The organism is Mycolicibacterium houstonense, from assembly GCF_900078665.2.
GTDB classification, from domain to species: Bacteria; Actinomycetota; Actinomycetes; order Mycobacteriales; family Mycobacteriaceae; genus Mycobacterium; species Mycobacterium houstonense.
Map to the genome: position 1 here is coordinate 2,997,838 of NZ_LT546207.1, position 56,312 is coordinate 3,054,149.

The following is a 56,312-nucleotide window of genomic DNA, read 5'->3' on the forward strand; positions in this document are numbered from 1 at the left end:
CCACCCGGCCCGCGAGCACGCCGGACCACGCGCCGGCGGCCGCCACCATCACCTTGCCCAGGGCCGCCATCCCGTAGCCGGTGGCGATGAGGGGCCGCTTGGCGAACCGATCGCCGAGTGGTCCCGCGGCGAGTTTGGTCATCGCGGCGGCGCCCTCGGCGGCCCCCTCCACCGCGCCGACCACCGCCGGCGGTGCGCCGAGCACGGTGGTCAGATAGATCGGCAGCAGCGGGTAGAGCAGCTCACTCGCGGCGTCCTGCAGGAAGGACACCGCCGACAGCACCCGGACATTGCGGGTCAGCCAGGCGGGCACCCGGTCATCATGCCTGCCCGATCGGCCCCATAGAACTAGAACACGTTCTAGTGTGTACGGCATGCGGTTCACCTACGCCGAAGCGATGACCGATCCCACCTACTACATGCCGTTGGCCCAGGCCGCCGAGGCGGCCGGCTATCACGCCATGACGATCGCCGACAGCGTCGCCTACCCCTTCGAATCCGATTCGAAGTACCCCTACACCCCCGACGGCAACCGGGAGTTCCTCGACGGCAAGCCGTTCATCGAGGCCTTCGTCATGGCCTCGGCCCTGTGTGCGGTCACCACCACGCTGAAGTTCAACTTCTTCGTGCTCAAGCTGCCGATCCGCCCGCCGGCGCTGGTGGCCAAGCAGGTCGGCTCACTCAACGCGCTGTTCGACAACCGGCTGGGTTTGGGGGTGGGAACCAGCCCGTGGCCCGAGGATTACGAGCTGATGGGCGTGCCGTTCGCGCGGCGCGGCAAGCGCATGGACGAGTGCATCGACATCATCCGAGGACTGACCAGCGGTGACTACTTCGAGTACCACGGCGAGTTCTACGACATCCCCAAGACCAAGATGACCCCGGCACCGTCGAAGCCCGTGTCCATCCTCGTCGGCGGGCACGCCGAGGCCGCCCTTCGCCGCGCGGCCCGCAACGACGGCTGGATGCACGGCGGCGGAACCGACGATCTCGACGTCCTGCTCAACCGACTCGACGAGATTCGAGCGGAGGAAGGCCGGACGGGACCGTTTGAGGTCCACGTCATCTCCGCCGACGCGTACACGCCCGACGGCATCAAACGGCTTGAGGACAAGGGCGTCACCGACGTGATCGTCGGCTTCCGCCTGCCCTACATCAAGGGCGACGACCCCGAGCCGTTGGACCGCAAGATCCGGCACCTGGAGAAGTTCGCGGAGAACGTCATCGCCAAGGTCTAGGGCGTTTTCGTTGCGCCGTTTTCCACAGCTGGGTCGCGGCCGTCGCCGATCAACAGCCCAGGTGTGGAAAGCGGTGGGCATCGAACGATGAATTTGAGGGAACAGCGGGCGCGCCGTTAGCGTTGCACCCGCCGTTCTCGCCAACGCTGTCCGAGAGCTCCAATCAGTGAACCCTCGGAAAGCCTGCATATGACGACCTCCCTCGAACGTCCGACCCCGATGGACGGCCCGCCGTCGCGTGCCGTTGTCGCGCCCGACCCCACCGTGCGGACGCTGGCGGTGCTCGCCCTGGCCCTCGGCGGCTTCGGGATCGGCACCACCGAATTCGTCGCGATGGGCCTGCTGCCCGACATCGCCACCGGCTTCGGGATCAGCGAGCCCACCGCGGGTCACGTCATCTCCGCCTACGCGCTGGGCGTGGTGGTCGGCGCGCCCGTCATCGCCGCACTCACCGCGCGCTGGCCGCGCAAGGTTCTGCTGCTCACTCTGATGGCGGTCTTCACCCTCGGCAACGTGGCCAGCATGCTCGCGCCGACCTATCTGACCCTGGTGTTCGCCCGGTTCGTCACCGGCCTGCCACACGGTGCGTTTTTCGGGATTGCCGCGCTGGCCGCCGCACATCTGATGGGGCCGCGGAACCGCGCGAAGGCCGTGGCCTACGTGCTGTGCGGCCTGACCGTCGCGACCGTGCTCGGCGTCCCACTCGCCTCGTGGCTCGGCCAGGCGCTGGGGTGGCGCAGCGCGTTCGGCCTCGTGGTCGCGGTCGGGGTGCTGACGCTGACCGCGTTGTGGCGGTGGCTGCCCGACCATCTGCGGTCGATGCACGTCACCAGCCCGCTGACCGAGCTCGGCGCGCTGCGTCGCCCTCAGGTGTGGCTCGCTGTGCTCGTCGGCATGATCGGCTTCGGCGGAATGTTCGCGGTGTACACCTACATCAGCACCACGATGACCGACGTGACGGGCCTCCCCCGGTCCCTGGTTCCCGTGGCGCTCATGGTGTTCGGGCTCGGCATGGTCGTGGGCAACCTGATCGGCGGCCGATTGGCCGACGTCTCGGTGGTCCGTGCGCTGTACCTGTCGCTGGGCTCACTGGCCGCGCTGTTGGCCGCGTTCTCGGTGGGATCGCACAACCCGTGGACCGCGTTGCCGCTGCTGTTCGGTGTCGGCGTGGCGGGTTCGGCGGTCGGCCCGGCATTGCAGACCCGGTTGATGGACGTCGCTCACGATGCGCAGACGCTGGCCGCCGCGCTGAACCACTCCGCGCTCAACATCGGCAATGCCACGGGCGCCTGGGTGGGTGGCCTGGTGATCGCGGCCGGGCTCGGCTACACCGCGCCCGCGGCGGCCGGCGCACTACTGGCAGTCGGCGGGCTGCTGGTGTTCACCGTCTCGGTGGCGCTCCAAGGACGGCGTTCTACTCCTCGATGATGTGGACCGCGGCCTCCTCGGCGGAGGCCGCGCCTCCGTCGATGCCGACATCGGTGCCGAGCAGCTCGGCCTCGTCGTCCACGCCGAAGCCCGCATCGGGGGCGACCAACCGGCCTGATCGCCGGCCGCCGACCTCGTCGTCGCCGGCCTGTTCGTCTGGGTAGTCGGCGTCGTCGAGCTGCATCGCAGGGTCCGGTTCTTCCTCGGCCAGCAACTCGTCGAGGCTTTCGTTGTCGCGCGGTTCCCGCCAGCGGTCGGGCGGCGAGTAGCCCTCGTCGAGCAGGTCATCGACGCCCCGATCGATCAGAGTGTCTTCCTGGGTCAACTGGTCTTCGTCGTCGACGCTGTACCCGTCAGTACTCATCTTTCAACGATGGCACAGGTTGGGCCGACCTGCGCCGCCTTGCCGGGCGGAAGTACCGACCGCAAGCAAGGAACTCCGCCTGTCAGAGCGACCGGCTGATGATCTCCTTCATGATTTCGCTTGTCCCGCCGTAGATCTTGTTGACCCGCGCGGCCGCATAGGCCCGGCCGATCGGGTACTCCATCATGTAGCCGTAGCCGCCGAAGAACTGCACACAGCGGTCGACCACGGCAACACCCTTGTCGGCGGCCACCAGCTTGGCCATCGATGCCGTCGCGGGATCGTTGCGGCCGTCGATGTAGGACTGCACGCAGTAGTCGACCGTCGTCTTGATCGACAGCACTTCAGCCTTGAGCTCGGCGAGGGCGAACCGATTGTGCTGGAAGCCGATCAGCGGTTTCCCGAAGGCCTCACGCTCTTTCGTATAGCGGATCGCCTCCAACACAGCAGCCTCCGCCATACCGGAGCACACAGACGCGATCGCCAGGCGCTCGCGGGCCAACTGCTCCATCAGCTGATAGAAACCCAGCCCCTCCTGTTCCCCGAGCAGGTTCGCCACCGGAACCCGCATGTCGGAGAAGAACAGTTCCCGGGTGTCCTGACCGTGCTGCCCGACCTTCTCCAGCACCCGTCCCCGTTCGAAGCCCTGCAGCTGGTCGTTGGTCTCGGCAACGATCAGCGAGATGCCCGCCGCCCCCTGTGCGGGGTCCGTCTTGGCGACGATCACCAGCAGATCGCAGTGAGTTCCGTTGGAGATGAACGTCTTCGACCCGTTGATAACGTAATCGCCCCCATCACGGACGGCAGTGGTCCGTACCGCCTGCAGGTCCGACCCGGTGCCCGGTTCGGTCATCGCGATGGCCAGCACCGCCTCACCGCTGATGATCTTCGGCATCCAGCGCTGCTTCTGCTGGGCGTTGGCATAGGTATCGATGTAGTGCGCGACGATCGGCGAGTGCACCACCCAGCCCGAGGCCGAATCGTGGGCCAGCGCCAACTCCTCGGCGACCACCGCTGAGAAGCCGAAGTCACCGCCGGCACCGCCGAACTCCTCCGGCAGGTCAAGACCCAGCAGCCCGGCGTCGCCGAGCTTGTTCCAGAATTCGCGGTCGACCTGGTGATTACGAGCCCAGCGTTCCTGGTTCGGGGTGGCTTCTCTGCGGAAGAACTCCGCGGCATGCCGGCGCAGTTCGCGATGCTGATCGGTCTCCCAGGACGCCCGGTAATCGGGAAAGAGTGCAGACACGGCTATACCTCACCTCGTTGGATTCCGATACAACTGTATCGTCTACATAACGGCTGTAAAGCCTGCTGGTCAAGTAACATGTGCGGCCGGGAGGAGACAACATGGCCAACCCGCGCGCCAGGGATGAGGACCTGACAGCGAAGGCTCGCATCCGCAACGCCGCGCTCGACCTGTACGCGAAGCACGGCCAGGACCGAATCTCGTTGCGCGCCATCGCCTCCGAAGCAGGCGTGACGCTGGGACTGGTGCAACACCACTACAAGACCAAGGCGGGCCTGCGCGACGCGGTGGATCAGCTGGTGGTGGACTACTTCGCGGACGCGCTTGCCGAGGTACCCGACACCGACCACCCCAACGGCCTCGCCGCGGCCCGCGATGAGGCCGTGCGCCGGATGCTGGAGGCCAACCCACCGGTGGTCAATTACGTGCGCCGGGCGCTGCTCGACCCTTCAGGGGAGAATCTGCACTTGCTCGACGTCCTCGTCGAACTCACCGAACGCGAGGTCAGTGCGCTGCGGAAGTCCGGCCGCGCGTCGACCAAACGACGGCAGTCAACCCAGATCGTGGCCGTCCTGGTACGCCAGATGGGCGACATGCTGCTGGCACCGCTGGTGGACGCGGTATGGGACCGCATGGGCAGCACCGAAGCCGCGCGCAAGCCGAGACTCCGGATCACCGTCGAGGAGACCTGAGCACCCGCGGCGTCCGCCGACCAATCTGAGAAATTTCGTATTTTCAGCTGAGAACTACGGAATTTTCCGACCCGATTCCCAATTAGACGTTATAGGCGGCAACCGGAAGTAGCGGGACTCCCGGTACGCCTGCAATGGAGGGTTGGGAAATGAAGGTATACACCATCGCTGCGCTCGCCGCGGGCACGCTGGCCGCAGGCACATTCCTCGGCGGCATCGCCGCCGCCGCCCCGACCGGGCAATCGGCAGAACAAACCGTGAAAAGCCTCCAGACCAGCGGCTATCACGTGATCGTCAACCGTACCGGAGCGGCACCACTGTCCAACTGCACGGTGCTGGGCGTGCGCCAAGGGCAGACACACTCCACCACCGACTCCAGGGGTGGCGGCTCGGTCAACACGACGGTGATTTCAAAGACCGTTTATGTCGACGTGGCCTGCTGAGTGGGGAATAAAACAGGGCACACATTTGTTTGAGCCACCAAACCGTTTATCGCGGTTTGGCGAATATCAGCGCCTACGATCGGCCGCACAATTTGTGCGGCCGATTGTTTTGTGCGAGGCCGCCGGACTTGTCGGTGCGCCGGAGTACGGTACCGAACATGAGTTCGATAATGGTATCCGAGAGGGACATCGAGCGGACCATCGTCGGTGAAGCCCTCGATCACCTGAACGCCGCCTGCAAGGAAATCGACGCACTGTCGGTCCACGCGCTGACCCNCGGGGCGGCTCCCCATCCCCCCCGCCGAGGCGCAGCAGCGAATCGCCGCCGCCAGCCAGTCCACCGACTGAACACGGCAGGTGCGTTCGACGGCCGCGTCTGCTGGGTATCCGACTGTCCGTGGCCTTCGACATCACGCCTACCGCCGCTCAACATGACCTGGCCCGCCGAACACACGAATTCGCCGAGCAGGTCATACGGCCCGTCGCGGCCGACTATGACCAGCGGCAGGAGTTTCCGTGGCCGGTGCTGGAGGAAGCGGCCACCCAGGGCTTCTACAGTCCACTGTTCTATCGCGATCTGATCGGCGACCCGACAGGGCTGTCCCTGCCCATGTTCATGGAAGAACTGTTCTGGGGCTGCGCCGGGATCGGGCTCGCGATCGTCATGCCGGCATTGGCGCTGTCGGCCATCGGCCAAGCCGCCACGCCGGAACAGATGCTGCAGTGGGCACCCGAATGCTTCGGGACCCCGGGCGATCTCAAGCTCGCAGCGCTGGCGATCTCCGAACCCGAGGGTGGTAGCGATGTGCGCAACTTGCGCACCTACGCCGTCCGCGATGGCTCCGGACCGGACGCGGACTGGATCATCACCGGCCACAAGATGTGGATCGGTAACGGCGGCATCGCCAACGTGCACGTGGTCAATGCCGTCGTCGACAAGGAGCTCGGACACAAGGGCCAGGCGCTGTTCATCGTGGAAGGCGGCACGCCGGGGCTGGAGATGGTGCGCAAACTGGACAAGCTGGGCTGCCGCGCCTCACATACCGCCGAGCTCAAGTTCGACGACGTCCGGGTTCCGGCCGGCAATCTGCTGGGCGGTCCGGAGAAACTGGAGCGCAAGCTGGCCCGAGCCCATGAGGTGGTCGAGGGCGCCCGGCATTCCGGCTCCGCCACCCTGGGAACCTTCGAGCAGACCCGGCCGATGGTGGCAGCGCAGGCCCTTGGGATCGCCCGGGCGGCAATGGAATACGCAACGGAGTATGCGAACCGCCGGGTGGCCTTCGGCGGACCCATCATCGACAACCAGGGCATCGCCTTTCCGCTCGCCGACCTGGCCACCCAGATCGATGCCGCCCGCCTGCTCACCTGGCGGGCATCCTGGATGGCGGCCACCGGCGTGCCGTTCGATCGCGGCGAGGGCTCGATGTCGAAGTTGGCCGCCAGCGAGGTGGCGGTCAGGACTACCGAGCGCGCCATCCAGACGTTGGGTGGCTGGGGCTATGTCACCGACCATCCGGTCGAGAAGTGGTACCGGGATGCCAAGCTGTACACCATCTTTGAGGGCACCAGTGAGATCCAGCGCATCGTCATCGCGCACGCGCTCGGCGCCGCCGACGGCAAGCCGCCCCTGCACGTCGACCTCGAACCATCCGGTGGCCCGTTGAACCGGTGGTTCGGCCGCGGCACGCCGCTGCGGACCCGGGCCGCCGACGCGGCACTGTCGGCCAAGGACCGGCTGCCCGAACCGGTGATGCGGCTGGCCATGAAAGCCTTACGGCCGCCCCGCAGGTGACCGTGCCGATAAGCTCTCACGTCGATGACCGTCACCCTCGACGCGATCGACGTCGCAGATGCACCGGAATCCTGGGCACGGGCCGGGTTCAGTGTCGACTCCCGCGGCACCGCGGATCCGCTGTGCCGGATCGGCGGCGTGCGGATCCGACTGCGTGACCAGGGCACCGGCATTCTCGGGTGGTCATTGCGCGGTCTGCCGTGGGACGCTCCCGTCGAACACCTCGACGGAATCCCGACGACGAGCTCAGACCGGGCAACCACGGAGCCGGCCACCCACCCCAACGGCGTCATCGCGATCGACCATGTCGTGCTGATGTCCGCTGACCTGGACCGCACGGTGGCGTCACTGGCCAAGATCGGCGTGGCCGCCCGCCGGGAGCGGGACGGCGAACTGGGCGGGCGCCGGATCCGGCAGATCTTCTTCCGGCTCGGTGAAGTGATCCTCGAGGTCGTCGGATCTCCGGAGTCGACGGGTGACGGTGCCTCGACGCTCTGGGGAATCACCTACGTCGCCACCGACCTCGACGCGACGGCGAGGTTTTTCGGCGACTGCGCCGGGCCCGTCAAGGACGCGGTGCAGCCCGGCCGCCGGATCACCACGCTGCGGCATCGCGACCTCGGCATGACGGTCCCGACGGCGGTGATCTCGGCGACTCCCCGCCGGTGACGTGTGTCGGGGCGCCGGCCGCTCGACGCTGTTGCCTATCCTCAGCAGGTGACCGATCCCGCCGACCGAGGCCCGCTGTTCGACGGCATCCGGATCGGTCGGCCCGCGACCGGCGCCCTCATCGACGCCGGTTACCGAACCCTTGCCGATCTGCCCGCAGATCTCGATGAACTTCTCGCCCTTCACGGCGTCGGCCCGAGCGCAGTACGCCTTCTCGCCGAGGCACAGGAGAAATGATGGACAGCAACGTCGTCGTCATCCACACCGATGGCGGGTGCCGCCCGAACCCTGGTCCTGGCGGCTGGGGCGCGGTGCTGCGCCACGGCACCCATGTCCGGGAGATGTACGGCGGGGACCCCGGCACCACGAGCAACAACCGGATGGAGCTGATGGCGCCCATCATGGCGCTCGAAGCGCTCACCCGGCCCGTGGTGGTGCATCTGCACACCGACAGCACCTATGTCCGCAACGGCATCACAAAATGGGTGCTCGGCTGGGAACGCAACGGGTGGCTGACCGCCGCCAAGCAGCCGGTCAAGAACGTCGACCTTTGGCAGCGCCTGCAGGCCGCCTGCGCCCAGCACCAAGTCGAGTGGTTCTGGGTGAAAGGGCACTCCGGTATCGCCGACAACGAGTTGGCCGACGAGCTGGCCACGCGAGGCCTGCGGGAAGCGCTCGACGGGACCCGCGATCTAGTGCCCTGATTCCCACACCACCTCGTCCGGGATCTTGTCCGGCCGCAGGCCGCGCCAACTCGGTTGGCGCAGACGGTGATCCGAGGTGCGCTCGCTGTAGCGGACCTCCCCTACCAGCTCGGGCCGCACGAAGGTGACCCCTTTGGCATCGAGCTTCGGCAGCGGCTTGTCGAAGGGCGATTCGTCCGTGTGCAGCGGCTTGAGCATGCCCTTGAGCTTCGTCAGCTCCTTGTCGGTGAAACCGGTACCGACCCGGCCTGCGAACTGCAGGCCGTCCGGGCCGGGCACCCCGAGCAGCAGTGCCCCGATCCCGCTGCTACGCCCGCCCTCGCCCTGACGCCAGCCGCCGATGACGACCTCCTGGGTGTTCCAGATCTTGTCCTTGATCCAGGACGCCGACCGCCGGCCCGGCTGGTAGGTCGAATCCCGCCTCTTCGCGATCACGCCCTCGAACCGGTGTCGGCGGGCATGCTCCATGGCCTCCGGACCGTCTCCGGGCAGCGGCTCGGGAACGATCAGCCCGCCGCCGGCGGCCAACGCCTCCAACACCTTTCGCCGGTCGGAATACTTGGCCCGCAACAATGACCGGCCGTCGAGCCACAGGATGTCGAAGGCCCAGTACTCGACGCGGGTGGAGCGGGCCCGGTTCTGCATCTCCCCGAAACTGGGCACCCCGGATTCGTCGAGGGCCACCGCCTCGCCGTCGAGCACCACGTGGTGATCGGCGAGATCGGCGGCCAGCGCCTGCAATTGCGGGTACTCGCGGGTGACATCGCGCCCGCGGCGCGAACGCAGTTGCAGCCGTCCGTGATCGGCATCGACCAGCACTCGGTAGCCGTCCCACTTGCCCTCGAAAGCCCACTGGCCGGCCTTGAGTTTGTCCACCGACCCCTCGGTGGCCAGCATCGGCGCGAAATCCTGCGGGTCGGGTGTTGCCGATTTCTGGTCCTTCATCCGGTGCGCGAGCCAGTTCTTGCCCTCGGTCTGGATCAGCGCGTACCGGCCGTCGATCCGGTTGCCGCGCAGCGTGAAGATGACCTCCCCGCCCTTCTCGGGACCGTCCGGTGCATTGTCACGGAACTTCTCGGCCTCATACGTTCCGCTGTCCCAGATGACCATCTTCCCGGCGCCGTACTCCCCCTTGGGAATGTCGCCGTGGAAGGTCAGGTACTCGATCGGGTGGTCTTCGGTGTGCACCGCAAGGTGATTCACCGCGGTGGTCTCGGGCAGGTTCTTGGGCACCGCCCAACTGACCAGCACTCCGTCGCGTTCCAGTCGCAGGTCGTAGTGCAGGCGCCGCGCGTGATGCTCCTGGATCACGAACCGGTCGTTGTTGCCGGTGGCCGGAATGTCCTGCGGCACGGGCTCAGGTGTCTTGGCCGCGTCACGCATGCTGCGATAGGTGGTGAGCTTGTCGGGGCGTGGCGCGTCCTCGTCCAGCCCGGCCAGCAGGTCCCCGTCATCGGAAACCCGTTGCAGCACTTCATCGAACCGTAGATGACGCAGATCTGGGTCGGCGATCTCGTCCCAGGTGCGGGGCGCGGCGACGGTCGGGTACTTCCGACCGCGCAGCGAGTACGGCGCGATCGTGGTCTTGGCCCCGTTGTTCTGGCTCCAGTCCAGGAAAACCTTCTGCGCCCGCACACTGCGCGTCATCGTGGCGGTGACCAGCTTGGGCATCGACTGCTCCAGCTGCACGGCCACCCGCTTGGCCAGCACCGAGGCGCCGCGGGAACTGATCGGGTCGGCCAGTGGCACATACAGATGCAGGCCCTTACTGCCACTGGTGAGCGGATACGTCGTCAACCCGATGTCGCCCATCAGCTCTCGCACCGCCTGGGCCACCTCGCACAACTGCGGCATCGTGACGCCCTCGCCAGGATCGAGATCGAACACGATCCGGGTCGCCGGGCCCTGATCGCCGTCGGGCGAGAAACGCCATTGCGGCACATGCACTTCGAGGGAGGCCTGCTGGGCGATCCAGGCCAGCCCCTCCCTGGTATTGATGATCGGGTAGGTGGTGGTGCCCGACTTGTGCACGAGGGTGCCGCGCTCCAGCCAGTTCGGCGCCGACGACGCCAACTGCTTTTCGAAGAACGATGCCTGTTCGACCCCGTTGGGCCAGCGTTTGCGGGTAACCGGGCGGCCGGCGATGTGCGCCACCATGACCTCGGCGATGCTCAGGTAGTAGTCGAACACCTCGGCTTTGGTGGTGCCGGACGCGGGATAGAGCACCTTGTCAGGGTTCGTCAGCCGAACCCGTTCATAGCGCTCCATGAACTCAAAGTACCCACTTTTGCTGGCTTGACGGGTCAACCGGCGATGCTCTGACGAGCCTGCGGTGAGACAGCGGTTCGGGGAGAAGACGCGATCTGTGCGCACTCTTGGTGCCGAGTCGACCGCTCGTGTGTGAACATCACTCGATGGCGTTCACTCGCGTACTCGCCGGCTGCGCCGCGGCCGCGTTGATATCGGTGGGCATCACCTGCGGCCCGGTCCCCGCGGCATCGGCCGAACCGTGCCCCGACGTCGAGCTGCTGTTCGCCCGCGGCACCGGCGAACCACCCGGCATCGGACGGGTGGGTCAGGCACTGGCCGACCGGCTGCGATCGCTCCTCGGTGCCCGCAGCCTCGGCATCTACGCGGTGAACTATCCCGCCGGCATCAACTTCCTGACCACCGCCGAAGGCGCGAACGACGCGGCAGGCCACATTGGCTGGATGGCCGACAACTGCCCGGCCACCCGAATCGTGTTGGGCGGCTTCTCGCAGGGCGCCGCCGCCGTCTCGATGCTGGCCGGGGTGCCGCCGATCGGGGACCGCATCGGCACGTTCGGCTCAGCGCCCGCGCTGCCGCCATACGGCGCTGACCGCGTCGCAGCCGTCGCGGTGTTCGGCAATCCCGGCAACAGGTTCGGCACTCCCCTGTCGAGCACCGGCCTGTTCGCCGGGCGGGCTGTCGACCTGTGTAGCCCCGGTGATCCGATCTGTGTGCAAGGTGGGCGCACCCGCGCCGCGCACAGCAACTACGAGCTGCCGCCATACCCGGATCAGGCCGCTGCCTTCGTCGCGGGGCTGGTCTGATTCGTCCGAACCGGCTATACAGATGCAGTTCGCGTACTCACAAGTTCAGAGGCGCTCGCCGGTGTCGGGGTGGAACAGATGGACCACACCTTCCGGCGTCTTGCGCAACTCGACGCTGTCGGCCAGCTTGACCGGACCCCGCGACAACGCCCGGGCGACGATCTGAACGTCCGGCCCGGCATGGGTGTACAGGTAGATCTCGCTGCCCAGGTCCTCGATCAGGTCGATGACCACGTCGATTCCGCCGCTGTCGGAAACCTGGAGGTGTTCGGGCCGCACGCCGACGGTGACCTGCTCCAGCCCGGCGTCGTGCAGCAGGGTCAGCTGATCCCGCTCGATCCGCAGGGTGGCATCGTCGCCGATCCGCACACCGTCGCTGACGATCGGCCCGGTCACCAGGTTCATCGCGGGCGATCCGATGAACCCTGCGACGAAGGCGTTGGCCGGCTTGTTGTAGAGCTCGGCGGGCGAGGCGAACTGCTGCAGCTTCCCGTTGCGCAGCACCGCGACCCGGTCGCCCATCGTCATCGCCTCGACCTGGTCGTGGGTGACATAGACCGTGGTGGTCCCCAGCCGGCGTTGCAGCGCGGCGATCTGGGTGCGGGTCTGCACGCGCAGTTTGGCGTCCAGGTTCGACAGCGGCTCATCCATGCAGAACACCTGCGGCTCCCGCACGATCGCGCGACCCATCGCGACGCGCTGGCGCTGCCCACCGGACAACTTGGCGGGCTTGCGGTCCAGGAACTGCTCCAGGTCGAGCAGTTTGGCCGCCTCCTCCACCTTGCGACGCCGTTCGGCTGCCGGAACCCCGCGCAGTTTGAGCGCGAAACCCATGTTCTCGGCAACGGTTTTGGTCGGGTACAGCGCGTAGTTCTGGAACACCATCGCGATGTCGCGGTCTTTGGACGGCACGCCGACCATGTCCTTGCCACCGATCTCGATGCTGCCCTCGTCGATGTCCTCCAGGCCGGCGAGCATGCGCAGCGCGGTGCTCTTCCCGGATCCGGAGGGGCCGACGAGCACCACGAACTCCCCGTCGGCGATGTCGAGGTTCAGCGAGTCGACAGCCAGGCGGTCCGAGCCCTCGTAGATGCACGAGGCGTTGCGGTAAGTGATTGCAGCCATGAGTGTTATCCCCTTACTTGATGGCGCCGAACGACAGTCCACGAACCAGCTTGTTCTGGGCGATCCAGCCCGCCAGAACCACCGGAAGCGCGGCCATCGTCGCCGCCGCGCACAGCTTGGCCCAGTACAGGCCCTCGCCCGCGATGAAGCCGACCAAGAACACCGGCATCGTCTGAGCTTGTACCGCAGTGAGATTCACCGCGAAGAAGAACTCATTCCACGCGAAGATCACGCAGATCAGTGCGGTGGCCGCGATGCCGGGTGAGACCAGCGGAAGGATCACCTCGCGCACCGAGCGCCACGTGCTGGCACCGTCGAGGCTTGCCGCCTCCAGGAGTTCGCCGGGGACCTCGAGAAAGAACGACCGCATCATCCACACCGCGATCGGCAGGTTCATCGCCGTGTACAGGATGATCAACGCCCAGATGTTGTCCAGCAGACCGATGTTCGACACGATGACGTACATCGGGATGATCGCGGCGACGATCGGCAGCATCTTCGTGCTCATGAAGAAGAACAGCGCGTCCTTCGTCTTGCGCACCGGACGCAGCGACAACGCGAATGCGGCCGGAATGCCGAGGGCCAGAACCAGAATCGTCGACACAGTGGTGGCGAACAGCGAGTTCAGCAAGCTGGTGCCGACACCCTGGGCGAACACCGCGCGGAACTCGTCGAGGGTCGGCACGAAGAACAGCTTCGGTGTGGTGGTGTAGGCGTCGACTTCCTGCTTGAACGCGGTCAACACCATCCACAACACCGGGAAGAAGAACCACAGGCCCACGAGCCAGGCCACCGCACCCCACGGATCGAACTTGCGGCGCTTGACCTTTGCCGGTTTCACCGCGGTCTCGGTCGTCTTCGTGACGGTGCTCATCAGGCCGCCTCCTCGTTGCCGGTGAACGATTTGAAGATCAGCCGCAGCGCGAAACTGGCGATGATCATCGTGAAGATCACCACGATGACGCCCATCGCCGCGGCTTGGCCGATGTCGAAGCCGAGGAAAGCGCGCTGGTAGATGTAGAAGGGCAGGTTCGCGCTGGCCGTACCCGGACCGCCCTGGGTCATCATGTAGATCTGGTCGAAGGTGTTGACCAGATAGATCGCCCCCAGCACCGTGCCCAGTTCGATGAAGCGGCGCAGGTGCGGCAACGTCAGTTCACGGAACAGCTGCAGTGACGTGGCGCCGTCGACTCGGCCCGCCTCCAGGATGTCCCGGGGCATCGACTGCAGCCCGGCGAGGATCAGCAGCATCATGAACGGCGTCCACTGCCACACCAGGGCAAGAATGATCGCCGCGCGCGGGAAGCTGCTCACCCAGTCGATGTGCTCGACGCCGAACGGCGACAGCACCCAGTTCACGATGCCGAACACCGGGTCGAGCATCGCGGTCTTCCACATCAGCGCGCCGGCTACCGGCGTCACCAAAAACGGGGTGATGAGCAGGGTGCGGACCACACCGCGCCCCAGGAACGCCCGGTCGAGCAGCAGTGCCAGGATCAGCCCGAGCACCACCGAGATGAGCACCGTGGCCACGATGATCAGCACCGTGTTGATCGCCACCTGCCAGAAGGTGCTGTCCCCGATCACGTCGAGGTAGTTCTGCAGTCCGACGAACTCCCGGGACCCCGGGCGCACCAGATTCCACGAGAGCGTGGAGTAGTACAGCGTGAACAGGAACGGGATCTGGGTGACGACGATCATGAAGATGAGCGCCGGCAGCAGCGGCCCGCGGCGGCGCCAACCTTCTGCACGCGACACCCCGGGGTCCTGCTTCTGTTTGATGCGTGCGACGTGTTCGGCCTCGGCCGCTGCCTGCGCCCCGGCCTGCGCCTCGGTGGTTGTCATGGCTTCTCCTGGTAGGTCCGACCGACGACTTCCGCGTACTGCTGCGACTGTTCGAGGGCCTCGGTCACCGACTTCTGGCCCGCGATCGCCGCGCTGATCTGTTGACTCACCCGGGTGCCGAGATCCTGGAACTCTGGGATGGCCAGGAACTGCACGCCGGTGTACGGCACGGGCTGGACGGTGGGTCGGGCCGGGGTGGCGCCTTCGATCGAATCGAGGGTGACCTTGCCGAATGCCTTTGATGCTTCCTGGTATTCGGGGATGTCGTAGGTGGAGAGCCGGCTGCCCGGGGGCACCCGCGCCCAGCCGAGTTCCTCGCCGACCAACCTGATGTAGTTCTTGTCCGTCATCCAGGAGATGAATCTCCATGCGGCATCGGGTTTGTCGCTGCTCTTGGGAATACCGAGGGCCCAGGTGTAGAGCCATCCCGAGTTGGGCTTTTCCACCATCGGCGCCATCGCATAACCGACCTTGCCCACTACGTTGGACGACGCCGGGTCCTCCAGCACCGAGACCGCCGAGGTGGCGTCGTACCACATCGCGGCGCGGCCCTGGGCGAACTGGGTCGCGCATTCGCCGAAACCACTTGTCGCCGCGCCTGGCTCACCGTGAGTGCGGACCAGGTCGACGTAGAAGTTGACCGCCTTCTGCACCTCGGGGCTGGTGAGCTGGGCATTCCACTGCTCGTCGTACCAGCGCCCGCCGAAAGTGTTGATCACGGTGTCGAGCGGTGCCAGCACCTCTCCCCATCCGGGCTTGCCGCGGAGACAGATTCCGACCATCTCGCCCGGCTTGTCGAGTTTGGCGGCCGCGTCGGCCACGTGCCGCCAGGTGGGGTTGCGCGGCATCTCGATCCCGGCCTGCTCGAACAGGTCCTTGCGATACATCAGGAACGAGGATTCGCCGTAGAACGGGACGGCGTACATGCTGCCCTGGTAGGACAAGGACTCCTTGAGGGATGGGATGAAATCGTCCTCGTCATAGCCCGGGGTGTTGCGGGCATGCTCGGAAAGGTTGACCAGCCAGCCGTTCTCGGCCCACTGCGGAGCTTCGTAGTTGCTGATCATCACCACGTCGAACTCCCCGCCGCCCATCGCGGTCGAGGCGGTGATCTTGGCTCGGGCCTGGTTCTCCGACAGGGTGACGAACCGGAGTTTGATGTCCGGGTTGGCCGCCTCGAACCGGTCGGCCAGGTCACGAGCGTCGGTCATCTGCGAGTTCGACACCATCGCGATGGTCACCGTTTGATCAGTGGCACCCAGGGTGCCCGCCCCCGCGCAACCGGCGGTCATCACCACCGCCGCCGTGGCCAGGCAGGTCGCCAGTCTCTTGATCATGCTCATCGGTCAACCCATCCCTTCACTGCGCCAACAGCCAACGCGCGCAATCGATGTCGCATACCAGCAGGCGCGCCAGCTTGCCGCGCAGGGCGCCCAGAATCGCGTGATACTTGCCCTCCCCGCCGGACACCAGAATGGTCCGGTCGCAGGTACGGATGTCCTCGAGCGGGACCGACATGGCGCGCTGCTGCAGTTCGTCGTGCACCGGCTCCCCGGCGGCGTTGAAGAAGCGGCCGCCGATCTCGCCGACCGCGCCCAGCGACACCAGCTGGTCGATCATTCCGATGTCGAGAAAGCTCCCTTCGAACAGCGTGGTCGACGTCGAGACGGCGCCCACTCCGAAGAGCATCACATCGGCCCGCCTGCCGGCGTCCAGCGTTCGGGAGATCACCGAGTCACCCCGCATGGAGACGACCGTGGCGGGGTCGGCGTACAGGGGCGCGGGAAGCCGGAAGGTCTCGGCCCGCAAGGTATCCGCGCAGCGCGTCAGGATGATCTCGGTGCCGGTCTGGTACGCCGCGGTCGACATGGCGCCGTCGAGCTGCACCACCGCGCGGCAGCTCGCCACCCCGGGCACGAGCGCGGATGCCACCCCGACCTGCTCTGGGCCCCACGTGAATCCGAGCACGTCGTCGGCGCCGAGCCGCCGGATCAACAACGCCGCACCTGCCCGGCTGGCATTGGCCGCGACGACGGCCTCGGTGAGCCCGAACCGCCGCTCCAGCTCCCGCTCCTCGTCGGCGTGGAAATCCTCACGCAGGTCCGGCGGCACCACCACCTCGATGCGAACCAAGCCGTTCGCCTTGGCCCGGGCGACCAACCGCCCCGCGGTGGGGCGGGAGACACCCAATCGCGACGCGATTTCGGCCTGGGTGAGGCCGTCGAGGTAGTACAGCGTCGCGGCGCGGAGCGCGAGACGCAGATCCTCGGGCGTCGGTGTGGTCACGTCCCCTCCAACTGTGAGCAAATGCTCACGGGTGCGAGTAGATGCTCATGACGCTAACATGTGAAATGTGACCCACACAACAGTCAATGCGACAGCCTCGATGCGGGCGGCGGTGCTGACCGAGCCCGGCCGCATAGAGCTCACCGAGCGCCCCATTCCCATTCCAACCGCCGGTGACGTGCTGATCCGGGTCTCGTCGGTGGGCGTGTGCGGCTCCGACACGCACTATTACCGGCACGGGAGGGTGGGCAGTTTCGTCGTCGACGCACCGCTGGTCCTCGGACACGAGGCGGCGGGGACGATCGTCGGCGTGGGCGACGGCGTGGACACCGATCGCATCGGGCAGCGGGTATCCATCGAGCCGCAACGGCCGGACCCCGACAGCGCGGAGACCCGCGCCGGCCACTACAACCTGTGCCCGCACATGCGGTTCTTCGCGACGCCGCCGGTGGACGGCGCGTTCTGCGACTACGTCACCATCGGCGCCGCGTTCGCCCATCCGGTGCCCGACACCATGTCCGACGATGCGGCAGCCCTGTGCGAACCGTTGTCCGTCGGCATCGCCGCCACCCGGAAGGCCGGTATCCGTGGCGGATCGTCGGTGCTCATCGCCGGGGCCGGCCCCATCGGCATCGTCCTGACCCAGGTGGCGCGCGCCTACGGCGCCACCGAGATCATCGTGAGCGATCCGGATGAGTACCGCCGTGGTCAGGCCGCGCGCTTCGGCGCGACGACAGTGCTGCAGCCGGCCGATGTCGCCGGCGTGCGCACCGACACCTTCATCGACGCCTCCGGGGCACCGGCCGCGGTGGCCTCCGGTATCGCGGCCGTTCGCCCAGCCGGAACGGTGGTGCTCGTCGGGTCGGGCGCGGAGACGATGCCGTTGCCCACCCAGCTCATCCAGAACCGGGAACTGCTGCTCACCGGGGTCTTCCGATACGCGAACACCTGGCCGACCGCCATCTCTCTGGTCTCCTCGGGACTCGTCGACCTCGATGCCATGGTGACGGCGCGCTTCCCGCTGGAAAAGGCCGCTGAAGCACTGGATTCCGATCGCGTGCCGGGTAGCGTCAAAAGCGTGGTGACCGTGTCATGAAGCTCGCCGCATCGACATTGGCGCAGCTGCCGATCCCCGGGCCGAGCTACGACCGAGACCAAGTACGCGTCGGCATCGTGCATTTCGGCGTCGGCGGGTTCCACCGCGCGCACCAGGCCATGTATCTCGATCGCCTGCTCGAGCAGGGCGTGGCCGGCGACTGGGGTATCTGCGGCGTCGGCGTGCTGCCGGCCGACCGGCGGATGGCTGAGGTGATGGCCGCCCAGGACGGCCTCTACACCTTGATGCTGGTGCATCCCGACGGTCGTCGTGAGGCGCGGGTGATCGGTTCGATCGTCGACTACCGCTACGCCCCCGACGATCCCGAGAGCGTCATCGAACTGCTGGCCGACCCGGCCGTCCGGATCATCTCCCTGACCATCACCGAGGGCGGCTATCAACTCGACGGCCTGCCCGAGGTGAACGTGTTCGGCCTGGTCACCGAGGCCCTGGCGCGCCGCCGGGACCGCGGCACCGGGTCGCCGACGATCGTGTCGTGCGACAACATCGAGGGCAACGGCGACGTGGCCCGGCACGCCTTCACCACCTACGCCGACCTCAGGCATCCCGGACTGGGCGAGTGGATCAGCGCCAACACCCGGTTCCCCAATTCCATGGTCGACCGGATCACCCCGGTCACCACTGCTGACGTGATCGAAACGGTGCACACCGAATTCGGCGTCTACGACGCGTGGCCCGTGGTCGCCGAGCCGTTCACGTCGTGGGTGCTGGAGGATTCGTTTTCCGCGGGCCGGCCGCCATACGAACAGGCCGCGGTACTGCTGGTCGATGACGTGACACCCTACGAATTGATGAAGCTCCGGTTGCTCAACGCCGGCCATCAGGCACTGTGCTACTTCGGTTATCTGGCCGGGTATCGGCTGGTGCACGACGCCGCAGCCGATCCCTTGTTCGCCCAATTCCTGCTCGCCTACATGGATTCGGAGGGCAGCCCCACGCTGCAGCCCGTTCCCGGCATCGACCTGTCCGATTACCAACGCACGCTCATCGAGCGCTTCGCCAACCCCGGGGTCCGCGACACCATCGCGCGACTGTGCTTCGCATCGTCTGACCGCATCCCGAAATGGTTGCTCCCGGTGATCCGCGAGAACCTGAAAACCGGTGCGCCGGTCCGGTTGTCGGCTGCCGTGGTGGCCAGCTGGGCCAGGTACGCCGAAGGTGTCGACGAGCAGGGGGCACCGATCGACGTTCAGGACCCGCTGGCCGATTCCCTGGTGCCGCTGGCCCGCTCCCAGCACCGGCACCCGACGGCGTTCATCGAGAACACCACGCTGTTCGGCGACCTCGCCCAACAGCCACGATTTGTCGACGACTACCTGTGGGCCCTGGATTCGCTGCACAATGTGGGTGCCCGCGCAACGCTGGAGGCCCTGCAGTCATGAGTCGCGCACTGATCATCGGTGAGGCATTGATCGACATCGTCGAGAGATCATCCGAAACGGCGGGGAACGACCGCACGGAGTACGTCGGCGGCAGCCCGCTCAACGTGGCCGTCGGTCTGAGCCGCCTGGGGCGCGGTGTCGACTTCCTCACCCACATCGCCGAGGACGACTACGGCAAGCGCATCGTCGACTATGTGGAAGGCTCTGGAGTACAACTGGTTTCGGGCAGCTTGACGGCCGGCCGGACACCCACTGCATCGGCCATCCTGGACTCCTCGGGATCGGCCCGATACGAGTTCGACATCGACTGGCAGCTGGCCGGCACCCCTGAGGTGGCGACCCCGCTGCTGGTCCACACCGGCTCGATCGCCACCGTGCTGGAGCCGGGCTGCCGGGCCACCGCCGCCCTGCTGGATGCCTACCGCATGTCGGCAACCATCAGCTTCGATCCGAATGTGCGGCCGGCCGTGATCGAGGACGACGACATCGCCCGCGGGCGGATCGACCGGCTCGTGGAACGGGCCGACATCGTCAAGGCCTCCGACGACGACCTGCGCTGGGTGGATCCCCGCCACACCCCTGAACAGACCGCGCGGGCCTGGCTCGAGGTCGGCCCGTCGATCGTCGCGGTGACGGCGGGCGAGCGCGGGGCGTTCGCGGTGTGCCGGGCCGGTTCCGTGTCGGTACCCGCGCAGCACGTGAACGTCGTGGACACCGTGGGAGCCGGCGACGCCTTCATGACCGGCATGCTCGATGCACTGTGGTCGTTCGGGCTGCTCGGCGCCGATCACCGCCGTGACCTGGCGCGGATCAGCGCCGAGACACTGGAGCAGGTGCTGTCGGCGGCGGTTCGAGCCTCGGCACTGACGGTGGCGCGGGCCGGGGCGGACCTGCCCGACCGGGCGACACTCGACGGTGCTCAAGCCTGACGTTTCGCCCGGGACAGTCGTTCCGCCGTGGCGCAACGTGCTTCATGGCCTGATGACGTCCGCGATGACTGCGGCCACCGCGTCGGCCTGCGTCTCGGGCATGCGGGCATATCCGCACACCAGTCCCCTGACACTTGGCGAGCCGGCGAAGAACGTGGACAGCGGCGACACAGCGACGCCCCGGTCGCGGAGTGCGGCGGTGATCGCGGTGTCATCGATCCCCTCGTCCAGCCGCACCACCACGTGCAGACCGGCCTCGACGCCCTGTAGCTGGACGCCTGGGCACCGGCGTTCGAGCGCGCCGACGAGCGCCGATCGTCGGGCCGAGTACGTGCGCGCCGCCCGGGCGAGATGGCGGGTGAGCGCACCCGATTCGATGAACCGAGCCAAGGCGAGAGCGGTTATCCCGCAGACCGATTCACCACTGTCGTCAAGTGCATCGGCGGCGGGCCCCCGTAGCCTCGGTGGTGGCAGCAGCCAGGCCAGCCGCAGCGCGGGCGTGAGGATCTTCGATGCGGTACCGATGTAGGCCACGCAGTCGCGCCCGCCGTCGATGCCGCGCAATGCGGGCAGTGCGGATACGTCGTACCGGAACTCGCCGTCGTAGTCGTCCTCGATGAGCAGGCTGCCGGTCCGCGCGGCCCACTGCACGAGACGCGCGCGCCGGGGCACAGGTAGCCGGGATCCGAGCGGATACTGGTGTGCCGGTGTGCAATACACGGCCGAGTCGCCGGCGCGCAACGCTGCCGGGTCGAGGCCGTCGGTGTCGACCGTCACGGGACGGGTTCGGGCGCCGGACATCTCGAAGGCCCGCCGCGCCTCGGCATAGCCTGGTTCTTCGAACGCGATGTCCCGCCCGGCCAACCCGGCCGCCACCGTGAGAGTGCGCAGCGCCNCCGACCACAGCTGGCGCGGGGTGCCCCCCCGCCACACCCCTGAACAGACCGCGCGGGCCTGGCTCGAGGTCGGCCCGTCGATCGTCGCGGTGACGGCGGGCGAGCGCGGGGCGTTCGCGGTGTGCCGGGCCGGTTCCGTGTCGGTACCCGCGCAGCACGTGAACGTCGTGGACACCGTGGGAGCCGGCGACGCCTTCATGACCGGCATGCTCGATGCACTGTGGTCGTTCGGGCTGCTCGGCGCCGATCACCGCCGTGACCTGGCGCGGATCAGCGCCGAGACACTGGAGCAGGTGCTGTCGGCGGCGGTTCGAGCCTCGGCACTGACGGTGGCGCGGGCCGGGGCGGACCTGCCCGACCGGGCGACACTCGACGGTGCTCAAGCCTGACGTTTCGCCCGGGACAGTCGTTCCGCCGTGGCGCAACGTGCTTCATGGCCTGATGACGTCCGCGATGACTGCGGCCACCGCGTCGGCCTGCGTCTCGGGCATGCGGGCATATCCGCACACCAGTCCCCTGACACTTGGCGAGCCGGCGAAGAACGTGGACAGCGGCGACACAGCGACGCCCCGGTCGCGGAGTGCGGCGGTGATCGCGGTGTCATCGATCNCGCCGCCAATCCGTGGCGACGATCAGCTCGGGGTCAGGGTGTCCCGGCATGAGATCCCAGGCCGGCCGGCGCCGGCCCGGCCCGGGCGCCACCTGTGGTGCGGCCGGAGCCGAAGTGACGTGTGAGGCCGCGCCCGCCAGGGCCGCGGTGTCCGCCCCGTCGGCGATCCGGGTGCCCGATCCGGGTCTCGATGTGGTGTACCCGGCCGCGGCCAGCTCGTCGTACGCGTCGACGACGGATGAGCGCGCGACCGCGAGTTCGGCCGCGAGACTGCGGGTGGACGGCAGCGCATCTCCGGGGCCGAGCCTGCCCATCCTGATCTGTTCGACGATGGCCGTCGCGATCCGCTGACGCAGCGGCGACTCGCCGGATGGCAGCCGCAAGGCCAGGTGCAGGTCAGTAGCGTGGCGAGCCATGACGACCACAATAGTGGTCTGCACTTTTTACCTAGTTCTGGATCTTCTGACCAATCCGGAATCAAGCCAGACTTCGATTCGTGAAGCAGATCAGAAGAGAAAGCCACCGCGCCCGCACCGATCGCGCCGACCTCGACGCCGTGCTCGACGCCGCGGCGGTGGGCACACTCGCGACCGTGGCGGATGGACAACCCTGGGTTGTGCCGATGCTCTACGCCCGCGACGGTGACCGGGTCATCCTCCACGGCTCGACCGGCGCCGGTGCGCTGCGGCAGGTCGCGGCCGGGGCGCCGGCGGCATTCTGCGTCACGTTGCTCGACGGAATCGTCGTGGCAGACACGCTTTTCGATTCCACGGCCAATTACCGCTCGGCGGTGGTGCGTGGACATCTGACGGTCATCGACGCCCATGAGTCGGCATACGCACTGGATCTGATGAGCGATTCGCTGATCCCCGGGCGCAGCGCAGAGGTTCGTGCCAGCACCAAGAAGGAGCTCGCCGCGACGCTGACGATTGCCCTGCCGATCACCCCCGACGGCTGGACGGTCAAAGTACGCGACGCACCGCCGCCGGCACCGGACGAGTCGACTCCCGCCGGCGGATGGGCGGGTGTGGTGCCGCTCCGGACCGTGGCCGGCGATCCCGTTCCCGCGCCGTGGGTCGGCGCAGACGTCGACGTACCCAAGTCCGTTCGCCGCCTCGTCGAGCGCACCTGATCGGCTGGGCAAAGGGGGCAAATGAGCTCCGGCTCGGCCCCCTCGCTCCGCCCACGGGGACGGATGCCAATCGCCGGTGATACGTGAGGTGAGGATTCTCGGCGACCTGGTGGGCCATACTGGCCTTATGCGATCCATCTGGAAGGGTTCGATCGCCTTCGGCCTGGTGAACGTACCGGTCAAGGTCTACAGCGCGACCGAGGACCACGACATCAAGTTCCACCAGGTCCACGCCAAGGACAACGGACGCATCCGCTACAAGCGGGTGTGCGAGGTGTGTGGCGAGGTCGTCGAATACCGCGACATCAACAAGGCCTTCGAATCCGACGACGGCCAGATGGTGGTGATCACCGACGAGGACATCGCCACCCTGCCCGAGGAACGCAGTCGTGAGATCGAGGTCGTGGAGTTCATCCCGGCCGAACAACTCGACCCGTTGATGTACGACAAGAGCTACTTCCTGGAGCCCGACTCCAAGTCGTCGAAGTCCTACGTGCTGCTGGCCAAGACCCTCGCCGAGACCGAACGGGTGGCCATCGTGCACTTCTCGCTGCGCAACAAGACCCGGCTGGCCGCATTGCGGGTCAAGGACTTCAGCAAGCGCAACGTCATGATGATCCATACCCTGCTGTGGCCCGACGAGATCCGCGATCCCGATTTCCCGGTGTTGGACAAGGAAGTCGAGATCAAGCCGGCCGAGTTGAAGATGGCCGGGCAGGTGGTCGAGTCGATGACCGACGACTTCAAGCCCGATCAGTTCCGCGACGATTATCAGGAACAGCTGCACGAGCTGGTGCAGGCCAAACTCGAAGGCGGAGAAGCCTTCGCGGTCGAAGAGCAACCCACCGAGCTCGACGAGACCGAGGATGTGTCCGACCTGCTGGCCAAGCTCGAGGCCAGCGTGAAGGCGCGCGGCGGCGGCAAGGATTCGAGCAAGGATGGCAAGGAGCCGGCCAAGAAAGCCCCGGCGAAGAAGGCACCCGCCAAGAAGGCGGCGGCCAAGAAGACTGCCGCGAAGAAGTAGCCGGGACTAGCCTGGCACGGGCCGTCACCTCGCGAGCTCAGCGACGGCAGTCCAGATCCACGTACACCGTCGTGTACTGCAATACCTGCCCGGGGTTGAAGGACGTGATCCCGACGGCACCGGCCGGCGGTTGCGTACCCATGACCGAATGCCCTGGGCGCACGGCGCTTACCGTGCAATTGTCGATGGCACCGCTGCCGACCTTGCTCAAGATCACCCGGTATCCCTCGCTCTGCAGCTGACTGATGGTCTCGCTCGCCGACGACTCAGGTGTCGGCGCGGCGGTAGCCGTTGCCGCCAGTGCGATGTCGAGTCCACATAATCCGGCACCGGCGACAAGCGCGTGCTTCAAGTTCCGTTTCACAGGGTTCAGCCGATCCTTTCGGTTCCGTTGACGTGGGCTGAACTCTAAGTGTCCGAATTCCGTTGTCCGCCAATCTCATACCGAATCCATACCGGTTAATCTGCAGCGAACACCGTCGCAACACCGCGTTTACATACACCCGCTCGAAGCGACGCTAGGCGGGCACGTCGACGCGCAAGGCCTCGTGCTCGTCGAGGATGCGGCGCAGCGCGGCGTCCATCGGATGGGCCGATTCCAGATCGCGGCTGCACCGGCGGTCTACGGCGACCACCGTGCCCAAGCGCAACGGCATGTGCTCGATCTGGTCGACGAACTCGTCGAACAACGTGCGCGGTGTGGCCAGGTAGTAGTGGGCGTGACGGGCATCGGCGAATCGTGCGCCGTACATCAGCCCGCACTGGGTGAATACGAACAGTTCCGAGGCCGGATGCGCGGCGCGCGCATGGCCGAACTCCTCCTCTCCCCACGCGGCCGCCGCGAGGCGCGCCTGCGCCAGGCGATCCTGCACGTCATCGGTGCAGGCCAGCAGGCGATGAACCAGCGCACCCGCCGTCGACGGATATCGGTCGATCGCGGGCCTGAAATGCCCCGCGAAAACATCGCCGAAGAAGTCATATCGTTGCTGGGTCATCGCGGCTCCCCACCTTGAGCTGACCACTCCAGTGTGCGCCTGTCAGCACCGCCGCGGAGCGGCTTTGGACAACGCGCAAGTGACATGCAGGAGAAACCGAAGTCAACTAGAACGTGTTTCAAAAACGCCTCCCGCACGCCGTGACACCCTGCTAGCGTGGCGCCGAGCTAGGGAACGGAGCGTAGGTGATTCTCGACAGATTCCGACTGGACGACAAGGTTGCGATCGTCACCGGAGCAGGACGTGGACTGGGGGCGGCCACCGCACTCGCGTTCGCCGAGGCCGGTGCCGACGTGCTGATCGCGGCCCGCACACAGGCCCAACTCGATGAGGTGGCCGGGCAGATCGCCGAGGCCGGACGGCGGGCCCACGTCGTCGCCGCCGACCTGGCCCACCCCGAGGCCACCGCGGAGCTCGCGGCCGCCGCGGTCGATGCGTTCGGCAAGCTCGACATCGTCGTCAACAATGTCGGCGGCACCATGCCCGCACCACTGATGAACACCTCCACCAAGGACCTGCGCGATGCCTTCACGTTCAACGTGTCGACGGCGCACGCCCTGACGTGCGCGGCGGTGCCGCTGATCCTCGAGCACTCGGGTGGCGGCAGCATCATCAACATCACCTCCACGGTGGGCCGGCTGGCCGGGCGCGGGTTCGCCGCCTACGGCACCGCGAAAGCCGCACTGGCGCACTACACGCGGCTGTCCGCGCTGGATCTGTGCCCGCGCATCCGCGTCAACGCCATCGCACCGGGCTCGATCCTCACCTCGGCGCTGGACATCGTCGCGTCCAACGAGGCGCTGCGCGATCCGATGGAGAAGGCCACGCCGTTGCGGCGGCTCGGCGATCCGGCCGATATCGCCGCGGCCGCGGTATATCTGGCCTCCCCCGCCGGCAGCTACCTCACCGGCAAGGTGCTCGAGGTCGACGGCGGCCTCAACATGCCCAATCTCGACCTGCCCATCCCCGACCTCTGACCCGACGACTCGACCCCGAAGGAGCAGTGTGGCTATTCGCGTAGCGGCGATCGGTACCGGAAACGTCGGTCAGCATGCGCTGGCGCAGCTGATCGCCAACCCGGACTACGACCTCACCGGGGTGTGGGTGTCGTCGGCAGCCAAGGCCGGCAAGGACGCCGGAGAGATTGCCGGACTTGATGTTTCGACCGGCGTTCGAGCCACCGATGATCTCGACGCGATCCTGGCCGACAAGCCGGACTGCGCGGTCTACACGGCGTTGGCCGACAACCGGCTGCCCGAGGCCCTGGAAGACTACCGGCGCATTCTGGCCGCCGGCGTCAACGTGGTGGCCAGTTCTGCGGTGTTCCTGCAGTATCCGTGGCAGGTGCTGCCCGCCGAGCTGATCGAGCCCATCGAAACTGCGGCGCAGGCGGGCGGCGCGAGCATCTTCGTGAACGGCATCGACCCCGGCTTCGCCAATGACCTTCTGCCCCTTGCCCTTGCGGGCACGTGCCAGCAGATCGAGCAGATCCGGTGCATGGAGATCGTCGACTACGCCACCTACAACAGTGCGGCGGTGATGTTCGACGTGATGGGCTTCGGCAAGACGATCGACGAAACCCCGATGTTGCTGCAGCCCGGTGTGCTGAGCCTGGCGTGGGGTTCGGTGGTCCGGCAGCTGGCCGCCGGTCTCGGTATCGAACTCGACGAGGTGACCGAGGAGCACACCCGGGTGCCGGCGCCGGAGGATTTCGACATCGCGGCCGGACATATTCCAGCGGGCACCACCGCCGCACTGCGATTCGAGGTGCGCGGCATGAAGGACGGCAAGGTCGCCGTGGTGCTGGAACATGTCACGCGGCTGCGCGACGACCTGTGCCCGGATTGGCCGCAGCCCGCCCAGGAAGGCGGGTCCTATCGCGTAGTGGTCACCGGTGAGCCGTCCTACACGCTGGACCTGTGCCTGAGCAGCCCCAATGGTGACCACAACCATGCGGGCCTGGTCGCGACGGCTGCGCGGGTGGTCAACGCGATCCCCGCAGTGGTGGCCGCGGATCCCGGAATCCGGACGACGCTCGATCTGCCGTTGATCACCGGCCGGGGTCTGTACGCTGCCGGTTAGTCCCCTGCGCGAAGGAGCGTTCCGATGAAGTTTCGCCTCACCACGCTGGCCGGTTGCCTGCTGACCGGCGGCGCCGCGGCGGCGATCGCCATGGCACCGCTGGCCGCGGCCGAACCCAGCGCCCCGAGCGAACCTCGCTTGCTGCCTCAATGCGAGGTGACCGGCGGCAGCTCCGTCGAGGGTGGGCAGACCACCGAATGCGCGTCCGAGGGCAACGTGCAGATCGACTCGACACCCCCGCAGCCGAGCTACGGGATGTTCCCTTGGGACGACGAGTTTTTCGTCCTCTGACCAGCGCCGACAACTCTTTTCGGACGTAGACTTACTCCAGCGATCGGAGTAGGTCATGACCCACATCATTCGGTACCTGGCGACGTTGGTCGCGGTGCCGTGTCTGGCGATTCTCGGCGCCCCGGCCGGCGCGGCTGCACCGCAGTGCACCAACACCGGACCGAGCACCACGCAATGCCAGACCAAGGGCAGCACGCAGATCGTCACTTCGCCTCCGGCAATGAACTACGGTCCCTGGTACGGGCCGGCATTCGGAACCGGCATCATTCTTGGATGGTGAAGCTTATTTTCGGCGCGGCAATCCTGTCGGCCACAGCGGGATTCGCAGTAGGACTCATCGCCGCGCCGTCGGCTGCCGCCGATCCGGAATGCACCGATGTGGGTGGCGCGACCCGGTGCTCGAGCCCGGGCAATGTGCAGATCAATGCCACGCCGACTCAGCGTGGGCCGTATCTCCCGTACGGCTGCGACCCGGCCTACGCCGCCCTCTGTTATGACGACATTCCCGGCATCGCGATCAATATCGGCGGCGGGGATCACGACGGCGGCGGAGGTGGGCGTCACCCTCACCGGCGCTAGCTGAATGCCGAGGTTTCGGCTAACCTAACTTTTCTATTCGCATACCCGGATAGAGAGGTGAGTCGTTGCTGGAGGACACCAGGACGCGCACGGCACCGAGCTGGTTGCTGCTCGGGCCGGCTTTCGTCGCGGCGATCGCGTACGTCGACCCCGGCAACGTGGCCGCCAACGTCAGCGCGGGAGCCCAGTTCGGCTACCTGCTCGTCTGGGTGATCGTGGTGGCCAACGCCATGGCCGGCCTGGTGCAATACCTCTCGGCCAAGCTCGGCCTGGTCACCGGACGGTCGTTGCCCGAGGTGGTCGCCGACCACACCCGCACCCCCACCCGCATCGCCTACTGGATCCAGGCCGAATTGGTCGCCATGGCCACCGATCTCGCCGAGGTCGTCGGTGGCGCGATCGCCCTGTACCTGCTGTTCGATCTGCCGCTGCTGGTGGGCGGCGTCATCACCGGTGCCGTGTCACTTCTCCTGCTCAGCGTGCAGAACCGCAGCGGCCAGCGGGTATTCGAGCGGGTGATCACCGGACTGCTGCTGATCATCGCCATCGGTTTCTTGACCAGCCTGTTCGTGGAGACTCCCCCGGCCGCTGAGGTCGCGGCCGGGCTGATCCCCCGGTTCGAGGGTGCCGAAAGCCTGCTGCTGGCCACCGCGATGCTCGGCGCCACGGTGATGCCGCACGCGGTCTACCTGCATTCAGGCCTGGCCCGCGACCGGCACGGCCGGCCCGAGGCCGGTGCCCGGCGCCGGTTCCTGCTCAAAGTCACCCGGTTCGACGTCGGGATGGCGATGCTGCTGGCCGGGGCGGTGAACCTGGCCATGCTGCTGGTCGCGGCCACCAACCTGCAAGGGCGTGACAACACCGACTCGATCGAGGGAGCCCACGCCGCGGTGCGTGACACGCTGGGCCCGACGGTCGCGCTGTTGTTCGCCATCGGACTGCTGGCCTCCGGCCTGGCGTCCACCTCGGTCGGCGCCTACGCCGGCGCCATGATCATGCAGGGCCTGCTGCAGCGCTCCTACCCGCTGCTGCTGCGCCGCCTGGTCACGCTGATTCCCGCCCTGGCCATCCTGGCCTTCGGCGTCGACCCCAGCCGGGCGCTGGTGCTCTCACAAGTCGTGCTCTCCTTCGGCATTCCCTTGGCGCTGATCCCACTGATCCGGCTGACCAGCAACGCGAGCCTGATGGGCGAGGACGTCAACCACCGCGTGACCTCGGCACTCGGCTGGGTGGTGGCCGGATTGATTAGTGTGCTCAATGTGGTGCTCATCTATCTGACCGTCACAGGCTGAATGCGGCATTCGTACTTCGCCTACGGCTCCAATCTGTGCGTGGCGCAGATGGGCCGGCGCTGTCCGGGCGCGATCGATCCCAGACCGGCCCGCCTGGACGGCCACGGATGGCTGATCAACCAGCGCGGCGTGGCCACCATCGAACCCGTCGGATCATCGCAAGTACACGGTGTGCTGTGGCAACTCACCGACCACGATCTGGCCGCGCTCGACAGCGCCGAGGGTGTGCCGGTGCGCTACCGCCGGGACCGGCTCACCGTGCACACGACCGGGGGCCCCGAGGCGGCCTGGGTCTATATCGATCACCGCGTCCGACCCGGTCCGCCGCGGCCGGGCTATCTGGAACGCATTCTCGACGGTGCGACGCACCACGAGCTGCCGCACACCTGGATCGAGTTCCTGCGGCGCTGGGCGCACTAGATTCAATCGCGGGTGGTCGCCGCTGCCAATTCGCCTATCACGTCGCTGATTTCACCGCGCCGCCGCCAGGCTCGCCGCTGCCGAATCGCGCCGTTGCCATCGGCGGCGATACGGGCCAGCTCCTCACACACCATGTCGACGTCGCCCAACTCCTCGAGCGCCGGCTGCAGCGTCTCGACGAACCGCGTCAGTAGCTCGCGCGCCGGCATCACCGACTGATCCCCGGCCAGATAGATGCCGTCACCTTCCAGGCCGTCGTGCGCGGCCTTCCAATGCGCCGCTCGTATCGCGCAATCGGTGAGCCGCGGTGCTGCTTCGCCGTCGTCGTGTGCCCGCAACGCGGTCATCACACCGGCGCGAATCAGAGTCGCCAGCACCACCGTCTCGGCCACCGTGGCCGGCACGTCCGACACCCGGGTCTCCACCGTCGGAAAGTTCGCCGACGGGCGCACATCCCAATAGATCATCCCGTCGTCCAACGCGACACCGGCGCGCTGCAGCATGTCGACGGCGGCGTCGTACTCCGCCGCCGAATCGAAGTGCGGCGGCGGGCCCGAGCTGGGCCAGCGTGTCCACAGCACGCTGCGGAAGCTCGCGTAGCCGCTGTCGGTGTTGCGGTAGATCGACGAGTTGGCGGTCAGCGCCAGCAGCACGTGCAGCCAGGGTCGCAGCCAGTTGCTGACGTGAATCGCGGCTTCCCGGTCAGGTACCGCGACGTGCACATGACAACCACAGATGCCCTGTTCGTGGGCGATCATGCCGAACCGGTGGGCGATCTTGCGGTAGCGCGGCGTCGGGGTGACGGGGAACTTGTGCGGCACGGTCGGCGGGAGCGCGGCCGCCAACAACTGCGCCCCGTTGGCCGCAGCGGCCTCGGCGGTAATCCGGCGCAACCTGGCCAACTCGGAACGCAACGCGCCGCTGGTGTCCATCACGTCGGTGTTGGTCTCGATCTGACAGCTGGTCAGCTCCAGTTGCAGTTTCACACCGTGCTCAGCCGCGCACGCGGCGACCTGCTTGTTGCGGGCGATCGGTTCACCGCCCTGGGGGTCGACGAGCAGGAACTCCTCTTCCACACCCACCGTCGGATGACTCGTCACGGCTGAGAATTGCCCGCACCCGACACTCCCAAACCTGGGACGCTCATGCCTAAGATCGGGTGATGCCCAAGGACTTCCGCTTCGGCGTCAGCCTGCGTACGGCCGAATCCCAATCCCAGGTTGCCGACGCGGCACGTCGCGCCGAAGACCTCGGATTCGACGTGCTCAACGTGCCCGACCATCTCGGTGCACCCGCACCGTTCCCGACGCTCATCGCGATCGCCGCGGCGACCAGCTCCCTGCGGGTCGGGACGTTCGTGCTGAACGCCTGCTTCTACAAGCCCGCCCTGCTGGCTCGCGACGCCACCGCGCTGCGGGACCTGTCCGGGGGCCGGTTCGACCTGGGCCTCGGCGCCGGCTACGTGCGTGAGGAGTTCGAGGCGGCCGAGCTGCCGTACCCCAGTGCCCGCGAGCGCATCGACTACCTGCGCCACACCACCGAGTACATGCGCGAGCATGCGCCCGACATCCCGATCCTCATCGCGGGCAACGGGGACCGATTGCTGACGGTGGCCGCCCAGACCGCCGATATCGTGGGCCTCACCGGTGGCGACCACGTCACGGGTGACCCTCTGGCAGAACGCATTTCCTTCCTGCGCAATGCCGCCGGGCAACGATTCGACGATCTCGAACTCAACATCGCCATCACCGCGATGCCTGCCCCCGGCAGCGAGATGCCCATCCTCAACGTCCCGCGCCATTTCCTGCCCTACCTCAGCGACGAAGAGCTGCTGCGGCATCCGGGGGTGCTGTCCGGATCGGTCAGCGCGATCGCCGATCGCCTGCGCGGCCTGCGAGAGAACTATGGGATCAGTTACATCATCGTGCAGATCGCCCACGCCGAGGCCTTCGGGAAGGTGATCGCCGAACTCCGGTAGAAGTTCTTTCCATCCGGGCCGGGCCCGGCTCCGAATACCGGGTGTGGAACACATTCATCCTGGTGGGCGCGCCGTCGCGGTGATCGGTAGCGGTGTCGCCGGTCTGACCGCCGCGTATGCCCTGTCCGCACGTGACCGCGTGACCCTGCTCGAAGCCGACACCCGATTCGGCGGACATGCCCATACCCAGCATGTTGTCGAAGACGGCCACACCGTCGCACTCGACACGGCCTTCCTGGTTCACAACGACCGCACGTACCCGACCCTGTGCCGGTTGTTCGGCGAACTCGGGATCCGTACTCAAGACACCGACATGTCAATGTCCGTGCGTGATGACGGTACCGGTCTGGAGTACGCCGGAGCCCGTGGCCTGAGCGGATTGTTTCCCAGCTGGTCCAATCTGGGTCGGCCCCGCTACCTGCTGATGCTGGGCGAGGTCACCCGATTCCACCGGCTGGCAACTCAATTGCTGCGGCGCGAGACAACCGGGAACGAGGAAACCCTCGGCGAGTTTCTGCACCGCCACGGGTTCTCCCGGTATTTCACCGAGCGATTCATGACCCCGCTGGTTGCCGCGGTCTGGTCGTGCCCGCCGGGTGAAGCCTTGCGCTATCCGGCGCGGTACCTGTTGGTCTTCCTGCAGCACCACGGCATGCTGTCGGTCTTCGGATCGCCGACGTGGCGCACGGTAGTCGGCGGGTCGGCCAACTACGTCGACGCGATTGTGTCCCGACTGCCCGAGGCGGTGACCGGCGCGCACGTGCGATCCGTGCGCCGATGCGCCGACGGCGTGCTCATCACCGTCGACGGCCAGCCACCACGGCGGTTCGATGCCGCTGTCATCGCCACCCACCCCGACCAGGCGCTACTGATGCTCGACCACCCGAGCGAGGACGAGCGGCACATCCTCGGAGCCATCCCCTACAGCCTCAATCGGGCTCAGCTGCACACCGACGAGTCGGTACTGCCACGGCTGCCCCGAGCCCGCGCGTCCTGGAACTATCTGATCGACCCGGTTGATCATGCCGTCACCGTCACATACGACATCACCAGACTCATGAAGCTCGGTGGCGGCCGGCGCTACCTGGTGACCCTGGGTGGGGCCCATCGGGTGGACCCGTCGAAAGTCGTGGCCGAGATGATCTACGCCCATCCGGCCTACACCACCGAATCCGTAGCCGCGCAACGACTGCTGCCTCAGCTCAACGACGACCGCGTCGTCTTCGCCGGGGCCTATCACGGTTGGGGGTTCCACGAGGACGGTGCCGCATCGGGATTGCGGGCCGCGCAGCGATTGGGCGCACGATGGGCCGGCGGCACGGTTGCGGAGCCGCTGGCATGCTGACGCCGGCGCTGTACCGCACCAGGATCACCCACGTCCGCCGCGCCCCCGTGCGCCATCGCTTCAGCTACCGCGGTTACAGCTGGTATGTGGACCTCGACCGGATGCCGCAGTTACCGCGCTGGCTGCGACCGTTCGCCCGATTCGAGGCAGACGACCATTTCGCGGGCGGACCGAAAGACTCACTACGCCAACGCGTCGACGAATTCTTGTTGTCGCACGACGTGGACCTCGACGGCGGTAGGGTGACCGCGCTGCTCCAGGCGCGGGTGCTCGGATATGTGTTCAACCCACTGAGCCTGTACTGGTGCCACGACGCCTCCGGCACGCTGCGCTTCGTGGTCGCCGAGGTCCACAACACCTACGGCCGGCGGCATGCTTATCTGCTTCCCGCCGGGCAGTGCGCGAACGTGCCCAAGCGCATGTACGTCTCACCGTTCAACGCCGTCGACGGGCACTACCGGGTGCGCGCCCCAGAGCCCGGCGAACATGTCGACGTGACGGTTTCGCTTCACCGCCAAGGTCATCCGGCCTTCGTCGCCACCCTTCGCGGTGACCGGAGGCCGGTGAACACCTGGGAAGTTCTTCGTCTGCAACTGGCCGCGCCGCTGGCGCCGCTGGCCGGAGCCCTCGCCATCCGTGTCGAAGGAATCACGTTGTGGCTGCGCCGCGTCCCGGTGGTCCCCCGCCCTGCCGAAGTAGCCGTTGAGTCCGTTACCGAGAACCAAGGAAGGCCACTGTGAACACCCGGACCGGAACGTCCCCCGCCATCGACCCCAGCCGCTGGCCGGACGTGGCACATCCACCGCGCGGCCCGATGGCCGCGGTATCCGGCGCAGTGGCCGACCGGCTGCTGCGACGGGCCGCGGCGACATTGCCGGTGCGGCTGTCGTTTCCGGACGGCACCGTGATCGGGGCCGCGGACCCGACGCTGCCCACCATGGTCATCGAACGGCCGGCAGCGCTGGCCAGGAGGATCGGTTGCCACGGCCTGATCGGCTTCGGTGAGTCCTATATGGCCGGTGAGTGGCATTCCGATGATCTCGTCGGCTTGCTCACCTCGTTCGGCCGGTCGATGGGCGATTTGGTTCCCGCTGCGCTGCAACGGTTCCGCACCGTGGCGCTGCCCCGGTCACCACGCTCGGCCCACAACGATCCTGCTCAGTCCCGGCGGAACATCGCGGCGCACTACGACCTGTCGAACGAGCTGTTCTCGGAGTTTCTCGACGAGACGATGAGTTACTCCAGCGCGCTGTTCCCGCAACTGCCCGGGACAGCGGCCGGGCTGGCCGAGGCTCAGCGCCGGAAGATCGACCGACTGCTCGACGCCGCGGGAGTGCGGCCGGGCAGCCGAGTATTGGAGATCGGTACCGGCTGGGGTCAACTCTGCATCCAGGCCGCCGAACGCGGCGCCGAGGTCCGTTCGATCACCCTGTCAGCCGAGCAACAACGGCTGGGCCGGCAACGGGTGTCGGCGGCCGGTCTGGCGGACCGGGTCGGTATCGACCTGCGCGACTACCGCGATGTCGACGGCTGCTACGACGCAGTGGTGTCGGTTGAGATGGTCGAAGCCGTGGGTTACCGATTCTGGCCCACGTATTTTCGAGCGCTCGACCGACTGGTCACCCCCGGAGGCCGGGTCGCAATCCAGGCGATCACCATGCCGCACGACCGCATGCTGGCCTCGCGCGACACTCACACCTGGATCCAGAAGTACATCTTCCCCGGCGGGCTGCTGCCGTCTACCGAAGCGATCATCGGTCTCACCGAACGGCATACCCGGCTACGCACCGTTGACATGATGTCGCTGCGGCCGCATTACGCCGAGACCCTGCGACTGTGGCGGGAACGCTTCGTCTCCCGCCGCGACGCCGTGGCAGCACTCGGATTCGACGACATCTTCGTCCGCATGTGGGAGCTGTATCTGGCGTACTCCGAAGCCGGTTTCACCTCGGGCTACCTCGACGTCTACCAGTGGACATTCGCCCCGACAGGAGGACACCGGTGAACCTGCTCATCGTCACCACGGTATCGCTGGCCGCACTCGCCGTGGTCCACGGCGCGACATTCTTGATCGGACGAAAAATCGGGCGGTACAACGTCGTCGACGTGGCCTGGGGCATAGGCTTCATCGCGATCGCGGCCGTCAGCGCCGTTCTCGGCACCGGCGACCTCCTCCGGCGCGTCCTGCTATTGGTGTTGATCGCCCTCTGGGCGGGCCGATTGTCCTGGCACATGGTGCTGAAGTCCGCGGGCAAAGGTGAGGATCCGCGTTATGAGGAGCTGCTGGGCGGCGACTACTCGACCGCTCATGTGCTGCGCAAGGTGTTCGTGGTCCAGGGAGCGGCAACCTGGTTCGTGTCCTTTCCCGTCCAGCTGTCAGCGACGTTGGGGCCGACTCCAGCCGTCCTGCGGCCGGTTCTGTTTGGGGGCGTGTTGATCTGGGCCGTCGGCCTGGCGTTCGAAGCGATCGGCGACCACCAGCTGCGCCGCTTCAAATCCGACCCGGCCAACCGGGGAGCCATCATGGACCGCGGGTTGTGGGCCTGGACCCGCCATCCCAACTATTTCGGCGACTGCTGCGTGTGGTGGGGATTATGGCTGTCGAGCATCTGCGGCTGGCTGTCGCTGGCGACGGTGCTCTCCCCGGTGTTGATGACGTATTTCCTCGTATACGCAACCGGTGCCCGACTGGCCGAAAAGCACATGTCGGGCCGGCCCGGGTTCGCGGAATACTGTTCGCGCACTTCCTTTTTCATCCCCAGGGCACCGAGATACGGATAAACGTGACGGCGCAGGCCCGAGTGGCTAGGCTGCTGTGGGTGACCGCCGAACTCGACGCGTTGCTGCGGCGGGTGGCCCGACGCGACGTCGACGCCTTCGCCGAGCTCTACGACCGTACGCGGTCGCGGGTATTCGGTCTGGTCACCCGCGTTCTGCGCGATCCTGGTTACAGCGAGGAAACCACTCAGGACATCTATCTCCAGGTGTGGCGCACCGCGGACAGCTACGACCCGGCGGCCGGATCACCGATGGCCTGGCTGATGACGCTCGCGCACCGGCGGGCGGTGGACCGGGTTCGCGCCGAACAGGCCGCCAGCCATCGTGAGTCACGCTATGGCGCAACCAGCGTGGAGCCGCCCACCGACAATGTCGCCGACTCGGTGATCATCCAGGACGAGCAGCGCCGCGTCGCCGAATGCCTGTCGTCGCTGACGGACGCCCAGCGCGAGTGCATCCATCTCGCCTACTACGACGGGCTGACCTACAGCCAGGTCTCTCAACGGTTGGCGGCCAACCTCGCCACCATCAAATCGCGGATGCGCGACGCCCTCCGCGGCCTTCGCAACTGCCTGGGGGCGGCATGACCGAACCCGTTGACCCCGAACTGATCGAGCTGGCGACCCCGTATGCCCTGCACGCGGTGTCCGAGAGCGAGCGGGCTGACATCGAACAACGCCTCGCCGTGGCCCCTTCGGAGGTCGCGGCCCAGTTCGCGCGCGAAGTGCGGGAGGTGCGGGAAACCATGGCGCGGCTGGCCGGGTCCACCACCCTGGAGCCACCACCGCATCTGCGTGAACAGCTGCTGGCCGCGGTCTCGGTGCGTGAGCTGCGGCCCACCCCGCGCTGGCGCAAGACGGCTTTGGCGGCCGCGGCCGCGGTCGTCATCGCCCTCGCCGGCATCGGAATCGGCATCGCGCTGCGCCCGGGCCCACAATCGACGACGGCCGAGCAGATCTTCGCCGCACCCGACGTACGGACTGTCTCCGGGGCCATCCCCACCGGCGGCACGGCGACCGTCGTGTTTTCCCGCGAGCGCAACGCCGGGGTGCTGGTGATGAACGGCGTCACGCCCCCGCAAACCGGCACGGTGTATCAGATGTGGCTACTACGTGAGGGCGGAGCAACGTCTGCGGGCACCATGGACTCCGCCGCTGTCGCGCCGTCGACCACGGCGGTGCTACCGGACCTAGGCGACGCATCGGCCTTGGCTTTCACGGTCGAGCCGGGCGCTGGCTCGACCGAACCAACCACACCGATCTTCGCCGAGCTGCCGTTGCGATGACAGGCATGAGGCGGGCGAACGCCGGGTATCACTGACCACACCGCACGAGTCGGGAAAAGGAAGTGGTGAACCAGATGTCGCAAGACGCAGACGACCTCAGCAAGGTACCTACCCCGGATCCGGCCGAGGACGACGCCTACTTCCCGTCGCCCTACTCGTTGAGTCAGTACACCTCGCCGAAGACCGACTTCGCCGGGGTCGAGCACAAAGGTGCATATGCCGAGGGCCGGTGGAAGGTACTGATGATCGCCACCGAAGAGCGATATGTGTTGTGCCAGAACGGGAAGATGTTCTCCACCGGCAACCATCCGGTGGAGATGCTGCTGCCGCTGCACCATCTGATGCAAACCGGATTCGACGTCGACGTCGCGACCATCTCCGGATACCCGGCCAAGTTGGAACTGTGGGCCATGCCGCACGAAGACCCCGCCGTCACGTCAACCTACGAGGCTCTCAAGACCAGGCTCAAGCAGCCCCTCAAGCTGTCCAACGTGGTCGCCGATCTCAAGGCGGCCTCCGACTATCTCGCCGTCTTCATTCCCGGCGGCCACGGCGCCGTCGTCGGGCTGCCGGGCAGCCATGAGGTCGGCCAGACGCTGAACTGGGCACTGGACCACGGGCGGTTCATCATCACCCTGTGCCACGGTCCGGCGGCGCTGCTGGCCGCGGGACTCGGCAAGTCGCAGTCACCGCTGGCCGGCTATTCGGTGTGCGTGTTCCCCGACGCCCTCGACGAGGGTCCCAACATCGACATCGGGTATCTGCCCGGACGCCTGCAGTGGCTGGTCGCCGACCTGTTGGCCAAGCAAGGCCTCACCATCGTCAACGACGAGATGGCGGGCACCGTGCACCAAGACCGCCGCCTGCTCACCGGCGACAGCCCGCTGGCCTCCGATGCGCTGGGAAAGCTGGCCGTCGATTGCCTGCTCGATGCGCTCGGGCGGGAGCATCCGGCTTGACCAGCGCCGTTAGACGCCGATCCGTCCGTCGATGCGCTCACGGATCAGATCCGCATGCCCACAGTGGCGGGCGTACTCGGCGATCATGTGCAGGTAGATCCAGCGCAAGCTGACCTCGCCACCCATGAATGGCGCGGTGTCGTCGAGCCCACGCGCCGCACAGTTGATCCGCGCCTGCTCGATCTCGCCCTGCCAGATCTGTGCTGCGTCGCGAAATGACGACAGCGCCGATACCCCGAAACCGCCGTCGTGGCCGTCGGAGCCCCGCGGCCCGAAGATCGGCGGCACATCCTCACCGGCGAGCACCCTGCGGAACCAATTGCGTTCCACCTCTGCCGCGTGCTGCACCAGACCGAGCAGGGTCAACTCGGACGGCGGCACCGGCGCCGAGCGCAGCCGCTCGTCATCCAGGCCTTCGCATTTCTGCGCCAACGTGGCGCGGTAGAACTCCAGCCACCCCTCCAGCGTCGTGCGCTCACCAGCATTCAGTGGCGGCCTCGGCCGCTCTGTCGACGTCATGCTCACGATGCTGCCATCACGTCCCGACAGCCCGCCGCCTCGAGAGCCCCGGGAATCCCCGGCGAAACCAGTTGTGCCGGGCCATACCTCACCGGGCCGGGCGGTGCTACGTTGACGGACAAGACGCTGCGCATCGACGCACAAGCCCGCCCGGGGAGGCAGACTCATGGCCATGGAAGGCTCGGTAACGGTGCGGATGGCCGCGCCGGCCGACCGCATCTGGGACCTCATCTCCGATGTTCGCAATACCGGAAAATTCTCGCCCGAGGTGATGGAAGCCGAGTGGCTCGGCGGCGCCACCGGACCCGCACTCGGCGCGCGGTTTCGCGGTCATGTGAAGCGCAACGAGATCGGGCCCGTCTATTGGACGACGTGCGAGGTGACCGCCTGCGAGCCGGGCCGGGAATTCGGCTTCGCGGTGCTCGTCGGCGACCGGCCGGTCAACAACTGGCACTACCGGTTGGAGCCGGCCGGCACCGACACCGACGTCACCGAATCCTTTCGGATGACCCCCGGCGCGTTCACCACGGTGTTCTCCGTCCTCGGAGGACAGCTCCGCACCCGCCGCAACATCCGTGACATGCGCAAGACGCTGGAGCGCATCAAGGATGTCGTGGAGACTGGCGAGCAATAGCAGCCGCCGAGCTCGCCGCCGGGGCACCGGCCCCTGTTGTCACCGCGCGACATTTAGTTATGCTTAATATTGCTTAGGCATACACATCGGGTCGCTGATGAGCGCCTGAACATCTGGAAATCACGGGGTCGGGAGTGATGTGGCCAGGTCACTGGTCATCATCAAGGAGGTCGGCATGACTGCACTCGTCCCCCCACCCGTCGACTTGAGGTCCCTGCAGCCGGCCGAGCCGCTGCCGCGGCGACGCCGGCTCATTCCCCGGTCACGCCGAGGCAAGGCGGTCGTCGCCGGTGGACTGGTCGTGCTGCTCGTCGCCGGGTTCCTCGGCGCGACGTACACAACCTCGCCGGGAGGCACCTTATGGGGCGTCCAGAAGGTGATCTTCTCCGACCATGCGCAGGAGGTTGCCCTGGCCGCAGTCGTCGACGACTTGAAGACGGCACAGGACATCCTCGGGAGCGGACAGCAGCCCACGCCGGAGCAGCTGACCGACGCACGCACCGCCCTCAACAAGGCCAAGCAGGGCTTGGACTACGTGTCCCCGTCACCTGAGCGCACCAGCCTGCAGAACCTGTATCTGCAACTGACACAACAACTTATGCAGTACACACCGGATTCGGTACAACGACTGGTTGCATTGCCCGCACCACCAGCTACGACACCACCGGTGCCTGACGCGGCGCTGACGAGCGCGTCTGCGCCGACCTGGGGGTACCCGGGCACGGCTGGGGACGACTTCATCCCACCGCCACCCGATGTTCCCCTCGCCCCGGCGGCCGATTGGCCCCAGCCGGTGGATCCTCCGTTGACTCCGAACCTCGGATACCTGGGTTACTACGACCCGTCCTGGGGCCAGCTCTACGGCTACAACTCCTATGACTGGTACAACTACGACCTCGGCGGCTACAACCGGTACGGCTACGATTTCCTCGGCTTTGACCGGTGGGGCTACGACCGCTGGGGTTACGACCGGTGGGGCTATGACCGCTGGGGATACAACTGGGCCGGGTACAACTGGGCTGGCTACGACCGCCACGGTTGGGACCGCAACGGCTGGAACGAATGGGGCCAGCGCCGCGACCACCCGGGTGACCCGCGCAGGCGGGACTGGTACGACCGCCACCACCCGTACCGGCTGTACTTCCAGTGGAAGTTCCACGTCCACAATCCGGTGTACCGCCGCGCGCAGTGGCATCGGGCCCACGGGTTCAACCCGGATCGGTACCGGGACTGGAACCGGAACCGGGATTGGCACAACCCGCGCAACCGGGACTGGGCCCGCCTCCCCGACCCGGTGATCAAGGTGGACATCCGCGTCTCCGCGCCGGTGGTGAACCTGAACGCCTCACTGGCGCAGTTCATCTCCAATGACAAGGCGACGGCTGCCTCTGGGCCGCTCATGAAGAGCCTCGCGGACAAATCCACCCGTGACTTCACCAAGGAACTCTCGCCGCGGCATTTCACCCTCACCGGACCGGCGCTGGAGTCGGCGCTGCGCAAGCAATCCGAACCAGTTGCCGCAAACCACGAGACACCAATTGCACCACCGGCATTGACGGCACCTGTGCCAGCTGCTCCGCCGTCGAAAGTGTCACCCGAGTTCAACGCACCCAAACTTGAGCCGGTGCCCGCCTACACACCGCCGACGACCGACAAACCGGATCGAAGGCCGGAGACCGCACCGGCACCGGAAGCAGAACCGGATGTCTCCTCAGGTCTACCGGCGGCACCCCCACGGTCTGACCGACCGAACCCGGGTGAAGCGTCGCCGGACCAACCCGACCCGGCCAGCCCGCCCAGCGTTGCGCCGGATCGCCCACGCGAGACCCCGGCGCCACGTCACACCGCTCCGGATCCGCAGGTGCCGGCGTCCCAAGCGCCCGCACCTGGGGAGGCACCGCGCCAACAGGAGCCTCCGCAGCAACGGAATCGGCCGGAACAGCCTCCGGCGCAGCGGGAACCGGCACCCCAGATCCCCACAACGCCCGAGCCCGAGACACCGGCTCCCAAGACACAGGCCCCTGTTCGCGAGGCACCGGTGTGGCAGGAACCCGCGCCCGAGCCCCAGGCTCCCGCCCCCAAGGAAGCGCCGGCTCCCAGGTATCAGGCTCCCGAACGCCAGACCCCGGTCTGGCAGCCGCCCGCTCAGCAAGCGCCCCCGCAAGAGGCGCCTGCCCGACAGCGACCCACTCGGGAGGCACCCGCGCGACCGGAACCGCCGGCCCGCGAGGCCCCCGCCCCACGGCAAGCTCCTCAGCAACGTTCGGAGCAGCCGCGATCGGAACCCGCGTCACCGAAGGAGCCGAAGTGTCCACCGCAGATGTGCTCGGGTCGCGGGTAACCCACACCGGCGTTGCGCCAGTTAAGGTTCTGATCGTACGGTGATCAATCGTCGCGGGGTTTCAGCTGCGACAGAATCGGCCGTGAAACGTGTTCCTGAGCGAGTTGACGTAGGGCAGACAGCATCGTGTCCCCCAAAGTAGTTGCGATGATCATCGTTTCGGTCATCGAGGACATCGAACTCTTGCTCTTGACGAGGTTGGTGTCGATCGTCGCGATCGCCTCGGTCGCCTCGGCATAATCGTCAAGGGCCGAGATCACGTCATCGTGCCCGAGTTGGCGCAGCGTGATGCAAGTATCGACCAGGACACGGTGAGCCGGGCTGCGGTCGTCGACGGCCCATCCGCGTCGCTCCAGCAGTGCGTCCACTATTCGGCGGGCGTTATCTTCGTCAGGCTCATCCCGACGCGTCTTGCGTCGATTGGCCAGGGCGTGTTGCACCTCGCCAAGTGACTGCCAAGCGTTCCGGCTGGTGGCATCCAGGACCGCCAGCAGATCTGCGGTCGCGCTGGCGGACATACCACCAATGTCGATGAGCGCCCTGATCAGACGCAACCGATCGGCGTGACCGTCGTCGTAATCGACCTGATTCGGATGCGTGTGCACACCGGGCGGCAACAATCCTTCCCGCTGGTAGTACTTGATCCTTGACGTCCAGCAACAGATGTTGAACGCCACGTCGGCTCGCGCCACCCGCCGTGGCGTGACTGTGGTGCCTCGCCGAACCGACGGTTCGGAACGATTGCCCTACAGCGACTCTCATTTTGACGCAGTTTATCTGGCGAGCGTGCTCGGCGAGATCCCCGAACCCGCAGCGATGATGACAGAGCTGAACCGGGTGCTGACCCCCAAGGGCCGGTTGGTCATCGCCGAGGTCGCAATCGACCCCGACTTCGTGTCATTCCGCCGGGCACACGAGCTGGCCGAGGCAGCCGGATTCGGTTCAGCCCATCGCTACGGGCCCCGGTTCGCCTACCACGCCGTGTTCGAGAAACCGGAGCGACGATCGTGATCAGCCTGCCCGGATACACCCGGGCTAACATCAGAATTACCCAACCAGCCTCTTACCATCGCCGTGACAATCATGCGTACTGCGGGGAAGGCGACGCCGACGCACGCCGCGGGTCGAGATCGGCGGTGCCGTCAGCTTGGGAGCGGAATGCGCGCAACCGCAGGCTGTTGCTGACGACGAACACACTCGAGAACGCCATCGCGGCGCCCGCGAGCATCGGGTTGAGCAGCCCGAGCGCGGCCAATGGGATCGCGGCGACGTTGTAGGCAAACGCCCAGAACAGATTCACCTTGATTGTCGTCAATGTCTTGCGTGCCAGCCGTATTGCATCGGCCGCCGATCGAAGGTCGCCACGCACCAGGGTCAGGTCGGCAGCCTCGATCGCAGCGTCGGTTCCAGTGCCCATCGCCAGGCCGAGATCCGCCTGCGCAAGTGCGGCAGCGTCGTTGACGCCGTCGCCGACCATCGCGACGACCTTGCCCTCGGCTTGCAGGCGGCTCACGACATCGACTTTGTCCCGTGGCAGGACCTCCGCGACGACCTGCTCGATCCCGACTTGCCCGGCGACCCGCTCAGCCACGGTTCGGTTGTCGCCGGTCAACAGAACTGGGGTCAATCCCAGCGCCTTGAGCTGGCCGATGGCTTCGGCGCTGGTGCCTTTGACTGCGTCTGCGACCACCAGTACGCCGCGGGCGGCTCCGTCCCAGGCCACCACAACCGCAGTCTGACCGGTCTTCTCGGCGGCCTCTTTGGCGGCGGCCAACTCTGCGTCCATGGTGATTGACCAGTCTTCGAGCAATGATGCTCGTCCCACCACCACGAGGTGCCCGTCGACGATCCCCTGCACACCCTTGCCTTCGACGTTCTTGAAGGACTCCGGGGTGGGCAGAGCGCCAACCCGCTGCACCGCACCCTTGGCAATCGCCTGAGCGATCGGGTGTTCGGACGCGTCCTCGACGGCTCCGGCTAGCCGCAACACTTCGTCACCACTGGTGTCACCGGTGGTCGTGACACCGAGCAGGGTCATCTTGCCAGTGGTGACCGTCCCGGTCTTGTCCAGCACGATGGTGTCGATCTTGCGGGTCGATTCGAGCACCTCGGGGCCCTTGATCAGGATGCCGAGCTGAGCGCCGCGGCCGGTCCCGACCAAAAGTGCTGTCGGGGTGGCCAATCCGAGCGCACAGGGGCACGCGATGATCAACACAGCTACCGCAGCGGTGAACGCGGCCGAGATCCCGAAGCCGCCGCCCAGCCACACCGCGAGGGTAGCGACGGCGATACCGATCACGATCGGCACGAAGACGCCGGAGATCTTGTCCGCCAAGCGCTGGACCTCTGCCTTGCCGGATTGTGCATCCTCGACAAGCTTGGCCATCTGTGCGAGCTGCGTGTCCGATCCGACCCGGGTGGCACGGACGACCAGGCGTCCGCCGGCGTTGACGGTAGCGCCGACCACGGTGTCGCCTTCGCCGACTTCGACCGGCACCGATTCGCCGGTCAGCATCGATGCATCGACCGCAGACGTGCCGTCGATGATGACGCCGTCGGTGGCGATCTTCTCCCCTGGCCGCACGATGAACTCGTCGCCGGCTGCCAAGTCCTCGGTCGGGATCCGGGTCTCTACGCCATTGCGCAGTACCGCAACGTCTTTGGCGCCCAGCTCCAAAAGTGCCCGCATGGCCGCCCCGGCCTGACGCTTGGATCGCTTCTCGAAGTAGCGTCCGGCCAGGACGAACGTGGTGACACCGGCGGCGACCTCCAGATAGATGTTGGCCGAGCCGTCGCCAGGGGTGATGGTGAACTCGAACGCGTGCGTCATTCCGGGCACCCCGGCGGTGCCGAAGAACAGCGCATACAGCGACCATAGGAAGGCCGCGGAGGTGCCTACCGAGATGAGTGTGTCCATCGTCGCGGCGCCGTGCCGGAGGATGGCGAACGCGGCCTTATGGAACGGCCATGCGGCCCAGACGATCACCGGTGCGGCGAGCGCCAGCGACGCCCACTGCCAGTACGTGAACTGCAGCGCGGGAGCCATCGCGAGGACGATCACCGGCAGCGACAGCACGACCGACCCGATGAGGCGGTTACGCAGAGCCGTCAGCTCCGGCTCCTCCCGCTGTTCATCAGCGTCGGATGCGGTGATCTTGGCCGCAGGCAGAGTAGCGCCATAACCGGTTTTCTCGACCTCGGCGATCAAGACCTCGATGTCGAACCCCCGCGGGGCACTGACACGGGCCTTCTCGGTGGCGTAGTTCACCGTCGCCGAGATTCCGTCGATCTTGTTGAGCTTCTTCTCGATTCGCATGGCGCATGACGCACAGGTCATGCCACTGATGTCGAGTTCGATATTGTCTGCCTGCTCCGGCGGGTGATCGGACGAGGTCGTCACGACATGACTCCTTTCAGTTCGCTCCGGTCAGTGACCGGCGCCGGAGTGTTCGGGCTCGGGCGAGCCCGCGGTGGCAATGCCCGGCGCCGCGGTGACGGTGAACTCTGCGGTGTGAACCTGTCCGTCCACCTTGAAGTCCAGGTACAGCAGGTAAGTGCCATCGGTCGGTGCGGCAGCCATGAACTCAATCTCGGGTCCCGGCTGGGTGATTCCGTCGCCCGGCTCACCCATCGGGTGCACGTGCAGGTACCCGAGGTCACCGGTCCGAAGCGCCACCAGGTGGCCGTAGGCGCCGAGATACGGCTCCAAGGTCTGGACCGGCCGTCCTGCGCGTGTGACGGTGAACGTCAGGGTGGAAGTTGCGCCGACGCCGAGCGATCCGTCGAGAGTGACGGTGAAATCGCCGACCGTGGCGACGGCGGACTCCGGCGGCAGTGGCCGCGGGACCAAGTTGCCGGCGACTGACGTGGTTGAGGTCAGCGTCACGTTGCTGCCGAGGTCGGTGGGAACGGCGTCGGCGAAGATCCGGTAGGAGCCCGCCGCATTCCAGCGCCACGGCATCGACCACCGGCCGTCGCCGTCGTAGTGGGGATGCACGTGCCGGAACTCGGCGCCGTCGCTACGGACGACGATCAGGTGGAGGTCTTTGTCGTGAGCGGTGTCGTACTCGGTGAGCGCAACGCCACCGGGGCCGGTCAATCGGAACGACAGCGTGCCGTCCTCTCCGACGACGTCGGGTGCTGCCACATCGCGGATCTGATATCCGCTACGTTCGATCGACAGGCCCGGCACCTCAGCCGATGAGGCCGATCCGTTGTGGCCGCCGTGGTGTGCTCCGTGATCCATTTGTGTTGCCTCCGTTTGCCTTTTCCACGACGCGGATGCGTCTGCGGGGATGAATGCGCGGGCGCCGACGAAGCCGGCGACGAATATCGCAACCAGCGCTGCGACGTACAACCCGAGCCTTAACGGTGCGCGCATGTCAGGCGCGCACTCCGGTGTATCCGGCTTCCTCGACGGCAGCCAACACCGCGGCGTCGTCAAGTTCGCCCGCGCTGGTCACCGCGAGAATGCCGGTGCTTGCGGAAACGTCGACTCGCTGGACGCCGGCCACCTGGCCGACTTCCCGAGTGATCGCTCCTTCGCAATGCCCACAGGTCATTCCAGTCACGTGGTACGTGGTCGTAGTCATCGAGTTCCCTTCACTTTCGTATATACCCCCAGGGGGTATCAGACACGAAGACCACCATACCCCTTAGGGGTATTTCGTCAAGTGTGTGCGGTGCGTTGTCGGCCTCCCGACAGCGCGCCTTCGAACAACGGGCTCACGAACACCCGCTTGAGTGGACGTTGGGCTGTCGCGGATCGGCGTGGCAACCCGTCGTTGGTGCAGGAGAGGATGGGCGCGCCGGCCGTGATTCACGGCCGGCGCGTCCGGGGCGGGTTCAGGCTCGCAATTGGCCCGCAGCTGCCCTGGGTGGAACCCGGGGCGACCTCAGTGGACCGGCACCGGGATCTCGGTGGTGTCCTCGCCGGCGGGATCGTCGGGTTTGGCGGCCCTCCGATTGAGCGCCGAGGTGGGGAGCACCTTGATCGGCCACCAGAACCAGCGGCCCAACAGCGCTGCCACGGTTGGCGTCATGAACGCACGGATTACGAACGTGTCGAACAACAAGCCCAGACAGATCGCAGATCCCACCTGACCGATGGCGATCAGATCATTGGTGACCATGGAGCCCATGGTGATTGCGAACACCAGACCCGCCTGCGTGGCCACGCTTCCGGAACCGGCCACCCCTCGGATGATCGAGGTGTTCAGGCCGGCGTGTAGCTCTTCCTTGAACCGGGACACCAGCAGCAGGTTGTAGTCCGATCCCACCGCCAACAAGATGATGACCGTGATCGGCAGTACGAACCAGTGCAGTTGCTGGCCGAGAAGGTGCTGCCAGACGAGTACAGACAGCCCGAATGACGAACCCAGTGAAATCGCGATCGTTCCGACGATCACGGTGGCCGCGACGATGCTTCGCGTCATGACCAACATGATGATCAAGATCAGGCTGAGCGCCGCGATCGCGACGATCATCAGGTCATAGCGGACGAACTCCTCGATGTCATGGAAGGTCGCGGCGGTACCGCCGAGATGGATTTCCGATCCCTCCAACGGCGTGCCCTTTATCGCCTCCTTGGCCGCAATCAGCTCTCGCGGTGTCGTGGCGAGCGCCTGAGTTCCCGCCGGATCACCTTCATGCGTGATGATCATCTGGGCGGACCTGCCGTCCGGTGATACCAGCAGCTTGAGACCCTTCTGGAAGTCCGCGTTGTCGAAGGCTTCCGGCGGAAGGTAGAAGTAGTCGTCGTTTTTCGCCGCGTCGAACGCCTGGCCCATCACGGTCGCCGTGTCGGTCATGCGGCCGATCTGATCAATCATGCCGTTGAAGCTGCTGTGCAGGGTCAGCATGGTGGACCGGATGTCTTTTGAAATTGCGATCATCGGCGGCAACTGAGCGACCTGCTGCGGCGTCAGCGCGTCCATCTTCTCCAGATTGACCAGCATCGAGGTCATGTTCTCGCTGAGCTTGTCGATCCCATCAAGACCGTCGAACAACGACCGCGTCGACGAGCAGAGCGGAATGTTGGCGCAATGCGGTTCCCAATACAGGTAGTTGCGTATCGGTCGCCAGAAATCGTCGAAATTGGCCATGTGGTCGCGCATTTCGTCAGAGGTCGATTTCAGGTCGCGTGAATCGCCGACCATGTCATGGGTGATGTCGGCCTGTTGCTGCATGAGGCCGTGCATGCGCTCCATGATCGCGATCATCGCGCCGAGTTGATCGGTCATCTTGAGCATGTCACCCATGCGGTCTTTCATGTATTGCAAGTTCTCGGTCATCGACACCGACTGCATGCTCACCTGGAACGGGACCGAACTGTGGTCGATCGGAGCCCCAAGGGGCCGGGTGATGCTCTGCACCTTGTTGATTCCCTCAACACGCAGGACGTTTCTCGCGATCCTGTCGAGGATCAGCATGTTGGAGGGAGTGCGCAGATCCTGGTCGGCCACGATCAGCATGATGTCGGGGTCCATCTTTGCCTTCGAGAAATGCCGATCCGCGGCTTGATAGCCCTGAATGGAAGGGAGGCTCTCCGGGATGTAATACCGATCGTTGTAATTGACCGTGTACGAAGGCAGGATGGCCAAACCGATCAGCGAGACGATCATCGTCACGACCAGAATCGGTCCCGGCCAGCGGACGAGACCGGTACCGATCCGGCGCCACCGGCGGGTCTGGATCTTGCGCTTCGATTCGAGCAGCCCGAATCGAGTGCCGACTACCAGCACCGCCGGCATGAGCGTGAGTGCCGCGGCGACCACGACGATCATGGCAACAGCGGTAGGCACACCCACCGCAGCGAAGTACGGCAGCCGGGTGAATGCCAGACAGAAAGTCGCGCCGGCAATCGTCAAACCCGAACCCAGGACCACATGCGAAACGCTGTGGTATGTCGTGTAATAGGCCGCCATACGGTCCTGCCCCGCCGCGCGCGCCTCGTGGTACCGGCCGAGGAAGAAGATCGCGTAGTCGGTGGCCGCGGCGATGCCCAGCATCGTCAGTAGGTTCACCGCGAGGTTCGACAACCCCATGACCTGGTGATGCCCAAGGATGGCGACGACTCCGCGCGCGGCACTGAGTTCGATGAAGACCGTGATGGTGATGAGCAACACCGTGGCGATCGAGCGATAGATGAACAACAGAATGAGTGCGATGATCGCGAAGGTGATCAACGTCATCTCGAGCTGACTATCGTCAGCTGCGGCGTTCAGGTCCATCGTGAGCGCGGCGGGACCGGTGACATAGACTTTCAGCCCAGCCGGCGGATTGCTTCGATCGACGATATCGCGCACCGCTTCAACGGATTTCTTGGCCGGCGTCGTCCCTTGGTCACCGATGATATTCAGCAGGACGTAGGCCGCCTTGCCGTCCATGCTCTGGGAACCTCCGGCGGTGACGCGGTCGCCCCAGAAGTCCTGAACGTGATCGACATGCTCGTGGTCGTCTTTGAACTGGGCGACCAGTCCGCGATAGTAGTCGCGCGCCTCATCGCCGAGTTCTGTGTCGCTTTCCAGCAGCACCATCAGCATGCCGTCGTAGTCGAACTGTTCGAACTCGACGCCCAGCCTCTTGATCGCCTTGTAGGACGGCGCGTCCTCGGATGCCAGCGAGACCAGGTTCGCTTGCCCAACCTTTTCGAGCGACGGCACAACGACACTCACCGCCACCATCGCCACCAGCCAGGCCACGATGATCAGGACGGGCACCCGGCTGATGGCCGTCGCGATGCGGGATGGCTTGGCAACGGCCATGACTGTTCTCATGCGGATTTCACCAAGCAGAAGACCTGGGCGTTATGAGCGGTCACCGACTGCTCATCGCGCACCTCGCCGTTGACGGTGATTCGGCAGCCCAGCTCGCCGCTGTTCCCCTGCGCAACCACATTCGCGAAGACCGACATCAGTTTGGTCGAAATCGTGTACGACCACGGCAGTGTCGCGAAATCCGCACGCTGCGGCTGAGCATGCTCGTCGAGGAAGTTCGCCTGGCCCTTTGTTCCCGCCGGGCCGAACACTTCGTACGTCACGTCTTTGGGAATGACGGGCTCAGATCCATCCCTGATGGCGGCCGGCACGTGCAGAGGCGAACCGGCCACCCCCTGCAACCGCGACACCGCGAACACTGCGATCGCGGCCACCATCACCACCACCATCGGTATCCATATTCGCTGCACGACCCTAAACATCTCTTGTCCCTTCAATGCGTCAGCCATACCGACGTGAACAACAGCAGCATTGGCGCGCTGCTCTCGGGCGCCATGGTGTGTCAACGTCTGCTCGGAGCGTACACCCCATACCCCTATGGAGTATATGGCGATTGTCGGGAACGCTCCGCGCCGAGGGATGCACAGCCGCCAGTAAGCATTGCGGCGGCGACGTTTTGGGCACGCTGATCGCGATCGGTGGACGAAGTAGCCTGCGCCGCAGCACAACGCTCACGCCGCGAGGTCGCCGATCACCCAAATCCATCGTGAGCAGGTAGTTCGCGATAGGCACCGAAAAATGTTCAGCTGCTTGGGAAGCGATTGCAGCCGGCACGCCACCAGCCGCCAGAACGCTGCAGACAGTGATCGGTCCGGCCAATCACCGTCGACGCCGAGGTGTCGGCACAAGTCCTTCGCTGCACCGCTCGGCATGAAGGCCGATCCCGCAGGCGTGGATAGGACCTACATGGATCGACAACCAGGAAGGCAACTTGTTCTTCTATCTACAAGCGACCCAGAGATATACCCCGTATGGGTATCCGGAAATTGGCGCTGATCCTCCGCTGAGCCAACCTCGTACAGGCGGATCGCCCGCCACCAACGGTTGGCGACGCACCGATGCCCCGGTGAGGGCACAGGGCTAACCGAGTGGTCGTTCGACCGTGCCGCAGGTTCCGTGCGAGCCGGGAACTTCGGTGGGTTGAAGGCCTGCGACGAGGTTGAAGGCCCCGGTGAGGACGTTGACGGCCACGATGCCGACGACGTCGATGATCTGCCGATCGGTGTAGCCGTGGTGGCGCAGCCCGGCGATCTGGTCATCGGTGATGGCGGCGGGTGCGGTGTAGACCTGAAGTCCGAATGCCACGATCGCGGCAATCGCAGGGTCGGCGGAAGTCCCTTCGCGCGCGTTCTCGATCTCCGAGTCATCCACCCCTGCAGCACGCGCTCCGCTGATGTGCGCAGCCAGGCAGAGGGCGCACCCTTGGCGGTGTTGCACCGCAATGGAAATGCGTTCGGTGATGTGCCGGGGCAGTTTGGATCGCTTCGTTGCCCGGCTCAGGTCGAGGTAGCCGCCCAGGACGGCAGGTGAGTGGGCCATCGTGGCGACCATGGAGCCGATTTCGCCGTGCCGGGCGACGAGGTCGCCCAGAAGGTCGCGCGCGGCGCCTTGAGCGGTATCCGGGGTGAGCCGGGGAAACCGTGTCATCAATTTCTCCTTCGATACCGGGTCTCAGGGACGCACCTGGTGGTTGTTGCCGGGAGACGCCGGTCTTGCCTAGCGGCAGCTGCCGAGCGAGCAGGAGCCCTGCGTCCGACGCCCGGCCATCACGATGTTGACGGCGCAAGCGGCCACGCAGTGCAACACACGCCGGGTGGTCGTGGATCGCCTGACCGCGATGAAGAGAGGGCGCATGGTCGCCATACGAAGTCCTTCCAGAGAGTGGTGAACGGTGTTTCGGCTGGGTTTTGGCCGGGCGACAGCAGATTCGCTGTGGCCGGCGAGGCCAGAGCCAGCTTCTCAGTACCATACCTCCGTAGGGTATCGTCCGTAATACGTTAGGGGGTAGGTGTTGCAGTACGGCATCGCCGGCGACCCCGAGTGAGAGGCAGCAGATGCAAGCCCGCGCACACCACATGTCGCACGGCTACATCCACCGCAAGGAGGACCACGCGCGGTGCATACGCACCGCGCCGAGGGGCGAATCCGGCCGCACCATCGGTGCCCCCTCCCCGACCACCGGCAAGCCAAGTTCGGGACTGATCCTCGGCGCCCTGCTACTGCTCGGCACCTTATGGGGCGGCGCGTTCCCGCTGATCAAGGTCGCGGCACCGGCTTTCGGCCCGGTCGGAACGACCCACATCCGGCTGGCGGTGGCCGCGGTCGTTCTCGCCCTGATCGCCGCCATTCGCCGCGACCTCTGGCGCGGGGTGTCCCAACGCTTCGGAGCATTTGCGCTACTGGCCGCCCTCAACGTCGCGATCCCCCTGACGCTGGTGGCCACCGCCATCGTAGGGCTCAACGCGTCGATGGCAGCGATCCTCAACGCCACCACCCCGATGTTCACCATCCTGGTCGCAGCGGCCTGGCTCGGTCAGCGCATAACCTGGAGCCGGACGCTCGGTGTCGCCGCGGGTGTCTTCGGTGTTGTCATCCTGCTCGGCGGAGCCTCGTTACCACCAGACACCGGCACCGCCCTGGCCGCGGCGGCATCCCTGACGGCAGCGCTGTCCTACGCCCTGGGCGGCACTTATGCCCGTAGAGCCTTCCCCGACACCGCACCGATGACTCTGGCGCTGGGCCAACAAGTAGCCGCCACACTTCTGTTGATTCCCGTGACCGTGGGCGCCACCTGGGCGGCAGCGCCGCCAGGGCCTGTGACCGCCGCCGCGATCACAGCGGTCGCGGCGCTCGGGCTGGGCGCCACCGCCGGCGGTTACCTGCTCTACTTTTGGATCATCCGCCACGCCGGTCCCGTCGCCGCTTCCACCGTGACCCTCTTGGTCCCGGTCGCCGGCGTCGGACTCGGCGTGGGTTGGCTCGGCGAACCCTTCACGCCAGCCCTGTTGCTGGGACTGCTGGTCATCAGCACCAGCGTTGTTCTCCTCACCTTCGACAAGCCGCGTATCACCCGACCTACTGCGGCGCCCAAATAGCCCTGGATCAAAGACACTGCCGCACAAAGGCAACCGATAGTGCGGACCGTCCCGGCTTGCCGGGCGGGACACAAACGGTGGCCCACTGAAACTGGCGCACCTCGCGGGATTCAGGTCCTCGGTCCCCGGACCGCCTTGGGCAAGCCCCACCCAATCCGGCGGTCGCCTCTACTCCAGAGTTTTCGGTCATTGCCGAACTCGCAACCCTGTCACCAGTTCGTCACTCACGGGTATCGAGATCACCACGCGTGCAATGCCGTTGACAACGATCGCTTCTGGCAACTTCAGTGCGCCAAGGGTTTTGGACGCGCACTTTCCTGTCGGGCACGCGCCGACTGCAGCCGTTCCACTTGCACCTAGCGGGTCCGCGGGCAGCAGCCCTTGCCTATGTACCATACCCTGGTAGGGTATCAACCGCGTCGCGCACGGAATGTGATCGACGCGAACACACACCTTTCGAACTCCCGGTATCTGGCCAGCATTGGCTGCATACCCTTACCGGTATGAGGTAACGGAATGTCAATCGCATCACCGCCCCACTCTCGACGTTGGTGGGCGCTCGCACTGATCGCCACAGCTCAGTTCATCGTCATCATGGACACCTCGATCATTGGTGTCGCGCTGCCCCGCATCCAGGAAGACCTCGGCTTCTCGCAAGAGAATCTGTCCTGGGTGTTCAACGCCTACGTGGTCGCACTCGGCGGTCTGCTCTTGCTGGGCGGTCGTCTGTCTGACCTCTTTGGGGCGCGCCGGATGTTCAGCGCCGGGTGGGCCATCCTCCTGGTCGGGTCTGCTGTAGCCGGCCTCGCCGGAACCGTGGGCGTCGAGCTCGCCGGCCGTGCCGTGCAGGGAGCCGGCGCGGCGCTCATCGCGCCGTCGGCTCTGACTCTGTTGATGATGTTCTTCGGCTCAGACCCGCGGGAGCTGACCAAGGCTCTCGCGCTTTATGGCGCCGCGGCCCCGGCCGGCGGCACGGCCGGTGTGTTTCTCGGCGGACTGATCACCGAATACTTGTCGTGGCCATGGGTTTTCTTCATCAACATTCCGGTCGCAGTACTCGCGCTGGCCGCCGTGCCTGTCCTGATGCCGGCAGGCGGCGCCAGGGTGAGGGGCGCGGTTGACGTTACCGGCGCGGTCACGGTCACCGCAGGACTTGGCGCGGCGGTGTACGCCATCGTCCGGGCTCCTGAGGTCGGTTGGGACTCCGTTCAGACGTGGGGCGTGCTCGCCCTCTCGGTTGTCCTGCTTGGAATCTTCGTCGGACTACAGGCAGCCCATCGTGAACCGTTGATGCGCCTGTCCATCTTCCGCACGCCGAACCTGGGTGCGGCCAACATCGCACAGCTGCTGCTTGGCGGTGCGTGGATCCCGATGTGGTTCTTCCTGAACCTGTACCTGCAGCAGGTTCTCGGCTACAGCGCCTTCCCGTCCGGCGCCGCCCTGCTGCCGATGACGATCCTCATCATGATCGGAATGATCGCCCTCGCACCGCGGGCGATCAACCGCTTCGGGCCCAAGACGATGATTGTGGCCGGCCTGGTGATACTCGCCATCGGCATGGGTTGGTTGTCCTTCATCCGGCCCGACGGCAACTTCTGGGCCGACGTGCTGCCCGCATCGCTGGTGGCGGCACTCGGTATGTCGCTCGCCTTCATTCCCTCGCTCGGAACTGCCATTTCGTCCGCTCGGCCCGAAGAGGGCGGCCTCGCGTCGGGGATCGTCAACACCAGCTACCAGATCGGTTCCGCACTGGGCCTGGCGGCCATGACCGCCGTCGCCGCTTCCTACGGCGCGGACCAGCTCGGCGACTCCTCCGCGCTCACCGACGGCTTCTCGTCCGCCTTCCTCGGAGCCGGTCTGATTGCCCTGGCGGGCGCGGTGATCGCTGCGCTGACTCTCCGCACACCTCAGCTCGAAAGTTCCGTTCCCGACGGCGAATCCGCAGCAGAACACGCCTGAATGCACGGCCGATCACACCACCTCTAGAGACAGGATCACCATGACCACAGCCCGTGTTCTCATCGCCTACGACGGCTCTGCCGACGCGCGCACGGCGATTGCCGAGGTGGCCAGGCTGCTCCCTGGCGCCAAAGCGGTTGTCCTGTATGCCCGCCAGCCGCTGGAAGGCCTCGCTGCTCACCTCGAAGGGCATCGCGCCCTGGAGGACCTTCGGGGCGTTGAAAAAGCCAGCCTCGACGCCTCCGAACGAATCGCGTTCGAAGGCGCGGAGCGTGCGCGCGCCGCCGGTTTGGACGCCGAGCCACGGGTGCTGTCCCGAATGTCCACCGCATCGGAGGCGATCGTGCAGGCCGCCGAGGAGATCGACGCGGCCCTCATCGTTCTCGGCTCCCGGGGCCGCCGTGGGCTGTGGTCGGCCGTGCTCGGCAGCACATCGGTAAACGTGCTCCATCATGCCCGTCGACCAACCATGGTCGTACCGTCCGAGGCGGTCGCCTCCGCCCGACAGCGGTCGAGCAAGCCGGCGTCCGAGCCGGTTGCGCCGGAAACTCCTCGGCTAGAAACGAATTGATGATGTTGAAGAAGACATGGGCGGCCGTGTTGTTCGCCAGTACGGCCGCGCTTACCTTCGCGGCACCTGCACAGGCCGATCCCGACAGCGACTTCGCCAGGGAGTTGCACGTCTACGGGATCTACGGGCAGAAAGACTTCAACGCCTGGATCGGCAAGATCGCCTGCAAACGCCTCGACCGTGGTGTCGACGTCACTGCAGCGGAGTCGGCGAAGTTCGTCGCCGACCAACTACCCCGCGGCTCCAGCACCGAGCAGGCCTACCAATTCCTTGGTGCGGCAATGAATTACTACTGCCCGGACAAGCGCGTCCTGCTCACCCAAAAAGTAGGGAACACACCATGAAACTCGAGAAGCTGAGTCTGGCCGCACTGGCCACGGCCGCCGCGGTGACCCTGGCCCCCTCCGCGTCGGCCGACGCGACCGAAGATTATCCGATCCCGCGCAGAATCCTGCACACCCCGTGCACGGCCGAGCAGATCCTGGCCGCCACCCGCGACACCAACCCGGTCTACTACGAGCGCTACATGATCGACTACAACAACAAGTCCCCCGAGGTGCACCGCGCAGTCCAGGACCGCATCCACTGGTTCTTCTCCATGGACTACGCCGGCCGGCGCCAGTACTCCGAGAACACCGCCACCAACGCCTTCTACGAACAGCTGGCCTGGAACTGGCCCAACTGGGCCAAGGTTTTCTTCAACAACAAGGGCGTCGCCGCCGCGGCCACCTCGGTCTGCATGAACTACCCGCCCGACGATATGTCGGTCTGGGTCTGGTGATGCGATAGCCAAACCGGTTGTGCGATCACGATCGTCACGGGATGCCCAGTGGCGGCCCAACTGAGACCGACCTGTCGTGCAGAAGCGTCAGGAACGTACGAGGCGTGCGATAGCAGCGGAGGCCTCAGCCAGCTTCGCGTTGGCCTCATCGCCGCCCTGGGCGGCCGCCCGGGTCACGCAGTGTGCAAGGTGCTCGTCGAGGAGGCTCAGCGCCACCGAGCGCATGGCACTGTTGACCGCGCTGATCTGGGTCAGGATATCGATGCAGTATTTGTCGTCATCGATCATCTTGGCGATGCCGCGAACCTGGCCTTCGACACGGCGCAACCGTTTGGCGTGGTTGTCCTTCTGCGCTGAGTATCCGTGCGTCGTCGTCATCTGGCCTCCCGGCGTCTGGCTGCCCGGCCGTGGTCGATCATCGACTCCGCACTCCAACGATGCCAGGCAGAGCCCAGGATCGCAGGGCGGCGCAGGAGATCGGCCGGTGTCATGCGCCAATGGTACCCACCCCGCGGGGCACCGGAATCTTCTGCGCCGACGGTGTTGTCGGTGCCAGCTTCGGCCGCGTGCGCAACAACCAATTCCGCTGTCACACAACTGCTTTACGCCTTCCTGGTAACCCCTGGGTGGGAGA

At 66.2% G+C, this 56,312-nt stretch carries 58 protein-coding genes and 3 pseudogenes; 38 read left to right on the plus strand and 23 right to left on the minus strand.

The window, feature by feature from the left end:
* Positions 1 to 313 (minus strand): MFS transporter (locus tag BN4332_RS15110; protein ID WP_160110869.1); only part of this gene is annotated, 313 nt, incomplete at its 3' end.
* 61 nt (positions 314 to 374) lie between these two features.
* Between BN4332_RS15110 and BN4332_RS15115 the strand changes: the two genes are divergently transcribed.
* Both BN4332_RS15115 and BN4332_RS15120 read left to right on the plus strand, forming a co-directional pair.
* Positions 375 to 1,238 (plus strand): LLM class flavin-dependent oxidoreductase, encoded by an 864-nt coding sequence (locus BN4332_RS15115; protein WP_066899428.1) that lies wholly within the window; start codon positions 375 to 377, stop codon positions 1,236 to 1,238.
* 189 nt (positions 1,239 to 1,427) lie between these two features.
* A complete protein-coding gene (locus BN4332_RS15120; RefSeq protein ID WP_066899263.1) occupies positions 1,428 to 2,666 on the plus strand; it encodes an MFS transporter in 1,239 nt (412 codons plus the stop codon).
* On the opposite strand, the gene BN4332_RS15125 is transcribed toward BN4332_RS15120, so the two are convergent.
* The gene (locus BN4332_RS15125; RefSeq protein WP_066899265.1) at positions 2,653 to 3,030 is read right to left on the minus strand and encodes a DUF5709 domain-containing protein; all 378 of its coding nucleotides are present in this window, start codon (positions 3,028 to 3,030) and stop codon (positions 2,653 to 2,655) included. The two genes, BN4332_RS15120 and BN4332_RS15125, sit on opposite strands and share 14 nt — an antisense overlap.
* Before the next feature lie 82 nt (positions 3,031 to 3,112).
* Positions 3,113 to 4,276 carry an acyl-CoA dehydrogenase family protein gene (locus BN4332_RS15130; protein WP_066899267.1) on the minus strand — a complete coding sequence of 388 codons (1,164 nt, stop codon included), beginning with the start codon at positions 4,274 to 4,276 and terminating at the stop codon, positions 3,113 to 3,115.
* A 101-nt stretch (positions 4,277 to 4,377) separates the two neighbouring features.
* Here BN4332_RS15130 and BN4332_RS15135 point away from each other — a divergent pair, with 101 nt between their 5' ends.
* From BN4332_RS15135 to rnhA, 6 genes are all read left to right on the plus strand, one after another.
* On the plus strand, positions 4,378 to 4,968 hold the full coding sequence (locus tag BN4332_RS15135) for a TetR/AcrR family transcriptional regulator (protein WP_066899269.1): 591 nt from the start codon (positions 4,378 to 4,380) through the stop codon (positions 4,966 to 4,968).
* Positions 4,969 to 5,117: 149 nt separating this feature from the next.
* On the plus strand, positions 5,118 to 5,411 hold the full coding sequence (locus tag BN4332_RS15140; RefSeq protein WP_066899430.1) for a hypothetical protein: 294 nt from the start codon (positions 5,118 to 5,120) through the stop codon (positions 5,409 to 5,411).
* 397 nt (positions 5,412 to 5,808) lie between these two features.
* The gene (locus BN4332_RS15145; protein WP_066899271.1) at positions 5,809 to 7,203 is read left to right on the plus strand and encodes an acyl-CoA dehydrogenase family protein; all 1,395 of its coding nucleotides are present in this window, start codon (positions 5,809 to 5,811) and stop codon (positions 7,201 to 7,203) included.
* 24 nt (positions 7,204 to 7,227) lie between these two features.
* Entirely contained in the window at positions 7,228 to 7,872 is a 645-nt protein-coding gene (locus BN4332_RS15150; protein WP_066899273.1) for a VOC family protein, read from the plus strand.
* A 48-nt stretch (positions 7,873 to 7,920) separates the two neighbouring features.
* Positions 7,921 to 8,109, plus strand: coding sequence for a helix-hairpin-helix domain-containing protein (locus BN4332_RS15155; RefSeq protein WP_066899275.1), 189 nt, complete (start codon positions 7,921 to 7,923; stop codon positions 8,107 to 8,109).
* Complete coding sequence (gene rnhA, locus BN4332_RS15160) at positions 8,109 to 8,576, plus strand: ribonuclease HI (RefSeq protein ID WP_066899277.1); 468 nt, start codon at positions 8,109 to 8,111, stop codon at positions 8,574 to 8,576. Before BN4332_RS15155 ends, rnhA begins: the two co-directional genes overlap by 1 nt.
* Here the strand turns inward: rnhA and BN4332_RS15165 are convergent.
* Entirely contained in the window at positions 8,565 to 10,844 is a 2,280-nt protein-coding gene (locus tag BN4332_RS15165) for an ATP-dependent DNA ligase (RefSeq protein ID WP_066899279.1), read from the minus strand. The two genes, rnhA and BN4332_RS15165, sit on opposite strands and share 12 nt — an antisense overlap.
* Positions 10,845 to 11,032: 188 nt before the next feature.
* Between BN4332_RS15165 and BN4332_RS15170 the strand changes: the two genes are divergently transcribed.
* Entirely contained in the window at positions 11,033 to 11,650 is a 618-nt protein-coding gene (locus BN4332_RS15170) for a cutinase family protein (protein ID WP_235654276.1), read from the plus strand.
* 45 nt (positions 11,651 to 11,695) lie between these two features.
* On the opposite strand, the gene BN4332_RS15175 is transcribed toward BN4332_RS15170, so the two are convergent.
* From BN4332_RS15175 to BN4332_RS15195, 5 genes are read right to left on the minus strand one after another with little or no spacing between them, the layout of a single operon-like run.
* Positions 11,696 to 12,775 carry an ABC transporter ATP-binding protein gene (locus BN4332_RS15175; protein WP_066899283.1) on the minus strand — a complete coding sequence of 360 codons (1,080 nt, stop codon included), beginning with the start codon at positions 12,773 to 12,775 and terminating at the stop codon, positions 11,696 to 11,698.
* 13 nt (positions 12,776 to 12,788) lie between these two features.
* Entirely contained in the window at positions 12,789 to 13,649 is an 861-nt protein-coding gene (locus tag BN4332_RS15180) for a carbohydrate ABC transporter permease (RefSeq protein ID WP_066899285.1), read from the minus strand.
* A complete protein-coding gene (locus BN4332_RS15185; RefSeq protein ID WP_066899287.1) occupies positions 13,649 to 14,620 on the minus strand; it encodes a carbohydrate ABC transporter permease in 972 nt (323 codons plus the stop codon). Before BN4332_RS15185 ends, BN4332_RS15180 begins: the two co-directional genes overlap by 1 nt.
* Entirely contained in the window at positions 14,617 to 15,963 is a 1,347-nt protein-coding gene (locus BN4332_RS15190) for an ABC transporter substrate-binding protein (protein WP_066899289.1), read from the minus strand. Before BN4332_RS15190 ends, BN4332_RS15185 begins: the two co-directional genes overlap by 4 nt.
* 16 nt (positions 15,964 to 15,979) lie before the next feature.
* Positions 15,980 to 16,906 carry a sugar-binding transcriptional regulator gene (locus BN4332_RS15195; protein ID WP_066899291.1) on the minus strand — a complete coding sequence of 309 codons (927 nt, stop codon included), beginning with the start codon at positions 16,904 to 16,906 and terminating at the stop codon, positions 15,980 to 15,982.
* Positions 16,907 to 17,006: 100 nt separating this feature from the next.
* Between BN4332_RS15195 and BN4332_RS15200 the strand changes: the two genes are divergently transcribed.
* The 3 genes from BN4332_RS15200 to BN4332_RS15210 are packed head-to-tail and all read left to right on the plus strand — an operon-like array spanning position 17,007 to position 20,334.
* Positions 17,007 to 18,002, plus strand: a complete 996-nt coding sequence (locus BN4332_RS15200; protein ID WP_066899293.1) for an NAD(P)-dependent alcohol dehydrogenase — start codon at positions 17,007 to 17,009, stop codon at positions 18,000 to 18,002.
* On the plus strand, positions 17,999 to 19,405 hold the full coding sequence (locus tag BN4332_RS15205) for a mannitol dehydrogenase family protein (protein WP_066899295.1): 1,407 nt from the start codon (positions 17,999 to 18,001) through the stop codon (positions 19,403 to 19,405). Before BN4332_RS15200 ends, BN4332_RS15205 begins: the two co-directional genes overlap by 4 nt.
* Positions 19,402 to 20,334, plus strand: coding sequence for a carbohydrate kinase family protein (locus BN4332_RS15210; protein ID WP_066899297.1), 933 nt, complete (start codon positions 19,402 to 19,404; stop codon positions 20,332 to 20,334). Before BN4332_RS15205 ends, BN4332_RS15210 begins: the two co-directional genes overlap by 4 nt.
* Before the next feature lie 42 nt (positions 20,335 to 20,376).
* Here BN4332_RS15210 and BN4332_RS15215 read toward each other — a convergent pair.
* Positions 20,377 to 21,234, minus strand: a pseudogene (locus BN4332_RS15215) (aminotransferase-like domain-containing protein); the annotation flags it as partial.
* A 10-nt stretch (positions 21,235 to 21,244) separates the two neighbouring features.
* On the opposite strand from BN4332_RS15215, the pseudogene BN4332_RS15220 reads away from it, so the two are divergent.
* A pseudogene (locus BN4332_RS15220) lies at positions 21,245 to 21,619 on the plus strand (PfkB family carbohydrate kinase); the annotation flags it as partial.
* Positions 21,620 to 21,830: 211 nt separating this feature from the next.
* Here the strand turns inward: BN4332_RS15220 and BN4332_RS15225 are convergent.
* The gene (locus BN4332_RS15225) at positions 21,831 to 22,256 is read right to left on the minus strand and encodes a GntR family transcriptional regulator (RefSeq protein WP_096867090.1); all 426 of its coding nucleotides are present in this window, start codon (positions 22,254 to 22,256) and stop codon (positions 21,831 to 21,833) included.
* 80 nt (positions 22,257 to 22,336) lie between these two features.
* Here BN4332_RS15225 and BN4332_RS15230 point away from each other — a divergent pair, with 80 nt between their 5' ends.
* Positions 22,337 to 22,972 (plus strand): pyridoxamine 5'-phosphate oxidase family protein, encoded by a 636-nt coding sequence (locus BN4332_RS15230; RefSeq protein WP_066899304.1) that lies wholly within the window; start codon positions 22,337 to 22,339, stop codon positions 22,970 to 22,972.
* Positions 22,973 to 23,099: 127 nt separating this feature from the next.
* Positions 23,100 to 23,996 (plus strand): non-homologous end joining protein Ku, encoded by an 897-nt coding sequence (ku, locus tag BN4332_RS15235; protein WP_066899306.1) that lies wholly within the window; start codon positions 23,100 to 23,102, stop codon positions 23,994 to 23,996.
* A gap of 37 nt (positions 23,997 to 24,033) precedes the next feature.
* On the opposite strand, the gene BN4332_RS15240 is transcribed toward ku, so the two are convergent.
* Both BN4332_RS15240 and BN4332_RS15245 read right to left on the minus strand, forming a co-directional pair.
* The gene (locus BN4332_RS15240; protein ID WP_235654105.1) at positions 24,034 to 24,360 is read right to left on the minus strand and encodes a hypothetical protein; all 327 of its coding nucleotides are present in this window, start codon (positions 24,358 to 24,360) and stop codon (positions 24,034 to 24,036) included.
* A gap of 154 nt (positions 24,361 to 24,514) precedes the next feature.
* Positions 24,515 to 24,991 carry a glucose-6-phosphate dehydrogenase gene (locus tag BN4332_RS15245; RefSeq protein ID WP_066899308.1) on the minus strand — a complete coding sequence of 159 codons (477 nt, stop codon included), beginning with the start codon at positions 24,989 to 24,991 and terminating at the stop codon, positions 24,515 to 24,517.
* Positions 24,992 to 25,176: 185 nt separating this feature from the next.
* On the opposite strand from BN4332_RS15245, the gene BN4332_RS15250 reads away from it, so the two are divergent.
* The 7 genes and pseudogenes from BN4332_RS15250 to BN4332_RS15280 form a co-directional block, all read left to right on the plus strand.
* Positions 25,177 to 25,968, plus strand: coding sequence for an SDR family oxidoreductase (locus tag BN4332_RS15250; RefSeq protein ID WP_066899310.1), 792 nt, complete (start codon positions 25,177 to 25,179; stop codon positions 25,966 to 25,968).
* A gap of 28 nt (positions 25,969 to 25,996) precedes the next feature.
* On the plus strand, positions 25,997 to 27,073 hold the full coding sequence (locus tag BN4332_RS15255) for an NAD(P)H-dependent amine dehydrogenase family protein (RefSeq protein ID WP_066899312.1): 1,077 nt from the start codon (positions 25,997 to 25,999) through the stop codon (positions 27,071 to 27,073).
* Between the two features lie 24 nt (positions 27,074 to 27,097).
* Positions 27,098 to 27,364 carry a hypothetical protein gene (locus BN4332_RS15260; protein ID WP_066899314.1) on the plus strand — a complete coding sequence of 89 codons (267 nt, stop codon included), beginning with the start codon at positions 27,098 to 27,100 and terminating at the stop codon, positions 27,362 to 27,364.
* A 55-nt stretch (positions 27,365 to 27,419) separates the two neighbouring features.
* On the plus strand, positions 27,420 to 27,644 hold the full coding sequence (locus BN4332_RS15265; RefSeq protein ID WP_066899316.1) for a hypothetical protein: 225 nt from the start codon (positions 27,420 to 27,422) through the stop codon (positions 27,642 to 27,644).
* Positions 27,638 to 27,943, plus strand: a complete 306-nt coding sequence (locus BN4332_RS15270) for a hypothetical protein (protein WP_066899318.1) — start codon at positions 27,638 to 27,640, stop codon at positions 27,941 to 27,943. The genes BN4332_RS15265 and BN4332_RS15270 overlap by 7 nt, the downstream gene beginning before the upstream one ends.
* Before the next feature lie 65 nt (positions 27,944 to 28,008).
* On the plus strand, positions 28,009 to 29,235 hold the full coding sequence (locus tag BN4332_RS15275) for an Nramp family divalent metal transporter (RefSeq protein ID WP_066899320.1): 1,227 nt from the start codon (positions 28,009 to 28,011) through the stop codon (positions 29,233 to 29,235).
* Positions 29,236 to 29,646 (plus strand): annotated as a pseudogene (locus tag BN4332_RS15280) (gamma-glutamylcyclotransferase family protein); the annotation flags it as partial.
* Between the two features lie 11 nt (positions 29,647 to 29,657).
* Here the strand turns inward: BN4332_RS15280 and BN4332_RS15285 are convergent.
* Positions 29,658 to 30,755, minus strand: a complete 1,098-nt coding sequence (locus BN4332_RS15285) for a glutamate--cysteine ligase 2 (protein ID WP_066899324.1) — start codon at positions 30,753 to 30,755, stop codon at positions 29,658 to 29,660.
* Between the two features lie 62 nt (positions 30,756 to 30,817).
* On the opposite strand from BN4332_RS15285, the gene BN4332_RS15290 reads away from it, so the two are divergent.
* The 8 genes from BN4332_RS15290 (at position 30,818) to hchA (ending at position 38,000) form a co-directional block, all read left to right on the plus strand.
* The gene (locus tag BN4332_RS15290; protein WP_066899326.1) at positions 30,818 to 31,633 is read left to right on the plus strand and encodes an LLM class F420-dependent oxidoreductase; all 816 of its coding nucleotides are present in this window, start codon (positions 30,818 to 30,820) and stop codon (positions 31,631 to 31,633) included.
* 43 nt (positions 31,634 to 31,676) lie between these two features.
* Entirely contained in the window at positions 31,677 to 32,978 is a 1,302-nt protein-coding gene (locus tag BN4332_RS15295; RefSeq protein ID WP_074133078.1) for an NAD(P)/FAD-dependent oxidoreductase, read from the plus strand.
* The gene (locus BN4332_RS15300) at positions 32,972 to 33,718 is read left to right on the plus strand and encodes a DUF1365 domain-containing protein (protein ID WP_066899328.1); all 747 of its coding nucleotides are present in this window, start codon (positions 32,972 to 32,974) and stop codon (positions 33,716 to 33,718) included. The genes BN4332_RS15295 and BN4332_RS15300 overlap by 7 nt, the downstream gene beginning before the upstream one ends.
* Complete coding sequence (locus BN4332_RS15305) at positions 33,715 to 34,983, plus strand: class I SAM-dependent methyltransferase (protein WP_066899330.1); 1,269 nt, start codon at positions 33,715 to 33,717, stop codon at positions 34,981 to 34,983. Before BN4332_RS15300 ends, BN4332_RS15305 begins: the two co-directional genes overlap by 4 nt.
* 8 nt (positions 34,984 to 34,991) lie before the next feature.
* Positions 34,992 to 35,759, plus strand: a complete 768-nt coding sequence (locus tag BN4332_RS15310; protein ID WP_074133082.1) for a DUF1295 domain-containing protein — start codon at positions 34,992 to 34,994, stop codon at positions 35,757 to 35,759.
* A 2-nt stretch (positions 35,760 to 35,761) separates the two neighbouring features.
* The gene (locus BN4332_RS15315; protein ID WP_066899334.1) at positions 35,762 to 36,343 is read left to right on the plus strand and encodes a sigma-70 family RNA polymerase sigma factor; all 582 of its coding nucleotides are present in this window, start codon (positions 35,762 to 35,764) and stop codon (positions 36,341 to 36,343) included.
* Positions 36,340 to 37,041 carry an anti-sigma factor gene (locus BN4332_RS15320; RefSeq protein ID WP_066899336.1) on the plus strand — a complete coding sequence of 234 codons (702 nt, stop codon included), beginning with the start codon at positions 36,340 to 36,342 and terminating at the stop codon, positions 37,039 to 37,041. Before BN4332_RS15315 ends, BN4332_RS15320 begins: the two co-directional genes overlap by 4 nt.
* A 74-nt stretch (positions 37,042 to 37,115) precedes the next feature.
* A complete protein-coding gene (gene hchA / locus BN4332_RS15325) occupies positions 37,116 to 38,000 on the plus strand; it encodes a glyoxalase III HchA (RefSeq protein WP_066899435.1) in 885 nt (294 codons plus the stop codon).
* A gap of 9 nt (positions 38,001 to 38,009) precedes the next feature.
* On the opposite strand, the gene BN4332_RS15330 is transcribed toward hchA, so the two are convergent.
* Positions 38,010 to 38,519, minus strand: a complete 510-nt coding sequence (locus BN4332_RS15330) for a DinB family protein (protein WP_066899338.1) — start codon at positions 38,517 to 38,519, stop codon at positions 38,010 to 38,012.
* Between the two features lie 172 nt (positions 38,520 to 38,691).
* Between BN4332_RS15330 and BN4332_RS15335 the strand changes: the two genes are divergently transcribed.
* Complete coding sequence (locus tag BN4332_RS15335; protein WP_066899438.1) at positions 38,692 to 39,153, plus strand: SRPBCC family protein; 462 nt, start codon at positions 38,692 to 38,694, stop codon at positions 39,151 to 39,153.
* 175 nt (positions 39,154 to 39,328) lie between these two features.
* On the plus strand, positions 39,329 to 41,494 hold the full coding sequence (locus BN4332_RS15340; RefSeq protein WP_160110871.1) for a hypothetical protein: 2,166 nt from the start codon (positions 39,329 to 39,331) through the stop codon (positions 41,492 to 41,494).
* A gap of 44 nt (positions 41,495 to 41,538) precedes the next feature.
* Here the strand turns inward: BN4332_RS15340 and BN4332_RS15345 are convergent, their stop codons facing one another.
* A complete protein-coding gene (locus BN4332_RS15345) occupies positions 41,539 to 42,171 on the minus strand; it encodes a MerR family transcriptional regulator (RefSeq protein WP_235654106.1) in 633 nt (210 codons plus the stop codon).
* On the opposite strand from BN4332_RS15345, the gene BN4332_RS15350 reads away from it, so the two are divergent.
* Complete coding sequence (locus BN4332_RS15350; RefSeq protein WP_074133079.1) at positions 42,158 to 42,505, plus strand: class I SAM-dependent methyltransferase; 348 nt, start codon at positions 42,158 to 42,160, stop codon at positions 42,503 to 42,505. The two genes, BN4332_RS15345 and BN4332_RS15350, sit on opposite strands and share 14 nt — an antisense overlap.
* 70 nt (positions 42,506 to 42,575) lie before the next feature.
* On the opposite strand, the gene BN4332_RS15355 is transcribed toward BN4332_RS15350, so the two are convergent.
* The 6 genes from BN4332_RS15355 to BN4332_RS15380 all read right to left on the minus strand — a co-directional run bounded on the left by BN4332_RS15355 (position 42,576) and on the right by BN4332_RS15380 (position 50,919).
* Entirely contained in the window at positions 42,576 to 44,894 is a 2,319-nt protein-coding gene (locus tag BN4332_RS15355) for a heavy metal translocating P-type ATPase (RefSeq protein ID WP_074133080.1), read from the minus strand.
* Between the two features lie 27 nt (positions 44,895 to 44,921).
* Complete coding sequence (locus tag BN4332_RS15360) at positions 44,922 to 45,740, minus strand: DUF8832 domain-containing protein (protein WP_084459281.1); 819 nt, start codon at positions 45,738 to 45,740, stop codon at positions 44,922 to 44,924.
* 136 nt (positions 45,741 to 45,876) lie between these two features.
* Positions 45,877 to 46,086 (minus strand): heavy-metal-associated domain-containing protein, encoded by a 210-nt coding sequence (locus BN4332_RS15365; RefSeq protein WP_066899348.1) that lies wholly within the window; start codon positions 46,084 to 46,086, stop codon positions 45,877 to 45,879.
* Between the two features lie 303 nt (positions 46,087 to 46,389).
* Positions 46,390 to 49,260, minus strand: a complete 2,871-nt coding sequence (locus BN4332_RS15370; protein ID WP_074133081.1) for an MMPL/RND family transporter — start codon at positions 49,258 to 49,260, stop codon at positions 46,390 to 46,392.
* Between the two features lie 8 nt (positions 49,261 to 49,268).
* A complete protein-coding gene (locus BN4332_RS15375) occupies positions 49,269 to 49,721 on the minus strand; it encodes an MmpS family transport accessory protein (RefSeq protein ID WP_235654107.1) in 453 nt (150 codons plus the stop codon).
* A gap of 631 nt (positions 49,722 to 50,352) precedes the next feature.
* Entirely contained in the window at positions 50,353 to 50,919 is a 567-nt protein-coding gene (locus BN4332_RS15380; RefSeq protein WP_066899354.1) for a carboxymuconolactone decarboxylase family protein, read from the minus strand.
* A 407-nt stretch (positions 50,920 to 51,326) separates the two neighbouring features.
* On the opposite strand from BN4332_RS15380, the gene BN4332_RS15385 reads away from it, so the two are divergent.
* The 5 genes from BN4332_RS15385 (at position 51,327) to BN4332_RS15405 (ending at position 55,678) form a co-directional block, all read left to right on the plus strand.
* A complete protein-coding gene (locus BN4332_RS15385; protein WP_235654108.1) occupies positions 51,327 to 52,367 on the plus strand; it encodes a DMT family transporter in 1,041 nt (346 codons plus the stop codon).
* Between the two features lie 516 nt (positions 52,368 to 52,883).
* Positions 52,884 to 54,326 (plus strand): MFS transporter, encoded by a 1,443-nt coding sequence (locus tag BN4332_RS15390; RefSeq protein ID WP_066899355.1) that lies wholly within the window; start codon positions 52,884 to 52,886, stop codon positions 54,324 to 54,326.
* 40 nt (positions 54,327 to 54,366) lie between these two features.
* Positions 54,367 to 54,897 carry a universal stress protein gene (locus tag BN4332_RS15395; protein ID WP_065051541.1) on the plus strand — a complete coding sequence of 177 codons (531 nt, stop codon included), beginning with the start codon at positions 54,367 to 54,369 and terminating at the stop codon, positions 54,895 to 54,897.
* Entirely contained in the window at positions 54,897 to 55,241 is a 345-nt protein-coding gene (locus tag BN4332_RS15400; protein ID WP_084459282.1) for a DUF732 domain-containing protein, read from the plus strand. The genes BN4332_RS15395 and BN4332_RS15400 overlap by 1 nt, the downstream gene beginning before the upstream one ends.
* Entirely contained in the window at positions 55,238 to 55,678 is a 441-nt protein-coding gene (locus BN4332_RS15405) for a DUF5078 domain-containing protein (RefSeq protein WP_066899359.1), read from the plus strand. The genes BN4332_RS15400 and BN4332_RS15405 overlap by 4 nt, the downstream gene beginning before the upstream one ends.
* Before the next feature lie 87 nt (positions 55,679 to 55,765).
* On the opposite strand, the gene ricR is transcribed toward BN4332_RS15405, so the two are convergent.
* The gene (gene ricR, locus BN4332_RS15410; RefSeq protein WP_066899361.1) at positions 55,766 to 56,056 is read right to left on the minus strand and encodes a copper-sensing transcriptional repressor RicR; all 291 of its coding nucleotides are present in this window, start codon (positions 56,054 to 56,056) and stop codon (positions 55,766 to 55,768) included.
* Positions 56,057 to 56,312: the final 256 nt, after the last annotated feature.

Bases quoted from the DNA above. Each gene is read 5' to 3' on its own strand.
- BN4332_RS15115 (WP_066899428.1), top strand. From the start codon at position 375: ATGCGGTTCACCTACGCCGAAGCGATGACCGATCCCACCTACTACATG.
- BN4332_RS15120 (WP_066899263.1), top strand. From the start codon at position 1,428: ATGACGACCTCCCTCGAACGTCCGACCCCGATGGACGGCCCGCCGTCG.
- BN4332_RS15125 (WP_066899265.1), bottom strand. From the start codon at position 3,030: ATGAGTACTGACGGGTACAGCGTCGACGACGAAGACCAGTTGACCCAG.
- BN4332_RS15135 (WP_066899269.1), top strand. From the start codon at position 4,378: ATGGCCAACCCGCGCGCCAGGGATGAGGACCTGACAGCGAAGGCTCGC.
- BN4332_RS15140 (WP_066899430.1), top strand. From the start codon at position 5,118: ATGAAGGTATACACCATCGCTGCGCTCGCCGCGGGCACGCTGGCCGCA.
- BN4332_RS15150 (WP_066899273.1), top strand. From the start codon at position 7,228: ATGACCGTCACCCTCGACGCGATCGACGTCGCAGATGCACCGGAATCC.
- rnhA (WP_066899277.1), top strand. From the start codon at position 8,109: ATGGACAGCAACGTCGTCGTCATCCACACCGATGGCGGGTGCCGCCCG.
- BN4332_RS15165 (WP_066899279.1), bottom strand. From the start codon at position 10,844: ATGGAGCGCTATGAACGGGTTCGGCTGACGAACCCTGACAAGGTGCTC.
- BN4332_RS15175 (WP_066899283.1), bottom strand. From the start codon at position 12,775: ATGGCTGCAATCACTTACCGCAACGCCTCGTGCATCTACGAGGGCTCG.
- BN4332_RS15180 (WP_066899285.1), bottom strand. From the start codon at position 13,649: ATGAGCACCGTCACGAAGACGACCGAGACCGCGGTGAAACCGGCAAAG.
- BN4332_RS15185 (WP_066899287.1), bottom strand. From the start codon at position 14,620: ATGACAACCACCGAGGCGCAGGCCGGGGCGCAGGCAGCGGCCGAGGCC.
- BN4332_RS15190 (WP_066899289.1), bottom strand. From the start codon at position 15,963: ATGAGCATGATCAAGAGACTGGCGACCTGCCTGGCCACGGCGGCGGTG.
- BN4332_RS15200 (WP_066899293.1), top strand. From the start codon at position 17,007: ATGCGGGCGGCGGTGCTGACCGAGCCCGGCCGCATAGAGCTCACCGAG.
- BN4332_RS15205 (WP_066899295.1), top strand. From the start codon at position 17,999: ATGAAGCTCGCCGCATCGACATTGGCGCAGCTGCCGATCCCCGGGCCG.
- BN4332_RS15210 (WP_066899297.1), top strand. From the start codon at position 19,402: ATGAGTCGCGCACTGATCATCGGTGAGGCATTGATCGACATCGTCGAG.
- ku (WP_066899306.1), top strand. From the start codon at position 23,100: ATGCGATCCATCTGGAAGGGTTCGATCGCCTTCGGCCTGGTGAACGTA.
- BN4332_RS15245 (WP_066899308.1), bottom strand. From the start codon at position 24,991: ATGACCCAGCAACGATATGACTTCTTCGGCGATGTTTTCGCGGGGCAT.
- BN4332_RS15260 (WP_066899314.1), top strand. From the start codon at position 27,098: ATGAAGTTTCGCCTCACCACGCTGGCCGGTTGCCTGCTGACCGGCGGC.
- BN4332_RS15265 (WP_066899316.1), top strand. From the start codon at position 27,420: ATGACCCACATCATTCGGTACCTGGCGACGTTGGTCGCGGTGCCGTGT.
- BN4332_RS15270 (WP_066899318.1), top strand. From the start codon at position 27,638: ATGGTGAAGCTTATTTTCGGCGCGGCAATCCTGTCGGCCACAGCGGGA.
- BN4332_RS15290 (WP_066899326.1), top strand. From the start codon at position 30,818: ATGCCCAAGGACTTCCGCTTCGGCGTCAGCCTGCGTACGGCCGAATCC.
- BN4332_RS15300 (WP_066899328.1), top strand. From the start codon at position 32,972: ATGCTGACGCCGGCGCTGTACCGCACCAGGATCACCCACGTCCGCCGC.
- BN4332_RS15320 (WP_066899336.1), top strand. From the start codon at position 36,340: ATGACCGAACCCGTTGACCCCGAACTGATCGAGCTGGCGACCCCGTAT.
- hchA (WP_066899435.1), top strand. From the start codon at position 37,116: ATGTCGCAAGACGCAGACGACCTCAGCAAGGTACCTACCCCGGATCCG.
- BN4332_RS15330 (WP_066899338.1), bottom strand. From the start codon at position 38,519: ATGACGTCGACAGAGCGGCCGAGGCCGCCACTGAATGCTGGTGAGCGC.
- BN4332_RS15335 (WP_066899438.1), top strand. From the start codon at position 38,692: ATGGAAGGCTCGGTAACGGTGCGGATGGCCGCGCCGGCCGACCGCATC.
- BN4332_RS15340 (WP_160110871.1), top strand. From the start codon at position 39,329: ATGACTGCACTCGTCCCCCCACCCGTCGACTTGAGGTCCCTGCAGCCG.
- BN4332_RS15350 (WP_074133079.1), top strand. From the start codon at position 42,158: ATGTTGAACGCCACGTCGGCTCGCGCCACCCGCCGTGGCGTGACTGTG.
- BN4332_RS15360 (WP_084459281.1), bottom strand. From the start codon at position 45,740: ATGGATCACGGAGCACACCACGGCGGCCACAACGGATCGGCCTCATCG.
- BN4332_RS15365 (WP_066899348.1), bottom strand. From the start codon at position 46,086: ATGACTACGACCACGTACCACGTGACTGGAATGACCTGTGGGCATTGC.
- BN4332_RS15370 (WP_074133081.1), bottom strand. From the start codon at position 49,260: ATGGCCGTTGCCAAGCCATCCCGCATCGCGACGGCCATCAGCCGGGTG.
- BN4332_RS15375 (WP_235654107.1), bottom strand. From the start codon at position 49,721: ATGGCTGACGCATTGAAGGGACAAGAGATGTTTAGGGTCGTGCAGCGA.
- BN4332_RS15380 (WP_066899354.1), bottom strand. From the start codon at position 50,919: ATGACACGGTTTCCCCGGCTCACCCCGGATACCGCTCAAGGCGCCGCG.
- BN4332_RS15385 (WP_235654108.1), top strand. From the start codon at position 51,327: ATGCAAGCCCGCGCACACCACATGTCGCACGGCTACATCCACCGCAAG.
- BN4332_RS15390 (WP_066899355.1), top strand. From the start codon at position 52,884: ATGTCAATCGCATCACCGCCCCACTCTCGACGTTGGTGGGCGCTCGCA.
- BN4332_RS15395 (WP_065051541.1), top strand. From the start codon at position 54,367: ATGACCACAGCCCGTGTTCTCATCGCCTACGACGGCTCTGCCGACGCG.
- BN4332_RS15400 (WP_084459282.1), top strand. From the start codon at position 54,897: ATGATGTTGAAGAAGACATGGGCGGCCGTGTTGTTCGCCAGTACGGCC.
- BN4332_RS15405 (WP_066899359.1), top strand. From the start codon at position 55,238: ATGAAACTCGAGAAGCTGAGTCTGGCCGCACTGGCCACGGCCGCCGCG.
- ricR (WP_066899361.1), bottom strand. From the start codon at position 56,056: ATGACGACGACGCACGGATACTCAGCGCAGAAGGACAACCACGCCAAA.